Origin of the sequence: Paraburkholderia sp. SIMBA_027 (assembly GCF_046535315.1) — a bacterium.
Taxonomy (GTDB): domain Bacteria; phylum Pseudomonadota; class Gammaproteobacteria; order Burkholderiales; family Burkholderiaceae; genus Paraburkholderia; species Paraburkholderia tropica.
Window position 1 is genome coordinate 1 of the sequence record NZ_JAWRWY010000012.1, and the last position, 55,784, is coordinate 55,784.

Below are 55,784 nucleotides of genomic sequence, written 5' to 3' on the forward strand. Positions count from 1 at the left end.
ATTTCGTCGTATTCGCCGTGCTTATGCTTGTCCACTTCGCAGCCCTTAATTGTAATACAAGTGCCTAACACGCTCTAAGGCTTGCATAAGCTGCGGTTTGATTCGCGCGGCGCCGAATCAAAATGGCACCATGTCAGCCAGCCCATCGAAATCGTCGATGGAATGCCTGGAATGACAATGCCTTTTATTCAGTCTGAAAGCGGACGGATTGCGTTCTTTTGAAAATGACGCGCCAGATTGGAGATTGCTTTCGAATTGCATTCGAATTGCAATCGTTAAGGTGCTCATCAGAATAGAAAGCTAGCATTGCGCCGCTCGCTCGAATTCCTGTGGAAATCACCTTGTCACTGCACACGAACACTGCCACTCACGATAACTGGTCCACATGGATTCTCCGGCAGCGTCATGGCGATGACCGCGCGCATGAGCGCAACGTCCGTGTCGAAATTACGAAATACGCCGACCGTGTGCTCGATTCCGTTCGACTGCGCCCAGGCATGACATTGGCCGACATCGGCACGGGAGACGGTCTCGTTGGGTTCCGGGCGATCGAGCGCGCCGGTGCGTCGCTCAACGTGGTGATGACGGATATTTCGCGGCCTTTGCTGCAACATGCCGAAGCGACCGCGCGCAGTCTCGGTGTCAGCGGGCAGTGCGCTTTCGTTCACGGCTCTGCCGAGCGGCTTGAGGATATCGCCGATGCTTCCGTCGACGCCGCCACGATGCGCGCCGTTCTGGCGTATGTGGAAGACAAGCCTGCCGCGATGCGCGAGTTGTTCCGCATACTCAAACCGGGCGGCCGTTTCGCAATCGCAGAGCCGATTCTGCGCGACGAAGCGCTGGAGGTTTGCATGCTCAAGCGCCTCGTCGATGAAGGCACTTTCCACGCCGACGATCCGTTCTTTCCGCTCTTGCTTCGATGCCGCGCCGCGCAGTTTCCCGATACCGAGGAGAAGTTGCGGTCGATGCCCATTACGAACTATGGCGAGCGCGATCTCGTGCGGTATGCGATGGACGCGGGATTCACGGACATTCATCTGGAATTGCATATCGACGTACGCACCGAGGACTGTCTGCCTTGGGAGATGTTTATTCGCACTTCGCCGCATCCGTTGGCGCCGCCTTTGGACGAGATTCTCGATACGGCGTTTACACGCGACGAGCGCGCGTATCTCGAAGTGCGCATGCGCGCGATTTTTGAAAGCGGAAAGCAGCTTGGCGCCGAGCGGATTGCGTATTTGACGGCGAAGCGGGCGTAACACTCATGCCTTCATGCCGCAGACGCATCGAACGCACTCGTCGTCTGGCTGGCGGTGCGCCGTGCAAATCTTCGGCGGGCGCGATGTAACATGATGGGCATATTGCTGGCAGCGCAACCTGAACAAGGAATCCGCCTATGTCCTACGTTTTGTTTTACAGCCCCGGCGCGGCGAGTATGGCCGTGCACTGGATGTTGCTGGAGCTGGGCGTGCCGTTCGAAACGCGACTCGTCGATATCGACACGGGTGCACAGCGTTCGCCGGAGTATCTGCGCCTGAATCCCACGGGCCGTGTGCCGACGCTGCTTGTCGACGGCGCACCGCGCGGCGAGTCGACCGCCTTGTTGATGCTGCTTGCGGAACGGCATCCCGAGTCCGGGCTTGCGCCGTTGCCGGGCGAACCCGAACGCGCCGAGTGGCTCGAGATGATGATTTATCTCGCGAATGCCGTGTTGCCGGCCATGCGAGGCTGGTTCTACGCAGACACCGACGGCGAGCCGGAAGGTGCGGCCGCAGTCAGAGCGTTCGAGCGTCGGCAGATCGAAACATCCATGGACAATCTCGATCGTCTGCTGGGCGACGGACGCCATTATCTGGTCGGCAATCGGCTGAGTACGGCCGATTTCCTTGCGATCACGCTGATGCGCTGGACGCGCAACATGCCGCGTCCGGCAACGACATGGCCCCATCTCGCGCGCTACATCGAGCGCTTGCGTGCCAGGCCGGCATTCCTGGACCTCAATGCACGCGAGAAGTTGACGGAGTGGCAGAACGCGCCGTGATGCCGGCGGTCGCTAGATTTTAGCGAGCATGACGTCGACGAGGGCCTTGTGCTGCAGCGCGGCCATCCAGCGCCCGGGTATGGCGTCTTCGCCGTACACGATCCCCGCGAGGCCGCCTGCGATGGCGGCGGTCGTGTCCGTGTCGTTGCCAAGCGAGATCGCGCGCTTGACGCAGTCTTCGTAGCAACGCGTCGACAAGACGCAGTGGATGGCGGACCAGAAACTGTCGACGACATAGCCGGACCCTTGAGGCGCGTCGAAGCGTCCGTCCAGCACGATCTTCAGTTCGGCTTCATCGGGTGAATCGACGTAGCGCTGCAGCAGTTCGTCTTCGGCGGCGCGCACGGCATCTGCGGCAGACAGGCCTTCGACAATGCCGAGCGCCGTCACGCAATAGAGCGCACACGTCAATTGCGCGCGCGCGTGTCCGTGTGTGACCCGACTCTGCTTGCGCGCCAGATGAATGGCTTCGTCGCGCGAGGTCGTCACCAGGACGACGGGCAGACATCGCATGAGCGAGCCGTTGCCGTTATCGCGTTCGTCGTCGGGGCCCGCGTTCGCTGCGGGAACGCCCGACCGAAGCTGCTCGAATGCACGCTGCGTCTGCAATCCCACGTCGAAGACCCGACCGTCCGGCGTGAACGCGCCGCGCTGAACCCAGTCGAGCAGATTGTCGGCAAACGTATCGAGGTCGAGTTCGCGGTTGCGCAGGAGCGCGTCGAGCAGCGCGAGCGCTTGCGCGCCGTCGTCGCTCCAGGTGCCGGGCGGGACGCCTGCGTGCGCGCGCTCGAAGTGCGCCGGCGGCGTCATCTCAATCGCGCTCGATTCGGGTATCGAAGCGGCGCTGTGGAATTCGTAGGGAACGCCCAGGGCGTCGCCGATCAACAGGCCGAACAGGCCGCCGCGCAGGCGGGAGGGCTGGGACAGATTCATCGTCGGTAGTGCGGTCGGTAGTGCTGTTTGTCATGCGGAGTCGATGGCTTCGGACCATTGTCGGCGATTGGCGCGTGCTTGTCGAAGGACGGCGGTCTGCACACACACATCATCACGATGGCGAGCGAGCGCGCTAACGCAGGCTTCGCGGTTCACGCGCCCCCACTGCGCTCCGATCCCGCCCGCCCACTCAAACTACGCTGTAGCGCCTTATGGTCGATCGGTTTGATCAGATGCTCGTCGAAGCTGGCCTCGCGCGTGTGCTGATCATCCTCGGGCTGGCCATAGCCCGTGATCGCCACGAGGCGAATGCCCGCGAGTTGCGGCATCGCGCGCAACCGCCGCGCCAGTTCGTAGCCGCTCATGCCGGGCAGTCCGACGTCGAGCAACGCCACTTCGGGCAGGAACGTCTGCGCCCGCGCAATCGCTTCGTCGCCGCGATACGCGACCACCGGCGTGTGTCCCTGTAGCGCGAGCAGCATCGCGAGCGAATCCGCCGCGTCGCGGTTATCGTCCACGATCAGCACGCGGCGCGGGCTGATCTTCGCGATGTCGGTTTCGACCGCGCTTTCGCTCGGCCACGCGATGCGCGGCAGCAGGATTTCGAAGGTCGCGCCGTGACCGACGCCCTCGCTATGAACCGCGATCTCGCCCTGATGCATGTGGACGAGCCGCTTGACGACGGCCAGCCCGATGCCGAGTCCGCCCTGGGCGCGATCGAGCGTGCGCGTGCTCTGCACGAACAGATCGAAGACGTGGGGCAGCAACTCGGCGGAGATGCCGGAGCCGTTGTCCGAAATGCCGATGACGGCGTGCGCGCCGCGCGGGCGCGTCCAGACGCGAATCACGCCGCCTGGGTCCGTGTACTTCACGGCGTTCGTGAGGATGTTGCCCACGCACTGGACGAGCCGCGCCATGTCGCCTTCGACGAACAGCGGTTCGTCGCTCGTCGTCGTTTCGACCGTCAGCGTATGACGTTTTTCGCGCAGCCGCGGCTCGACGGGCTCGATGCCCTGCGTCACCACGCCCGCGAGATCGACCGGGCCGCGCTGCAGCGTAATGCGCCCCTGCGTGATGCGCGAGATATCGAGCAGTTCGTCGACGAGACGGGTCAACTGCGCGGCTTGACGCTTGATCATGTCGAGGGCCGCCTGTGCGCCCGGATGGCCGGTGAGCACGCGCGTCAGCAGTTCGCCCGCGTTGGCGATCGGCGCAAGCGGATCGCGCAGTTCGTGCGCGAGCATCGCGAGAAACTCGTCCTTCTGGCGGTCGCCGCGGCGCAGCGCCTCGACGCCGTGCGCGCGTTCGTCGGCTTCCTGCTGGCGCGAAATGATGATGGCCGCCGACTGCGCGAAGCGCATCGCCAGTTCGCGGTCGCGCGCCGTCGGCGCGCCCACCTCCTCGCGATAGAGCGTGAACGTGCCGACGACCTTGCCGCTCGTCGCCTCGACCGGAAACGACCAGCAGGCGCGATAGCGATACGCCTGCGCGAGCCACGCCCAGTCCTTCCAGCGCGGGTCGGTCCGCACGTCGGGCGTGATCACGGCTTCGCGCTTGTAGGCCGCGAGTCCGCAGGCCAGCGAATTGGCGTCGATGGGCACGACGCCCACGCTCGCGGCGTAGTTTCGCCGGGTCCCATCAGGCAGCGGGCGTCGGTAGCGGACTGGGCTTCGGGTGCAGCTTCGGGCTCGCGAGGGAGCGGAATCGGTTCGGCGGTCCGGTCTTGCGTGGTGGACATGGTCCCATTGCCCTGTACCGTCTTCTGGATGCGCGAACTGGACGCGGTCGAAGCCGTTGCGGCTTGCGCCGGCTTTGCAACCTGGCTTTGCAACCGCGCACGAGCATTGAACCGATTATGCGGACGGATTGACGCGATAACGTTGCGACTTTACCGCCATTCGGCGACGAGCGGCGCAGTGCGCGGTCCGTTTCGCTCGCCGTTGCGCGGCTATCAAGCGGCTATCAAGCGGCTATCAAGCGGCTATCAAGCGGCTATCAAGCGGCGATTAAGCGATGATTACACGCCGATTGCGCGATTTACATCGCGCTCACGCAATGCTCCTCGACCCAGAGCATCGCGCGCTCGCGGGCAAACGTGAGCGCTTCGTGCTCGTCGATGAAATTCTCGTCGAGACACAGATCGTGGACGTCGTCGTCGAATGAACCGTCCGAAGCCGGGCTGAAGATTCTCGCGTTCGCCACGATTCTTCCGTCATCGATGCTCGCGCAAGTGCTGATCAGGCACGATTGAAATACGAATTGCATGGCCGGCTCCGTGGTGGGTGGATCGACGGGATAGTCGACACGCCTTCCATGAGCAATTGCTGTGCCGCGCAAGAAATATGCGGCACTGCCGCGAATGATCAGGCCGATGTTCGCTTCGAACGCGACGGGCAGGGCGCGCTCAACTCCCGCGCGCCCCGAATGCGCCCGCATCACACTCAGATCTGCTGCTGGCCGCCATCGACGAACAGTTCGACGCCGTTCACGAAGCTCGCGTCGTCCGAGGCGAGGAACAGCGCGGCGCTGGCGATTTCGTTCGGCTCGCCCAGACGGCCCATCGGGATCTGCGCGGCCAGGTAGTCGGCGAGACCCTGGCGCTGGGCGGCGTCGTCGCCGGCCAGGTCGAGCAGGCCGGGCGTGCGGGTCGCGCCGGGGCTGATCGTGTTCACGCGGATCTGGCGGTCCTTGAGGTCGAGAATCCAGTTGCGGGCGAACGAACGCACCGCCGCCTTCGATGCCGCATACACGCTGAACGCCGCCGTGCCCGCGCTGCCCGCCGTCGAGCCCGTGAGAATCACCGATGCGCCCTTCGTCAGCAGCGGCAGCGCCTTTTGCACCGTGAACAGCACGCCCTTTACGTTGCGATCGAAGGTGTCGTCGAAATGTTCTTCGGTGATGTTGCCGAAGGGCAGCATCGAGCCGCCGCCTGCGTTCGCGAACAGCACGTCCAGATGGCCTTGCTCTTCCTTGATCTGGGCGTAGAGCGCGTCGAGTTCGTTCAGCTTCGTCGAATCGACGCGTACGCCGGTCGCCTGGCCGCCCGCTTCGCGGATGCTCTTGACGGCGGCATCGAGTTCGGCCTGACGACGGCCCGTGAGGTAGACATGCGCGCCTTCGGCGGCGAAGCGCTGGGCGGTGGCGAGGCCGATGCCGCTGGTTGCGCCGGTGACGAGGGCGATCTTGTTGTCGAGTTTGCGTGCCATGGTGAAGCTCCTTTTGTTTCGTTCAGTGGATGTTTGGGTTGGGTGTTGCGTGCTGCGATGTGAGAAGAATATCGACGGGCCGGTCTTTTCGAAATAGAATTGATTGCAATCCAATGTTGCAGAAATGAAAAGATGAGGGGAAATGGCGAAGCTGCCTGATTTCGAAGGACTGGCGATGTTCGCGAAGGTCGCCGAGGAGGGCTCGTTCGCGGCGGCGGCGCGCGCGATGGGCGTGTCGGTGGCGACGGTCTCGCGCGGCGTGGCGCGTCTGGAGGACCGGCTGGGCGCGCGGCTCTTTAACCGCACGTCGCGCCAGCTGGCGCTGACCGAGTTCGGCCGAACGATCTGCGAGAAGGCGGGCGAGATTTACCGCCAGGCCGAGGAGGCGGAAAGCGCCGCGCGCGAAATGTCGGTGCAACCGCGCGGGCTGGTGCGGCTTGCCGTGCCGATGTCGTTCGGCTTGCGCTGGGTCGCGCCGCTGCTGCCGGGTTTCTTCCGCGCGTATCCGGAAGTGTCGATCGACCTGCATCTCTCGGATGCGTCGGTCGATCTGGTTGCCGATGGCTTCGACGCCGCGCTGCGGATCGCCGCGTTGCCCGATTCGTCGCTGGTGGCGCGGCGGCTGTGCGCGGTCACGCAGTTCGTGGTGGCGTCGCCCGAGTATCTGAAGCGCGAAGGGCGGCCCGCGCATCCGCGCGAGCTGGCGGATCGGCCGTGTCTCTCGTACGCGTATCGCGCGCGTAGTGATGTCTGGCGCTTCACGAACGACGCGGGCGAGGAAGAACCGGTCATGCCGACCGGCCCGCTGCGCGTGACGAACTCCGATGCGCTGCTGCCTACGCTTCTGGATGGGCTGGCGATTGCCGAGTTGCCGGAATTCATCGCGGGCGAATATCTGGCCGATGGCCGCCTCGAGGCGATTCTCACCGACTGGTCGCTGACCAGGGGCGGCCTGTACTTCGTCACGCCGTCGGCACGCGCGCGGCCCGCGAAGGTGGCGGCGCTGTCCGATTACTTCGCCGAGCATCTTTCCGATCCGACGTGGCGATGGCCCAAGCCATAAGGGGACGCCCCATCATTGCATTTATGCAATGATGGGTTTCAAACACTTCTATTTCGCAAATATCTCCGGATCCGTATTCTCCTTTCCATCGGCTGCACGACATGAAGTCGCCGGCCACTCAACCACACGAAAGGAGAATCACGATGACCACGCAAGCCACCCCGAACACGCCCGACACCGCCACGGTCGCCTTCCTCGCGGCACTCAACAGCGGCACCGGTCCGGCCATCGAAACGCTCACGCCCGCCGAAGCGCGCGAAGTCCTCGCAGGCGCCCAGCGCAGTGTGGAAGTGGACGTCTCGGGCATCGAGGTCACGCGCCGCACGATCGAGCAGGATGGTCTGACCGTGCCGCTCGTCGTCGTGAAGCCGCAGAATGCGCAAGGCGTGCTGCCCGTGTTCATGTTCTTCCACGGCGGCGGCTGGATTCTCGGCGATTACCCGACGCATGAGCGTCTCGTGCGCGACCTCGTCGTGCAATCGGGCGCGGCGGCCGTGTTCGTCGACTACACGCCGTCGCCCGAAGCGCGCTATCCGGTCGCGATCAATCAGGCCTACGCCGCAACGAAATGGGTGGCCGCGCATGGCGAGGAACTCGGCGTCGATGGCGCGCGGCTGGCGGTCGTCGGCAACAGCGTAGGCGGCAACATGGCCGCTGTCGTGAGCCAGATGGCGAAGGACCGCAACGGCCCGGCCATCCGCTTCCAGGGGCTCATGTGGCCGGTGACGGACCACGTATTCGACAACGCCTCTTACGAGGCTTTCGAGAACGGCTACTTCCTGAGCCGCGACATGATGAAGTGGTTCTGGAACGCCTATATCACCGACGCGACCGACGCAGGCGAGCGCAAGCAGCGCTATGCCTCGCCGCTGCGCGCCACGCTCGACGAGTTGAAGGGCTTGCCGCCCGCGCTGATCCAGACCGCGCAGTTCGACGTGTTGCGCGACGAAGGCGAAGCCTATGGATATCGGCTCGACCAGGCGGGCAACGACGTCACGACCACACAGTACAAAGGCACGATTCACGATTTCGGCCTGCTCAACGTACTCGCCGCCGACGCCCCGACGCGCGCCGCCATGCAGCAGATGGCGACAGCATTGAAGACCCGTCTGCAATAACACGCCCCCACCAACACGAATATCGAGAGTCCATCATGAACAACGCTAAACAACTGCTTGCCGCTTACCTCGCATCGATTCGCGACCCGCATGCGGCCGCCGCATTATTCGCCGACGATGGCGTGCTGGAACTGCCGTATCTGAAATCGCTCGGCATCGACGGACGCGCGCAGGGACCGAAAGCGATCGAAGGTTTTATTGCTTCGCTGATCGCGAAAGTGCCGGATTTCCAGTTCAAAAACGTGCGCTATCTGATTGAAACGCCGGAGCAGGTTTTCGCCGAATATGAAGTGGAAGCGCTCGTGCCGTCGACGGGGAAAATCTATCGGCAGATGTACGCGGGGCGGCTCGTTGCGCGCGACGGCAAGATCGCGCTGCTGCGTGAAGCGCTCGATACGGTGGCGGCGGCCGATGCATTCTCGCCGGCGCGCGCGGCTTGATACACGCGCAGGCGTCAGGTCGCGGGTTGGTGAACCGCGTGCGCCGTTTGTTTTAATATCGGTCGACACAGCCTTTGCGCATGCGCGAATGCATGCGTGAATTCACGAACCTCGAACGCCGCTGACCGTGCGACGCGCGCATCACGCGGCCTGACCACCATGTCCATTCATCCCGATATCGTCAAAGCCTTTGCCCCCACCGGCACGCTGCGTGCCTCCATCAATCTCGGCAATCCGATTCTCGCCAATCGCGATCCGCAAACGGGCGAGCCGTTCGGCGTCTCCATCGATCTCGCCCGGGCGTTTGCGAAACGGCTGGACACACCGCTCGAACTCGTGGTGTTCGATGCAGCCGGTAAATCGGTCGAAGCGGTCAGCGACGAGCGCGCCGATTTCGGCTTTTTCGCCGTCGATCCGAAACGCGGCGAAACGATCGCCTTTACCTCGCCATATGTGCTGATCGAAGGCTTTTATCTGGTGCGCGACGATTCGCCGATCCGCAGCAACGCGCAGGTGGACGACGTGCGCCATCGCGTGGCGGTGGGCAAGGGCAGCGCCTACGATCTGTTTCTCACGCGCGAATTGAAGGCGGCTGAGATCGTGCGCGCGCCTACGTCGCCGACGGTCGTGCAGACGTTTATCGAGCAGCAGCTCGATGTGGCGGCAGGCGTGAAGCAGCAACTCGAAGCCGATGCCGCGAAGGTGGGCGGCTTGCGTCTGCTCGACGAGCGCTTCATGGTGATCCGCCAGGCGATGGGCGTGGCGAAGCATCGTGGCGAAGCGGCCGCGACGGAATTGCGCACGTTTGTCGAAGAGATGAAACGCTCGGGTTTCGTGGCCGATGCGCTCGCGCGTCACGGCATTCAGGGCGCTTCGGTCGCGCCGAACGAATAACGCGCGTTTAATGCGAAGCGGCGTTGCGCGTGAAAATACGCGGAAAAATATATAACTTATGGGAATGGTTTATTGAAAATTAAACAATAGACATTATGAATTCGTGGCGGAACAATGGCGGCAAATACACCACGGAGACAGCCATGATTGACCGGGTTCTTGCGACCGCTTCCGCGCCGTTGCGCACGCGGTGTACGCCATTCCGCAAGACTCGTTGCCGCGCCTGAGCCTGCCATGAGCGAGCGAGACGCCATTCAGGCCGGCATCGTGCCGTTCTCCGCGGGAACGGCCACGCCGCATTTCAAAGCGCCGGATCTTGCGTGCGATTGCCACATGCATGTCTATTCGCCGCGCTTCGCCGTTGCCGCCGATGCGCATCTGAAGCCGCCCGCCGCGTCCCTTTCTGACTACCGTTCGCTGCAGCGTCGGCTCGGCACCACGCGCAACGTTTTCGTGCAGCCTTCGACGTATGGATTCGACAATGCCTGCGTGCTGGACGCGATCGCCGATACCCGCGAAACCGCGCGCGGCATTGCCGTCGTGAGCAATACGGTAAGCAGCGCGGTGAGCGAACGCGACCTCGACGAACTGAGCGCAGGCGGCATCGTGGGCCTGCGTTTCAATCTGGTTCGCTCGGGCACGGATGCGCTGCGCGATGCCGTGTCGCTGGCGCCTGCGCTCGCGGAGCGCGGCTGGCATCTTGAGATCCACGTGAACGGCGCGCAATTGCCCGGGCTGGCGGCGACGCTCGCGCGTCTGCCGTGCGATGTCGTCATGGATCATTTCGGACGCGTGCGCTTTAACGAAGGCGCATCGCAACCGGCGTTCCGCGCGCTGCTCGCGTTGCTCGACAATGGGCGGACGTGGGTGAAACTCAGCGGCGCCTATCTCGACGCGCAAGCGACGCGCGCCAGCATCGTTGAGATTGGCCGCGCGCTGGTCGAGCATCGCGCCGATCGCCTCGTCTGGGGAAGCGACTGGCCGCATCCCGCCGCCGCATCGTTACCGGACGACGCCGAGCAATTCGACTATTTGCGCGAATGGGCGCAAGACGAATCCGCACGCGTACGGATTCTCGTTGATAACGCCGCCGCGCTTTATCGCTTTTAGTCGACGAAACACATTCATAAACAGGAGACCGGATGAAGTCCACTTCATCTTATGCGCTGCCCCACGCAGGGCGTGCCGATATGAGCGTCGCAGCGCCGGACGTGCAGGAACAGGCGCAATTGTGTGAGCGCGCCGTGCGAAAGGCGTCGATTCGCTTGCTGCCGGTTTTATTGCTCGGCTATATCTTCAGCTATCTCGACCGTATCAATGTGGGCTTCGCCGCATTGACGATGAATCACGATCTCGGGCTCACGTCGGCGCAATTCGGTTGGGGCGCGGGTCTTTTCTTTGTCAGCTACGCGTTGTGCGAAGTGCCGAGCAATCTGGCCTTGCATCGATTCGGCGCGCGTCTCTGGCTGTCGCGCATCATGGTGACGTGGGGCGTGCTCTCGGCCGCGATGGCGTTTGCCGTCGGTCCTCATTCGTTTTACGCGCTTCGTTTGATACTCGGCGTGGCCGAAGCGGGCTTCTTTCCCGGCGTTGCGTTCTATCTGACTTCGTGGTTTCCGCGTGCGTATCGCGTGCGCGTGCTTGCGTGGTTCACGCTAGGGATTCCGCTCGCGTCCGTCATCGGCGGCCCGCTTTCGGGTGCGCTGCTGAGCATTCACGCATTCATGGGGCTCTCGGGCTGGCAATGGCTGTTTATCGCGCAGGGTTTGCCGGCGGCCGTGCTTGGCATCTGGGCGTGGGCCGTGCTGTCCAATTCGCCAAAGGACGCCACGTGGCTCAGTCACGAAGAGCGCGGCGCGCTGGTGAACCAACTGGAAAGCGAAGTGACGGCGAGCAGCACGCAAAGTTTTCGCAGCGCCGTCGCCGATCCGCGCGTGTTGCTGTTGACGCTCGCGCTGTTCACGCTCTCGACCGGCATCGCGGGGATCGGCATGTGGCTTCCGCAGATCATCAATCGTGAAGGGCTGGGTCTGTTCCGGACCGGCATGCTCTCGACGATTCCTTACGCGTGCGCCGGGCTGGCGATGGTCGTGGCCGCGCGATGGATGGACAAGGGCCGCGATTACGCCGCGAGCCTGACGATGAGTTCGGCGGTGGCGGCGTTGGGTTTCGTGGTATCGGCCGTTTCGGATTCGGTCGGCGTCGCGCTCGTCGGCATCACGATTGCGATGATTGGCGTGAATATCGCACGCACGGCATTGTGGGCGATTCCGCCGACTTTCCTCTCGGGCGCGGCGGCGGCGGGTTGCATCGCGGTCATCAACGCCGTGGCCAATTGCGCGGGTTTTGCGGGACCGGCGATGGTGGGTGTCGTCAAGGAAATGACGGGATCGTTTACGGCCGGGTTGATGACACTGGCTGTTGCGCTCGCCGTGACGGCGGGTCTCGCGATTGTGCTTGGCCGTATTCGACGATGACCGTTTGCCAGGCATCGCGCGCGAGTCAATCCGCGCTGCTTGCAACGAGGAATGATCCATCGACGTGCTGGCGGTTCGACTCGCGCCGCTCGAATCCTAGCCCCTGCGTGTTGCCGACAGCGCTTCACGAAACGTCGCAATCAGCCGATTGTCGTCGCCCGCGCGCGTGATCATGACCAGCTTCGTGCGCAGATCGAGATCCTTGACCGGAATGAAGCGCACATCGCGTCGATTGTTTTTCGCCGTCGATCGCCCGACCAAAGTCGCGCCCAAACCCGCACCGACGAGCGCGAGCGCCGTATGAATTTCGATCGCTTCGTGCGCGACGCGCGGATCGCCGCCGGCCGCCTTCAATGCGGCCAGCAGTTGCTGACCGAACGGGCTGCGCGAGTCTTTCGGGTAGTGAATGAACGGCAGACGCGAGAGTTCGGCCGCCGTGACCGAACGCTGCTTCGCCAGTGGATCGCCTACCGGCACGACGGCGACGAACGGCTCGTTGAGCATGACGGTGTAGTCGAGATCCGGATTGGGATCGAGCGGGCCGATAAAACGCGCAATGCCGAGATCGATCCGGCCTTGCCGCAAGCGCTCGGGTTGATATTCGGAGAGCGCTTCGACGAGATCGAGATGCACATCGGGACAGCTTTCACGGAAACGCCGCACGGCGGCGGGCAGGATCGAATACGCGACCGAACGCACGAAGCCGATGCCGAGCCAGCCTCGCTGCCCCGATGCGATGCCTCGCGCCTCGTCGTCGAGCCGGCCGAAATGCGAGAGCAGTTCCTTGGCGCGCGGATAGAAATATTTGCCGAGCGACGTGAGTTCCATCGGCCGGCGCGAGCGATCGAACAGTTCGCCGCCCAGGTGCGCTTCGAGTTGGGACAACTGCATGCTGATGGCGGTCGGCGCGACGTACAGGGCGTCGGCGGCGCCCGACGCGCTGCCCGCCTCGACCACCGCACAGAAGTAGCGAACCTGGCGAAGATTCATTTTTATTGAACTAAGGCTCAGAAAACGATGTTTGATGTTGCTGAAACTTTATCTAAAACTAGCAGCACGATCAAATTCCAAAAATCGAACATGAGCAGTCACGAGACATCTACCGACCTGATCGCGGCGCTGCGCGCCCTTGGCAGCGCAACCGTCTACGAAGCCCAGGGCGCCTATGGCGCGCTCGACAGCGGCATCAAACCCATCCATCCCTCAATGTGCGTGGCAGGCCCGGCCGTCACCGTGGACACGCGTCCCGGCGATAACCTGATGCTGCATTACGCCATGCTGAAAGTGAAACCGGGCGATGTGCTGGTCGTCGACGCGAAGGGCTTTCTCGAAGCCGGTCCGTGGGGCGACGTGTTCACCGAACTCGCGCTGCAGAAAGGGTTGGCGGGGCTCGTGATTCACGGCGCGGTGCGCGATGCGCGCACGATCATCGAGCAGGGTTTTCCTGTATTTGCGCGCGGGCTCTGCATCAAGGGCACGGGCAAGAATCAGCCGGGACGGCTGAACGTGCCGATCACGATTGGCGACGTGCAGATTCAACCGGGCGACATCGTCGTCGGCGATATCGACGGTGTGGTGGTCGTGCCGCAGCACGATGTCGCGCGCGTGGTCGAGGTGAGCCGGGCGCGCGAGGAAAAGGAGCTGGCGTTCCGGGCGAAGATTCGCGAGGGCGCGACGACGGTCGAACTGCTGGGGCTGGAATCAACCTTGCGCCGTTTCGATCTGACCTAGTTCGAGTTGCACTTCGTCGAGTCGACAAAGCGGACCCGGACGGGTCACGCCAGAATAGAAAAAATGGAGCGAGACACATGAGAAAAGACACGGCATTGCCCGCGTCGAATGCCCTGGCGGCTTCGGCGCGTCCCACGCGCTATCGTTGGGTGGTCGCGACCCTCTTTTTCCTGATCTATACGATTGCCGCCGCCGATCGCGCGAACCTCGGCATTGCGCTGCCGTTTCTGCGCAAGGAATTCTCGATGACCAACGCCGAGGCCGGCGCGCTCGTCAGCGTTTTCCTGATCGCGTATGCGTTGGCGCAATTGCCGTCGGCGCTGATCATTTCACGCTTCGGCGTGCGTCGCGCGCTGCCGATTTCGATGATCCTGACTTCGATCGCGACGGCGATGACGGGCGTCGTCGGCTCGCTCTTTTCGCTCAAGCTGTGCCGTCTCGCGCTCGGTTTCGCCGAAGGCCCGCTGCCACTCGGCATTGCGGCGACGATTAATAGCTGGTTTCCGGCGAAAGAGAAAGGCACCGCGTCGGGTTTGTTTCTGTCGTCCGTGAAATTCGGGCCGGTCATTACGCCCATTCTCGGCGTGGCGATTATTTCGGTGTGGGGCTGGCAAGCGATCTTCCTGGTGTTCGCGGTGCCGGGCGTGCTGTTTTCGATCGTCTGGTATTTAATGGTCGCCGACAAACCGGCCGACAGCCGCGGCGTGAACGAAGCGGAGCGCGAACTGATCGACGCGGCAAGCCCGAAGGCGGGGACGGCCATGCGCATCGAGCGCACGAAAGCGATGCCCTGGCTCGACCGGATCACGCGCGTGCGCAGCGAGAAACCGCTCGAAACGACGCGTGCGGTCGTGACCTCGTGGAATATCTACGGCTGCGCGCTTGGCTATTGCTGCCAGCTCGGAATTTCGAGCGTGATGCTCGCGTGGATTCCGACTTATCTGCTCAACGTGAAGAAGTTCAGCGTGGCCGGTACGGGTTTCGTGGCGGCGGCGCCGTGGGTGGGCGCGGTGGTCGGTAACATTCTCGGTGGCTGGCTTTCGGATCGCGCGCTCGGCAAGCGGCGCAAGCCCGGCATGATGTTCTCCGCCGTGGCGACCGCGCTGATGATGATCGTCCTGATTCAATCGCCTGCTTCGCCGGTATTGTATGGATTCCTGATCTTTATGGCGGGTGTCGCGCTGAGTATTGGATTCTCCGCGTATATGGTCTACCCGACGTCGTTTGTCGCGAAAGAGAAGTTCCCGCTTGCGAATGCCATCGTCAATATGGGCGGCCAGCTTGGCGGTGCGGCCACGCCGTTTATCGCGGGTCTGCTGCTCGATCATTTCGGCTGGGACTACGTATTCGGCTTTATGTCGGTGATCTCGGCGTTCACTTTCGTGATTCTGCTGACGATCACGGAGCCGCTCGAAACGGTAGCGCACGGCGCCGTGCAACGTAACTAGCGATCCGAATGTGAATCACTGATTCAGGTGCGTGCGCGTCGAACGGAGCGGCGCGCAGCCGCATGACTACGACATCGACTATGAAAAGCGCGGGCGCGTTTCGCACCGGGACGTGCATGGTCGCGTGGATCGCCCGGCAGAAGGTGTATAGCCAGGCGCACAAACCCGTCGCGCGACAGGACGTGGCCGTGGAGCACGCGGTGCGCATCTTGCGCGCGCGAAACCGGAGGTGTACAAGACCATCGGGCGCAACATGGTGGCGCGGCAGATTGCGTCGCTCGGGGCGAATCGCGGCGAGGGCGCAATGCGCGTGTGGGTGAACGAGGATCGAGTCGTTGCGTGCGCAGCGAGCGCAAAGACGAAATTGGGCCTCGTACAGAGGCCCAATTCACGCGTTCGACAGCGTCATGCGGTGCAGGTCAGTGCTTGTGCACCTTTTCCAGCGCTTCGGGGCGATGGACCGCGTGCTCGCCGCTCTTTTCACTTTCGACCTCGTAACGCGGGTCTTCCTTCGACGCAGCGACGTTGTGTCCGTCAAGCTCCGTGTCGCGGATGATTCTGCGGACAACCGTGCCAGTCGTCATGCCTTGCGGGGTGTTCCACGTCACGCGATCGCCAGTCTTGAGTCGATGGGACATGATTTTGCGCTCCGGTAGTTGAAACCTCGTTATCGGCGCATTCGGCGTTCCCGAGATTGCTCAGGCGGATTTCGCGGGCGTTGTCACGCGGGGCAATCAGGCCCGATGCGCTGTGCTGGCGTAGACGTGGCAATCCCGCGCGATCTCGCCGAACGCCGGAAGCCGGAGCCATTTGCGCAACATCCCTTCGTGCTGGAATCCCAGTTTATCGAGCACGCGCTGCGAGCGCGTGTTTTCCACGTCGCATACGGTCCAGATTCTTTGCGTATGCGGCGCGCGCCACAGCGATGACAGTGCCGCCGCACCGGCTTCGGCGACGAATCCGCGGCCCCAGAAGCGCTTGCCGATGCCAAAGTGGATTTCGGTCTTGTGGCCCTCGGGAATCGCGAGAAAAATGCCGATTGCCTCGTCGTCCTCGCGTGTGCTGATGACCCACGAAAATGGCGTATCGGGCCGTTCCCAGTCTTGCTTGCACCAGTTGTCGATCATCGCCTCGGTGCGGGCCACGTCCGCGTGAGGCAGGCGCTGGAGAAAGCGCGAACAGTCCACGTTTCCCGTGTAGTTCCCGAATAGCGCGACGGCGTCATTGCGACGCGCCCGGCGCAGACGCAGGCGCGCCGTGAGTATTTCAGTGCGATCCGCCACCAGCCGTTTCTCCTGTTTGTTTTTTCGTTGGTTGCCGACAGAAGGTGACAGCGATGTGACCGGAACACCCTTCGATCAGCCTCATATTTTCATTGACCGCCACGATAGAAATATGCAGGTCGGCCAATTCTTACCATCGAAACACGGGGTAACGTTACGGGATTTTTCAGAATGCTGCCTGACATCGTGAAAGCCTTATTGTTCAAACGCTGACCGATTAGCTGTTTCGAACAAGAGGAAACCACACATGAAAAAAAATCTGTTTGCTGTCGCATCGATCGCGATTGCGGCGGCCGTGTCGCTGCAAGCGCGCGCGGACGAACCGTTGCCGCCGCCGCCGCATGGCGGTCCGGCTTTCGCGGGTGAGCCGGGCATGCACCCGCCGTTCCCCGGTCCGGGCTTCGATGTCATCAACGATCTTGAGCAACTGCGCCGCCTTTACAGCCTCTCGGGCCACCCCGATGAGATCGTGCAGGTCTATCACGAAGTGCTGGACAAGTCGCATGATCCGGTCGTGCGTCGCTTTACGTACGATGCGCTCGCCCGCGAGCAGCTGAAGCCGGCCGATCCGGCCGCCGCGATCGCGACGCTGCACGCGAGCCTCGAAGAAGACGTCGAGCGCGCTAATAAGCCGCCGCGCTTCGAAGGCGCCGACAAGAAGGGCGCGCCGCGTCCCTGAGCGTCACAGCGGCCGCGCGCGTCGACAGACGCAAGCGGCCGCATGACCTGCAAGACCCCGCTGCGGACGCTTCCACCGCGACGCACGCCTTACCGTCCCTTATCGTTCCTTCCGGCGATCGTCGCCGTTACGCGCGTCACGCCTCGCCATTTCCCCGCAGTTCACCGGGCCCTTTGCCTGTCCATCGCTTGAGCGCCCGCCGGAAGTTGGCCGTGTCGCTGAACCCCAGCAGCATCGCAATATCGTCCGTGCTCAGCGGCGTCGTCTTGAGGTATTCGAGCGACAGCGAGCGGCGCACGTCGTCGAGAATCGCCAGAAATGAGGTCTCTTCCGCGAGCAGGCGACGACGCAGCGTGCGCGTCGTCAGATGCATTGCATTCGCGACTTCGTCCATGCCCGGAAACACGCCGGGCTTGCTCATCAGGATCTGATAGACCTCGCCGGCCACGCCCGAGGACGTCTTCGCCTGCCCGATCAGACGGTCGCAGGTTTCCTGCAGCAGCGTGGCCGTGAGTTTGTGCGCGAGCTGCGGCTTCTGATCGAGAATCGCGCTGTCGTAGACCAGTTCGCATTGCGGTTCGCCGAACAGGCACGGGCAGCCCAGATACTCGCGATAGAGATCGGCGTGCGGCGGCGCGGGATACGAAAAGCTCGCGCGCACGGGCGGGCAGTCGTGTCCGGCCACGTCCTGGAGATGCGTGACGTGCTGCATGTACTGCTGCTCGATGATGAACGCGCCCAGCTCGCGCGAGGGACTCGACACGAAGGCGTCGGGGAAGGTCCAGACCATCCGGTCCGGGTATTCGGTCCAGTCGATCGTGACCGTGGGCGTGGCGAGGCGATGGTATTTCACGCCCAGCTTGAAGTAGTCGCGCAGCGAGAGGCACGACATCAGCGCATAGCCGTACATGCCATAGGCGGACAGATGCAGCCGCCTGCCGACCTTGAACGGCGTAGCCGGGTCGCACGCGAGCGACACCGCATTCCGGCACACGGTCGCGTACTGGCCGATCGACGTCATGACCGACGCATCGTAGATTTCGCCGATCTCCACGCCCGTGCCCTTGAGGCTGTCGGCGGGCGCAATGCCCTGTTCCGAGAGCACTTCCACCAGCGCGGCGATTTTGTACGGCGCGTAGATGCGCTCGTTGAGCGGTGGCCGGGTCGATGCCATGTCCAATCCTCAGTGTGTCCAGTTTGTCCTCGAGGGACGGCGGGATGTCCGAAAATGACCTTATCGGCGCGATCCTACCCGACTACCATCGCTATCACAAGACAAGCACAAGACAAGCTGTATCGAACCAGGAGACACGATGAGCGAAGCGAGCCGAAAGGTCATCATTTCATGTGCCGTGACGGGCGCGACCCATGTACCGTCGATGTCCGAGCATCTTCCGCTGACGCCCGCCTCGATCCGCGAGCAAGCCATCGACGCGGCGCGCGCGGGCGCGGCGATTATCCATCTGCACGCGCGCCACCCGGAAGACGGGCGGCCGACGCCGGACCCGGCCATCTTCGCCGAATTCGTCCCCGATATCGCCCAGGCCACCGACGCCGTCATCAACATCACGACGGGCGGCAGCACGCGCATGACGCTCGAAGAGCGGCTCGCCTATCCGCGTTTGCTGAAGCCGGAAATGTGCTCGCTGAACATGGGCTCGATGAACTTTTCGATTCATCCGCTCGCGCAGAAGATGACGTCGTGGCGTTACGGGTGGGAAAAGGACTTCGTGGAAGGCATGGAGGACATGATTTTCCGCAACACCTTCCGCGACATCAAAAAGATCATGCTCGAACTCGGCGAGCACGGCACGCGATTCGAGTTCGAGTGCTACGACCTCGGGCATCTGTACAACCTCGCGCATTTCGTCGACGAAGGGCTCGTGAAGCCGCCGTTCTTCATTCAGTCGGTGTTCGGCATCCTCGGCGGCATGGGACCGGACCCGGAGAACATGAGCGTCATGCGCACGACGGCGGACCGGCTGTTCGGCCGCGATCAGTATCAGTTCTCGGTGCTCGGCGCGGGCCGTCATCAGATGCCGCTCGTGACGATGGCGGCCATCATGGGCGGCAATGTGCGCGTCGGTCTGGAGGACAGCGTGTATCTGTCGAAGGGCGTCAAGGCGGAGTCGAATGCGCAGCAGGTCGCGAAGATCCGGCGGATTCTCGAAGAGCTGTCGTTCGAGATCGCGACGCCGGCGGAAGCGCGAGCGATGCTGGGTTTGAAGGGCGCCGGCAAGGTGTCGTTCGAGGCCGCGCTGGCCTGAGGCTGCGGCGCGGTCGTTTGGGTTGTTCAGCGTTTCATGGCAGTCAGACACAACAAGACAAGAAAAGCCGGTTAATCAGGAGACACGGTTATGACGAGCGCTTCCGGTATCGAAAGCGCCGATGCGTTGCATCGGCAGGCCACGCGCAAGGCAATGGCGCGGCTCATTCCCTTGATGTGCGCGATCTATTTCATGTCGTTTCTGGATCGCACCAACGTTGCGCTCGCGAAAACCCAACTCGCGATCGACGTGGGCATTCACGCGGCGGCCTATGGCCTGGGCGCGGGGATCTTCTTCATCGGCTATGCGCTGCTCGAAGTGCCGAGCAATCTCGCCGCGCACCGTTTCGGGCCGCGCCGCTGGATCGCGCGCATTGCCGTGAGCTGGGGCGTGCTTTCGACGCTCATGATGTTCGTGCAGGGACCGTGGTCGTTCTACGGGCTGCGCGTGCTGCTCGGGATCGCGGAAGCCGGGCTGTTTCCCGCGCTGATGTACATGGTGACGCTGTGGTTCGCGACGCAGGACCGGCCGGTAGCCGTGGGCTGGATCTACACGGCGCCGGCGCTCGCGCTCGTCATCGGCAGTCCGCTCGGCGGCGCGCTGATGCAACTCTCCGGACTCGGCGGCCTGCGCGGCTGGCAGTGGATGTTCATGATCGAAGGTTTGCCGAGCATCCTGGTCGGCGTGCTGCTGTATTTCAAGCTGCCCGATCGTCCGCGCGACGCGCGCTGGCTCACGCCCGACGAGGCAGGCGTGCTGGAAACCCGCGCGGTCATCGATACGCACGGTCATGCGGACCTGACCTCGGCCGACTGGGTCGCCGCGCTCAAGCGTCCGAGCACGGTGCTGATCGGCCTCATCTACTTTCTGAATCAGGTGGCGTTCGTCGGCCTGTACTTCTTCGCACCGGCCATGATTCACCAGATGAACGTGACGTTGCCATTCATGGTCGGCGTGCTGTCTGCGAGCGTCGGCGTGGGCTTTCTGCTCGGCGTGCTCGTGCTGCCGCGCATCCATCGGCGCGTGTCGAGCGATTGCGGTTTTCTCGCCTGGCTCACGGGCGGCGCAGTCGTCGGCGCGGCTGCGTATATGAGCGCCCACGATCCGGCGGCGCGCATTGCGTGTCTCGTCGTCACGGCGTTCTTCGGCGGCGGCGTGCTGCCTTCGTACTGGTCGATCGCCATGAAGCGCGTGCAAGGCATCCAGGCTGCGGCGGCGCTCGCCTTCATCAACACGCTGGGCCTGCTGGGCGGATTCGCGGGACCGTATCTGTTCGGTCTCGCGGAAGCGGTCTCGGGCCGCAGCGACGCCGGCTTCACGGTGATTCTCGTGGCGTCGATCGGCGGACTCGCGCTCGTGCCGCTGCTCGCCCGCGTGATTCGCCAGGAAAGCGGCAGACCGTCACTGGCGGTGCCGGCCGGCGGCGCGCAGCATTGACGTCGTACACACGCAATCCAGTATCAAACAGGGAACCAGTATGAGATTAAAGGGCAAGGTGGCGATCGTCACGGGGGCGGGGCAGGGGATCGGCGCGGCAACGGCGCGCAAGTTCGCACGCGAAGGCGCGGTCGTCGCGATCTGCGATCTGAACGCGGACGCCGTGGCGCAGGTGGAAAGCGCATGCCGCGAAGCGGGCGCGCAGGCCAACGGTTATGTGCTCGACGTCGCGAACCGGGACGCCGTGGTGGCGATGGTCGCGGACGTGATCGCGCGTCATGGCCGCATCGACGTGCTCGTGAACAATGCGGGCATCACGCGCGATGCACGTCTGCAGAAGATGACGCTCCAGCAGTTCGACGATGTGATCGACGTGAATCTGCGCGCGGTGTTCAACGCGACGCAGATCGTCGCCGACATCATGGTCGAGCAGGGCGCGGGCGTCGTGCTCAATGCGAGTTCGGTCGTCGGCATTTACGGCAATTACGGCCAGACGAATTACGCGGCGTCGAAGTTCGGCGTGATCGGCTTCACGAAAACGTGGAGTCGCGAACTCGGGCCGAAGGGCGTGCGCGTGAATGCGGTCGCGCCCGGTTTCGTCGATACGCCGATTCTGTCGACGGTGCCCGACGCGGTGCTCGACAAGATGCGCAGTCAGGTGCCGCTCGGCCGCCTCGCGCAGCCCGAGGAAATCGCCAACGTCTACGTGTTTCTCGCGAGCGACGAAGCCAGTTATATCAACGGCGCGGTGCTGGAAGTGTCGGGCGGCATGACGCTTTGAATCCGGCCGCGCGCCGGCGCGGCCCGGATGATTCACCAAAGAACACTGAACGAGGTCATGAATGGGTACGTTGGATCTTCTGAAACCGAGACCCGGTTTGCGGGTGCTCGTGTCGGGCGCGGCGGCGGGCATCGGCGCGGCGATTGCCGATGCGTTTCTCGAAGCGCAGGCGCAGGTCGTGATCTGCGACGTGGACCCGGCCGCCGTCGAAGCGGCGCAGTCGCGCCATCCCGCGCTGCGGGCGAGCGTGGCCGATGTGTCGAAGCGCGAACAGGTCGATCGCGTCGTCGACGAGGCGGCGAGCGCGATGGGCGGCATCGATGTGCTCGTCAATAACGCGGGCATTGCGGGCCCGACGGGAAATGTCGAAGATCTGGACCCCGAACAATGGGAGCGTACGGTATCGACGAATCTCGACAGCCAGTTTTATTTTCTGCGGCGCGCGGTGCCGGTGCTCAAGGCGTCGTCGGATTGCGCGAGTATCGTGGCGCTGTCTTCGGTGGCGGGGCGGCTCGGGTATGCGTTCCGTACGCCTTATGCGTCGACGAAATGGGCGATCGTGGGACTCGTCAAGTCACTCGCGGTCGAACTCGGGCCGAGCGATATTCGGGTGAATGCGATTCTGCCGGGCGTGGTGGAGGGCGAGCGGATGAACCGCGTCATCGCGGCGCGCGCCGAGGCGTTGGGGATTGCGTTCGAAACGATGCGCGAAGCGTATCTGAAGAAGATTTCGCTGCGGCGGATGGTGACGGTGGAGGATATTGCGGCGACGGCGTTGTTTCTTGCTTCGCCTGCGGGCCGCAATATCACCGGGCAGGCGATTAGCGTGGATGGGAACGTCGAGTATTTGTGAGGGGCGTGTGCCCCTCACGGGGGGGCGCGCTTCGATCAGGATGCGGCTCTGGCCCGGCCGTCGAATGCGCCGCCAGTCTGCACGTTGCCGGCCGTCGTGACGGCCTGCTTGCCGGGCAGCAGCGGGAAAACGAGTTCGGCGAAACGCCACGCTTCTTCCAGATGCGGATAGCCGGACAACACGAAGGACTCCGCGCCCGCATCGGCATATTCGCGCAGTCGCGCCGCCACGGTAGCCGGGTCGCCCACGAGCGCCGTTCCCGCGCCGCCGCGCACGAGGCCCACGCCCGCCCACAGGTTCGGGCTGATCTCCAGCTTGTCGCGTCGGCCCTGATGCAGTTCGGCCATGCGGCGCTGGCCCACCGAATCCATATTCGCGTAGTTCTGCTGCGCGCGCGCGATGTCTTCGTCGGTGAGCTTGCTGATCAGCGTGTCGGCGGCGGCCCACGCTTCTTCATTCGTCTCCCGGACGATCACGTGCAGACGCACCCCAAAGCGCACCTTGCGGCCGTATTTCGCGGCGCGCGCGCGGACGTCCGCGAACTTCGCCGCCACCGCTGCGGGCGGCTCGCCCCACGTCAGATACGTGTCGATATGCTCGCCCGCGATTTCGTGCGCCGCGTCCGATGAGCCGCCGAAATACAAGGGCGGATGCGGCTTCTGCACCGGCTCGATGAGGTTCTGCGCCTTCTCGACGCGAATATGCCGGCCGTCGAAATCGACCTGCTTTTCCGCGAACAGCCTGCGCCACACCGTGAGGAATTCGCCGGCGTGCTCGTAGCGCTCGTTATGCGAGAGGAACACGCCATCGGCGGCGAGTTCCGAGGCATCGCCGCCCGGTACGACGTTCAGCAAAAGCCGGCCGCCGAGCGCTTCGTCGAGCGTGGCCGCCTGACGCGCGGAAGCCGTCACATTGCCGAGCGAAGTGCGCAGCGCCACCAGCAGTTTGATGCGTCGCGTGACCGGCGCGAGACTCGCGGCCGTGACCCACGGATCGAGGCAACTGCTGCCCGTGGGGATCAGGAGGCCGTCGTAGCCGAGTTCGTCGGCGGCGACGGCGATCTGGCGCATGTACGCGTTGGTCGGCGCGCGGCCGGAGTCGGATTTGCCGAGATATCGCGTGTCGCCGGAGGTCGGCAAAAACCAGAAGATGTCGAGGCTCATAATGATTCGCTTCCTTAGGAGGACGGGCTGCGTGTGCTTGAGCAGCGATGGCGATCATTACAGCAGACGCGGTGTTCTCTCCCTACCAATGAGCAGGAAGTAGCTTATTCCTGCGAGGCACATGCCAGACGGGGCGGGCGCTGGCGGACCGTTCGCGACGAATCGACGCAAGCGCGGCGGGGTCCGGCGCCCATCATGCAATCGAAATTGAATAGACAACTCATCGATTCGATGGCTGTCAATTTTGTCGGATACTTCACGGTTGTGAACGGGCGAAGGGCGTGCAATGAATAGCGCCTTGATCAGCGTTCGACCGCTATATCCCGATCGTCGCCCATGCCGTGATAGCCGCCCTGGAATATGACCGTCACGTTGCGAGGATTTCGCGCGCGATAGACGTTGGCATAAATCGGGGTGGACACGGTGCCCGTGCCACAGGGGAATTTCAGTTCTTTATCGACGCGTCCGCTTTTGATATCGACGAGCCGCAAGCGGGACATCGAAAGCGGGCAATTGCTGGCCGATTCGTACACGCCCAGCAATAGATAGTGTTTCATGTGATGCCACATCGGAATTTCAACCGTGCCGCCAAGGCGAGGGGAATCGCCGGTGTCGTTGAGACTCCCAATCTGATGCAGCGAGATCGGCAGATTCTTTTTGCCGTCGCGCCACTCGCCCGATGCTTGCTCGCCGTTCACGCTGAGCGAGATAGGGCAAGGAACCGGATGCGTGGCCGATGCCTCCGGCACTTTGGGTGAATCGCCGAACGTGGCCGGCTCCCCGGCTTCGCACAGTTGCAGCGAGCCATCGGCGAGTCGTTTGCCTTGCAGCGGAATGGGCGTGCGATGCGCGTCGTAATAGTAACTGCCGTCCACGTGTGATTCACGCGAATTGTCGCTCATTTGAATCGACAGATGCACAGGCAGGTCGCCGATGGTTCCCGCGTAGTTTTGAACGTCGTACCATCCGGCATGCGCCGACGAAATGACAGAAAATAAAAGCACGCCCAAGGTCGCGCGAGAAAAGTCGGTGTTGTACTTCATCGGTTTGAATTCTTTTTCGAATTTTTCTGTGACGGATTATGCGTCGGTGTTTTTCACGGGTAATGCCGTGCCAGATGCCATCGAAGCGCGATGGTCGCGCCGACGCCACGAACGTATCGCGCACAAGTTTGAGCGTGCTGGCGATGCCTTGCGTCCACTTGCCGGCCAATGTCACGTCGTCGGCTTCCAGCGCGCCGGACCAGCTCGCGTTCGCTGCGGGCACCGTGAATTCGAGCGTGCGCCCAGGCGTATCGGCAATCGTGCACGCGAGATCGTATGCGCCCTGGTCCGGGCTGTCGAGCGTGAGCGTCAACTGGCCCGCGTCGCTCCACGCGCAGTGCAGAACGATGGGCAGACCGGCGAGGCGGCCGTTGTACGAACCGGCTGGAATCTGTTGAGCCGCGGGCATAGGGGACGCTCTGCTTGGTCAGTGCGTTGCGGTTGCAATCCGTGACGCAGCGGCCGTGTGCGCGGGTCGCCGGCATCGCCCGTAACGTGGCGGGAATTGTAGCGTCGATCCGCCATTTATCTGCGCTGGAACGCCGGGCGCCCGCCGCTTCCTGTTAATCATGCGTCGCGCATGGGGCCGGATGGTTTTCCGACTCCCGGTCCGCCCGCAACGGGCTTTCCACGCGATCCTTTCATAGCTTTCAGTCGCCGCGAGATCACCCGGAACAGTGCATAAAACAGTACCTTGCATAAAACAATACCGCCTGCTACATTGCAGTCCATGATTTCGCGGAAACACGTTGTACGCACCATGCGTGTATTGCAAGGTACTGTGTGATGCACACTATCGAAGACGGATTTGAATGAAGACCCAGCTCAAGAAGGGAACGCTCGACATGTGCGTGCTGGCCGTGCTGGCGCGCGGCGACAGCTACGCCTACGAACTCGTCTCGACGCTATCGGAAACCATGGAAATCAGCGAAGGCACGATCTATCCGCTGATGCGCCGCCTGCAGGCGGAAGCCTGGGTGTCCACGTATTTCGTCGAGTCGAGTTCCGGACCGCCGCGCAAGTATTACTCGCTGACGGCGGCGGGGCGCAGCAGCCTCGCGAGCATGGAAGAGGAATGGCGCAGTTTCGTCGATGAAGTCAACGGTGTGCTCGGGTTGCCGGGCGCGCCTCTCAAAACAGGGGGCAAGCAATGACGCAGGACGCATTCATCCAGCAGTTGCGGCATGAACTGCGAAGTTTGCCGAAGCATGTCGTCGACGACATCGTCGCCGACTATCGCGAGTACATCGGTGACGCGCTCGCGGCCGGACGCAGCGAAGCCGACGTGATTGCGGCGCTCGGCGATCCCGTGAAACTGGCGCGCGAACTGCGTGCGCAGGCGAGCTTCCGGCAGTGGGAAACGCGCCGCTCGTTCGGCAATCTGCTGCGCGCGATCGTGTCGATCGCGGGCCTCGGACTCGTGCAACTGTTTCTGCTCGTGCCGTTCATTTTCTACCTGACGCTGCTCACGTGCGGCTACGTGCTCTCGGCGACGATGCTCGTCACCGGGCTCGCGACCGTGGTGCTGCTCAGCAGCCATCACGCGTTCGGCTGGCCGTCGACGGACCGCATTCCTTTCAGCTTTCAGGGCAGCAGCGAGGACAGCAACGAGAGCGCGGACGACGGCGACGTATCGCAGCGTCGGGCGGATGGCGACGCCGCGATGCTCAAGCGCGTCAATGTGCCGGACTTTCGCGTCGACGGCGATCGCTTCGTGCTGCAACCGCAGCCCGGTACGCACATGTCGATCGTGACCACATCGGGCAACGTCGAATTGCGCAACGAAAGCGGCAAACTGCACGTCACGTCGACGGGCGGCGCGACGGCCGGGTTCGACGTGAAGGGCGACGTGTGGACGATTCCGCGTGCCAACGTCGTCGCGCTCGACATCGGCACCGGAAGCGGCGACACGCTCTCGGCCGCGCGAATGGGCGGCAGCGCGGGCGATATGGCGTGGGAAGTCAAGAGCGACGGCGAGCACGTGTCGTTTGTCGAGGGCGGCAAGGACGGCCCGCGACTCGCGGTGCACAGCGAAGGCGACTCGGTGGTGATCGACAAGAATCACGTCGCCATCGATAGCGGCGACGATCACGTGCTCATCGTCGGTCCGCATGGATCGAGCATCGGCGCGCTGCTTTACGGCGTCGCGATGCTGGCGGGCGGCGCGCTCGGTTTGTGGCTCTGCGTGTGGCTCACGCGCTTCACCTGGCGCGGCCTCGTGCGCTATGTGCGGCGTCACGCCGAGCGCATCGCCGAACGTCTCGAACACGGCGCGGCCTGACGCACGCGAGCGCAGTGAACATCGACAACGCAGTCTTTTTCTTCGAACAGGACATCGTCATGAATCTGCACTTTCTCTCCAGCACCGCGCCGGTTGCGCGCGCCGATCACCATCGCATTCGTCGCGTGCAGGCCGCGCGTTGTTTTGCCTGGCTTGCTCAAGGTTTTGCGGTCGCGCGTCTGCGGCCCGTGGCGTGGCTTTTCGCGCTGCTTGCTTGTGCCGATCTTGTCACGCTGTTCGAACTCGCGCCGCGTCTGAGCGTGCTGGCGCCGCTCGTCGCGCCGCTGGCGATGGCCATGTTCGTGCTGATGCAGGAGCGTGCCGATCACGCGCGTCCCTGGACGTTCGGCGAGACGTGGGGCGCGGTCGATGAGCATCGCGATGCCTTGCTTGCTGTCGGCGTGGCGGCTGCGGCGATGGCGAGCGCCGGTTATTTTGCGGCAACCATGCTGGCGCACATGCATGGGCTGCGCGCGTGGGCCTGGCTGGCTGCGCTGCCGTTCTATGGGGTTGCGTTCGCGTCGTTCTGGTTCGCGCCCGCGTTGATCGTGCTGCGCAACCGCACGCCGCTCGACGCGATGATGACGAGTGCGCGCGCCGTTGCGCGCAACTGGCCGGTCGCGTTGATTTACGCGGCGGTGATGGGGGCTTATGCGTTCGCGGTGTCGGCGATGCCGATGACGTTGAGCGGCGTGGTCGTTACGCCGGTGCTGGCTGTGTTGATCTTGCTCGGCGCGTATGCGAGCTATCGCGATCTGCTGGGTGAGTGAATGCGGTGTCGGTTTGCGGCTTTTTTTGCGGATTCCTGCGCCTTATTATTTCCCGCGCAACGAAGCAGCATGAAAAGCCGTGCTTTATCGGCAGTCGACACAAGGACAACCATGCCACGCGCTTCGAACTTGATTCGCGCTCTGTTTGCCGTGTGTCTTCTTGCGGCCACCTTCAATCATGTCCGAGCGATTCTGCAAAATGGTTGGCTGTGGGATTATGGTTATGGCAACCGGATTGCGCTGGCGAGCAAAATCTACTGGGACGCGTTGACCTTTCTCGATCCGCTCGGCGCTTTGCTTTTATTCGTCAAACCCCGGCTGGGAATCTGGCTGACTGTTTCGATCATATTCAGCGATGTCGTGCACAACACGTACTACGTCGCTGCAAACGATCAATGGTCCGCGCCGTTCTATCTGGCCCAGGTTGGTTTTCTCGTGGTTGTTCTTGGCCTCGCACCTGTCGCGATGCGGGCGTTTCCCGCCGCGCGTCAGGCTGCGGTTTAAGACATCGGCGGACTTACGCAGCGCAATATCTCACACGAGCGAGCTCACTAAACCACCTCACCGAGTCGCCCATCGCTTAAAGCCAATCGCCGATGCCATGCCGCTTCCCACATTTCACACCGACCGTCTGACACTCCGGCCGCGTACGCTACAGGACTTCGACGCGTGCCTCGCGATGGATCGCGATCCCGAAGTCGTTCGATTCGTCGTTGGCCCGTGGAGCGATCTTCAGGCGCACAAGCGCTTTCTTCACTCGCGCATTGAAACGCGTTTCGGCGAGGGACTGGGTTACTGGTCGATTTTGGCGAAGCGCGATCCCGAGCGCTTTCTCGGCTGGGTCTTGCTCATCCCTTACGATGCCGTCGGCCCCGAGTTTGAAATCGGCTGGCGTTTAAACCGGGCGGCGTGGGGGCAGGGATATGCGACGGAGGCCGCACGTCCCGTCCTCATTCACGCGCTTCGCACGCTCGCGCTGCCGGAGATCGTCGCGGACATTCATCCGGAGAATCGCGCGTCGATCCATGTCGCGTCGAAGTTGCGGATGACGCATCGCGGCGATGGCATCGACGACGGCGTGCCGTACAGCCGCTACGCCATCGCGCGAGACGAATTTCAACGGGAGAGCGACGGCGGCACGAACCGCCTTTAACTCAGCCGCACGATACGCCGATCCATCGATCTGCGCTGGAATCAGCGCTTCCCACGCCCACCGGCAGGTTTCCCCGAAGGCTTACCGCCGGTTTTCCCCACAGGCTTACGCGCACCACCCGAACCCGCCGCAGACTTCCTGGCAGCAGGCTTGCCGCGCGGTTTCTGCGTGCTGAACGGATTCACCCAGCCCGGCCCCGGACCGTCGCCCGGCTGCGCCGGCTTGCCGGCCAGAACCCCGGCGACCACTTGCGGCACCTTGGCTTTCTTCGGTTTTTTCGGCTTCTTGAGGATTTCCCCGCTCGCGCTGGTTTCCGGCACCCGATGATCGGCGAGGAAGCCCGGTTCCTCTTCGCGACGCAGCGTTTGTCTAATCAGCGCTTCGATCGCGGCCAGTTGCGGCGCTTCATCGGCGCACACGAGCGACACCGCCACGCCGCTGGCGCCCGCGCGGGCGGTCCGGCCAATACGGTGCACATAGTCTTGCGCGACGATCGGCAGATCGACGTTGATCACCAATGGCAGATCGTCGATATCGAGTCCGCGCGCGGCCACGTCGGTGGCCACCAGCATCTGCACTTCGCGCGCCTTGAAGCGCTCCAGCGCGCGCAGACGCGCCGGTTGCGGTTTGTCGCCGTGAATCGTATCGACCGAATAGCCGGCTTTTTCCAGCAAGGTCGCGAGGTAATCGACACCGTTGCGCGTCTTGACGAACACCAGCGCGTTCTGCCACTTGTTGCGCGCCACGAGGTGCATGAAGAGTTCGGGCTTGTTGCGCTTGTCGACCGTCACGACCCATTGCTTGATCTTGCTGGCCGTCGCATTGGGCGGGCTGACGCTGATATCGACCGGATTGCGCAGAATGCCCGCCGCCATGGTGCGGACTTCCTCGCTGAAGGTCGCGGAGAACAGCAGCGTCTGGCGTCTCGCGGGCACCGCTTCGAAGACCGCGTTCAGTTCGCGCGCAAAGCCGAGGTCGAGCATGCGATCGGCTTCATCGAGCACGAGCGTCTGCACCTGATCGAACTGCACGGCGTTCTGACGATGAAGATCCAGCAGACGGCCCGGCGTGGCGACGAGCACGTCCACGCCTTTGCGCAGCTTCATCATCTGCGGATTGATGCTCACGCCGCCGTAAGCGGCGAGGAATCGCAGGTCGAGGCCTTTGCCGTATTCGATAAAGCTCTGCACCAGCTGCTCGGCGAGTTCGCGCGTCGGCACGAGCACCAGCACGCGCGCGCGATTGCTCGACACCGCCGGGCCGTTCTGCACCAGCCGTTGCAGCAGCGGCAGCGCGAAACCGGCCGTCTTGCCGGTGCCGGTCTGCGCGGCGGCCACGACGTCCTTGCCGCTGAGCACGGCGGGAATCGCCTTGACCTGCACCGGCGTGGGCGTCTGGTAATTGAGATCCCGCAGAGTGCGCTGCAAGGGATCGATCAGGCCTAGCGTGGCGAAGGACATGGGGCAGTTTCCGGACTAAAACCGCAATTCTAGCGGTTACCGCGCCGATTGCGACGCGCGCCGCGTATCGACGCGCATCGCCCATGCCGTTTTTTGCGCCGTCGCCCTCAGAAGCCGAAGCCGCCGCCATCCACGTTCAGCACCTGACCGGTGACGAAGCGCGCGTCGTCGGAAACGAGAAAAGCCAGTGCGCCGGTCAGGTCGTCGGGCTCCTCGGTGCGCGGAATGAACTGCCGCGCGCGCACGGCTTCGAAGGCTTCGGCGGGCAGATTCGCCGCGCTGCCGGGATGACGCGTCAAGCCCGGCGAAATGGCGTTCGCGGTCACGCCGTGCGCGCCGAGTTCGGACGCGAGCGCGCGCGTGAGGCCGATCACCGCCATCTTGCTGCTCGCGTAGGCGCTCATGCCGGGCGGCGGTCCCCACACGGTGCTCGACGCGAGATTGACGATGCGGCCCCAGCCGCGCTCGACCATCCCGGCCGAAAACGCTTGGGCGAGCAGGAAGGGCGCGTCGACGTTGACGGTCATGATCTGCCGCCACAGCGAGGCGGTGATGGTGGCGAGCGGCGCCATCGGCATGAAGGCCGCGTTGTTGACGAGCACGTCGACCTTGCCGGTGCGCTCGATCACTTCGGCGGCGAAGCGGGCGATGTCGTCGGGTTCGCTCAGGTCGCAGGCGAGCGCGATGGCGCGGCCACCGGCGGCGTCGATGCGCGCGGCCAGCGCATCGCACGGCGCGCGATCGGTCAGTACGAGTGTGTGGCCGCTGGCGGCGAGGCGCCACGCGAAGGCTTCGCCGAGGCCGCCGGCGGCGCCCGTGACGACCGCCACGCGGCCGTTTTCGGGTGAAAAATCGCTCATGGTGAATTCCTTGGTTTCAAGCGGGCAGATGACGTGATTCACAACGGATCGCGCAACGCCTGCTGCGCCGCGACCATTATGCGCGTGTGCTCGTCGCGCGAGCCGCCTTCGCGTTCGATCTCGCCCAGCCGCCCCGACGCCGACACAACGAGCCGCGCACGGTCGTAATGGCGGCCCGCGTAGGCGAGCAGCGCGCCTTCGAGCGAATGGCGTCGGCGCAGTTCGTCGGCGAGCACGAGCGCGCCTTCCACGGCGATGCCCGCTCCCGAGGCGAGATGCGGCGTGGTCGCGTGCACGGCGTCGCCGAGCAGCACCACGCGGCCGCGATGCCACGGTCCCTCGATCATATGCCCCGCAAGCGGACGATACAAAACGCGGTGATCCTCGAGCGTGCCGTCGAGCAGCCCTTCGCGCAGCCTCGCGAGCGGGCCGTCGAATTCTTCGAGCAGATCGGCGAGCAGTTGCGGCCACTTGTCCGGCGCGAGGAAATCCATGCCTTCGCGTTTGTCGAGCACGAACAGATAGCACTGCGTCGCGCTGATCGGATTCATGCCCGCCTTGGTGGTCTTGCCCATGTAGATCGTCGAGTTCTCGCGTTCGCGCGGCACCACGGCGCGCCACGATCCCTGGCCCGTGAAGCGCGGCCCCGCGAAATCGGGCTTGACGTGGCGGCGCACCGCGGAATTGACGCCGTCCGCGCCAATCACGAGGTCGTAACGCGCGCGCGTGCCGTCCGTGAAGACGACGTCGACGCCTTCTTCGTCCTGCGCGAGCGTTTCGAAACTCACGCCGAGGCGCACGTTCGCGCCCGCGCGTTGCGTGGCGTCCGCGAGGATCGCGGCGAGCGCGCTGCGCATGATGCCGGCTGCGCCCGGCAGATCGTCCGCGCCATGCGCCGAGGCGATCGGCACGGTGGCCGTGAGCTGGCCGCTCGCGTCGCAGATATCGACGGCGCGCCACGAACCGCCCACGCGCAGCACGTCGGCGACAACGCCGACTTCGCGCAGCGCCCGCAGCGTCGGTCCGCTGATGGTGATGCCCGCGCCGTCGGGCGCCCACTGCGGATTGAGTTCGACGAGATCGACCTCGATGCCCTGGCGGCGCAGCATGATCGCCGCGCACATGCCGCCGATGCCGCCTCCCACGATCAAGACCTTGTTGACGAGTGCCATGGTGTCTCTCTGTGTTTTATCGTTGCGTAATGACTGGATTGGTCTGAATGGAGCGACGAAGAACGCGCGCCTCAGGCGAGCGTGCCGCCCAGTTGTTCCGCGAGCCAGTCCGCGATGCGGTTGCCGGCGTTGAGCGGATTGTCGAGCGAGCTGTGTTCGACGCCGCCTTCGCGCGCGGTGAAAACGAAGAGATCCTTCTTCGGGCTGTTGATCAACTGATCGAAGGTTTCGTGCGCATATTTGAGCGGAATCTGGCGATCGTTCTCGCCGTGCGTCACCAGAAACGGCACGCGAATGCGATCGAGCACGCCGTTCAGATGCATGTGTTCGGCCTTGGTGAAAAAGTCGTCCTGATCCTTCGCACCGAACACCCATTGCACGTGCTTCCAGTAATGCGGCACGGGATTTTCGCCTTCGCGTTTCAGCCGCGCGTGCTGCACGGCGCGCCAGTCGTGATTGGCGCCCCACACTGCGCCGCACGCGAAGCGCGGTTCGAACGCGACCGCGCGCGGACAGTAATAGCCGCCCAGCGACACACCGAGTGCGCCAATGCGCTGCGGGTCCACTTCCTCGTGCGCTTCGAGCCAATCGACGATCGGCGCGGCCCAGACCTCCGTGTTGTGCACGGCAGGCAGTTCTTGCAAACGCAGCGCTTCGCCCGTGCCCGGCTGATCGACGAACAGCGCGGAGAGGCCGCGTCGCGCGAACATCGTGCCCATCACGCTCTTTTGCAGCATCTCCTTGGTCGAATCGAGTCCGTTCATGACGACGACGATCGGCGCGCGCTGGCCCGCTTGCAGCCCTTCGGCGCGCACGTAGAGCGCGGCAAGATGCGTGTCGCCATACGGGATGTCGACGCGCACGCAATTCTCGCGGCCGAGCGTGCGGCCGCGTTCGAACTGTTCGAGCGAACGCTGATAGATCGCGAGGCGCGCTTCGAAACCGTGTGCCTGCATGCGTTCGGCGATGCCGTAATACAGGCCCGCACGCGCGTATTTTTCGCCGGCGGACAGCGTGTGACCGCGCGCAAGATCGTCGTCGGCGAGGGCGCTGAGCTGATCGGCGCCGGCCTTCCACGCTTCATAGAAAGCCACCGTGCCGGGATCGTCGCCCGCGAGCGCCGCGTCGCGCAGCGGCGCGCACATGGCGTCGACTTCGCCGATATTGCCGCCGTGCGTGAGCGCGATCATCGTCGAAAGGCTCCACACGTAATTGGTCGGAAAGTACTGGAACATGGTGATAGTCCGTTTAAATGTCGAAGACCGAGGGCAGGTCGGCGGCGATCCATACTTCGCCGTCGACAACGCGCGCGGGTACCTTGATGAGCGACTTGCCGGTGCACGGCCCGGCGAAACACAGGCCCGTGCGGATGTCGAAATGCGCGGAGTGCGCGTAGCAGACGATGTGCTGTCCGTCGCCGGACAGAAAGCGGTCCTGGCGATATTCCATCGGCCTATGTTCGTGCGGGCAGTCGTTGAGCCAGACGAACACTTCGTCGCCCTGACGCACGACGCACAGACGATCGTCGAAGCCTTCGCGCAGCATGCCGCGCGCGCCGCCGTCGGGCAGCGCGTCGAGCGTGCAGAGCAGGCGCTCTCCGGCTTGCGTGGTCATTCGCCGGGCGCCCATTTGTTGCGGGCGTCGAACAGGAAGATCTGCGAGTTGTCGGAACCCGGATCGACGGCGCGCGGCGTCCAGCTCGCGTCGTGCAGGTCCATGTCCGCGTCGAACTCGATCGTCGCGCCGAACGGGCTGTTGAAATACCAGAAGAAGTTGCTGCCCAGAATATGGCGGCCCGGCCCCCAGAAGCTCTTGTAGCCCTTCTTCACGAAGTTCCAGCCGTGCTGCAGCACTTCGGCGGGCGAGCCCAGATGGAACGTGAAGTGATTGCAGCCGATCATGTGATCGTTCTGGCTTTCGATCATGAAGAGCGTGTGATGATCGTTCGTGCCCGCCGGCCGCATGAACGGGCCGAGATGATTGAAGCGGTCGGTCACGACGAAACCGAGGCGCGCGTAGAACGCTTCCGCCTTCTGCACGTCGTCCACGAAATAGACGACGTGCGAGAGCGTGCGCGGCTTGATGACTTCATCGGGATTCGCAGCGCAGTCGTTGGGCGCGCGACCGGCGGGTTGCCCCGGCACGTTGAAGCCCAGATAGCGCGCGACATAGGCGCGGCGTTGCGTGACCATGAAGGCGACGCCGAAGCCCGCATCGTCCATGCAATGCACGGTGCCGTCGGCGTCCACGCGCACGTCGCGCTCCGCTTCGAGATGCGCGCGGATCGTGGCGAGCGTGTCCGCGTTGTCGACGCCGTAGACCGTTTCGCGCAAACAAGGCGTGGCGGCTTTCGGCGGCAGCGGCGGCAGGCGCGGGTCGTCGGCGGGGCGCATGACGAGGCCCGTGCCGTCGAGTGCGGTGAAGACGCCGCCGTGCGCGGGATCGTATTCGACTTCGTCGAGACCGTAGTCGTGCAGGTACTGGCGGGCTCCCGCCATGTCGTCGATGCCGAAGACGAGATATTCGAGTCCAACGATCTGCATAATCAGGAATCCTTTTCATTGGTATCGCAGCGCTAGAGTCGCGCAGCGATGCCGGGTATTCAATGGGCGATGGCGCGGGCGATCAGTTGTTCGACCGTGCCGTCGTGGCGCAGGCCGAGTTGTTCGGCTTCGGGCGTCAGCAGCGGCGGATAGGCGGCGAACAGCCGCTCGATGAACGGGTCGGGCGCGTAGGTCACGAGCGCCTTGCGTGACTCGCCGAAGCGCGCGGCGAGTGCGTCGACCACTTCGGCGATGGTGAGGCGCAGCACCGGCATCTGATAGCTGCGCCGCGCGTTGAAGCGTTCCGCGTCGACGGTCGCCGCATGCAGCAGATTGTCGACGCACGCGCCCACCGAGATCCACCACGCCACGCCTTCGGGCGAGACCGGCACCGTGATCGCCTCGTTGGCGGCGAGTTTCCAGAACAGCTGGCTCATGAACGCCGACATCATGCCCGCGCCGTCGCCCGGTCGCGCCACCACGCCGGGCAGGCGCAGCGAGCAGCCCTGCACCCAGCCGAGGCGCGTGGCGTCGGCGACCAGCGCTTCGCCCGTCAGCTTGTGCGCGCCGTAGCTCAATGCGGGCGCGGGCAGCGTGCGTTCGTCGACGACCTCGGGCAGTTGGTCGCCGTAGACGGCCACCGTGCTCGCGAAGACGAAGCGCGGCGGCCGGGCCTGACCGCGCAGATCTTCGAGCAGGCCGAGCGTGGCGTCGAGATTGATCGTGCGGCCGAGCGCGTAGTCGCGTTCCGCCGCGCCGCCGGGAATGCTCGCGAGATGGAACACGGCATCGACGGGCGATGCGTAGGCTTGCGCGCGCACGCTCGCGTCGGCGATGCTGCCCGCGAGTTGCGTCACGCGTGCATCGGCGTGCGGCGCATCGAATGCGATATCGAGCAGCGTGAGTGTCGACACCGCGCGTGCGCCGAGGCCGTCGGCGAGCAGACGTTTGACGAGCGCGCGCCCGACGAACCCCTGTGCACCGGTAACGACGACATGGCTCATTGCGCGTCTCCCTTGCGGAACGGCAGCGTGGCGAGGAACGCCAGGCGCGTGGCGCCGAGCATCTTGAGGCCCGCGCGCGCGGAAGACGCGTCGAGGCGCGCTTCCATCGGCATGGTGCCGAAGCTCTTGCCCTTGATGACGAGTTCGTTGCCGACGCGTTCCAGCGACTCCACGTGCATCAGTTCCTCGTCGGCGGGACCGCGCAGCACCATGCCGGCTTTCTTCGGCGCGTGGCCGTTCGCCGTCGCGGGCACGCCGCTGTCCTGGCGCGCGCCCTTCGCGACGCTGCCGAAGTCCATGCCGAGCTGCTCGAACATCTTGATGGCGGTGGCGCGGCCCGCGCCGTACACGCCGCCGCCCGGATGCTGGAACGGTCCCGCGAGATAGAGGCGCTCGACGCCCGGCACGGTGAACTGGCCGAGGTCCGGCGTGGGGCGATGCCCCGCGCTTTGATAGAAGTAGGGCGCCACGCCATGCAGATCGCCGCGCATCATGCTGTTCGGGCTCGAGCGTTCGAGATCGACAGGACTGACGATGCTGCGCGCGACGATGTTATCGCTCGTCAGGTTCGAAACGAACCGGCGGTAATGCGCGAGCGAGAGATCGCCGATCTCTTCCTTGAACTCGTCCCAGTGACGCTCGGACCAGCGCGTGTCCTTCACGTTGTACGGCGCGAACGTGATGCCATGGAACATGCCCTTGCCCGCGGGCACGCGCGTCTTGTCGCCGATGCTTTCGTCGCCGCCCGCGCACAGACGGCGCTCGGTGATGAGACCGCGCTTGAGGTCGTCGAAATCGGCGAGCATCTCGTCGAGCTTGTCCGTGGCCATGAATTCGAGCATGGTCGCGTAGCCCACTTCTTCGCCCGCGTAATAGCGCGCGTTTTCCTTGAGATCGTAGTGGCTCACCATGATCGAGAACGGCGCGAGCGTGGCGCGTTCCGCGCGCTTCAACACGGGCTCGGGCACGCCTTCCACGAAGCGGCGGATCACATGCGGATGAAGCGCGCCGATCACGGCGTCCTTCGCGACGATGGTCTCGCCGCTCGCGAGCTGCACGCCGCTGGCGCGACCCGCGCTCGTGAGAATCTTCGCGACTTCGGCGTTGCAGCGCACTTCGCCGCCATACGATTCGATGCAGCGCACCAGCGATTCGGTGAGCTTGCCGCTGCCGCCGATCGGCTGCGAAACGCCGTACGTGTGAATGATGCCGGGCATCAGCAGCACGCCCATGCCGGTGCCGAGTTCGTTGGGCGCCTGCAGGTTTTCGCTCACGAGACGCAGCAGATGAATCTTGATCTTGTCGCTCTCGTAGAGTTGATTGACGAGATCGAGGCAGTCGCGGTTCATGTAGTCGAGCATGAGGCGGCCTTCGTCGCTGCGGTCGAGCATGGCGACGAGTTCGCCGAGCGGCGGCGGCGGCGAGTAGAGGCCGGGCATGAACATCTGCAGGACCTGCTGGCTCATCTTCACGAATTCGCGGTACGTGTCGGCGTCTTTCTGCGAGACCTTCGCGAAGCATTCGCAGGTCTTGTCGAGATCCTTGTACGTGAACAGCACCGATTGATCGGGAAAGATCGTGGCGTGCGGCACCGGCGAATAGTGGTATTTCAGGCCATGTTCCGAGAGCAGGCCGAGTTCGTCCTGGCGCAACATCGGATTGCCCTGAATCATGATGTGCACGCTCGAGTGCTCGTCGTGCCAGTAGCCCGGCGTGTTCAGCTCGCGCGTGCTCACGCCGCCGCCCGGCCACGCCTTGCGTTCGAGCACGAGGACTTTCTTGCCGGCTTTCGCGAGATACGCGGCGGCGACGAGGCCATTGTGGCCCGCGCCCATCGCGACGATGTCGTATTGCGTGGTCATGCGCCTGCTCCTGCAATGGCGTGGTGGGCGGACTGCTGAACGTAGTCCGCCTGAATGTAGCGATGATCGATGGCGCCGAAGATCGATTGACCGTCGTGGCCCTTCATGTCGAAACGCAGACGTTCGCCGAAACGCATCCACGGCGTGCGCGATTCGCCGTGTTCGAGCATTTCGATCGCGCGTTGCTCCGCGAGGCAGGCGGAACCCGTCGCGTGATAATCGACGTTCGAGAAGGTGCCCGAACCGAGCAGCATGCCCGCGCGCAAATTGCGGTTGTACGCGATATACGCGATCAGTTCGTGAAAGCCGAAGCTCATTTCGCGGCCGTTCGGCGCGCCGAAGCGCTCGCCGTTGCGCGCGACTTCCATGTCGAGCTGCACGCGGCCGTCCTGCCAGGCGTCGCCGAGTTCGTCGGGCGTGACGGCGACCGGCGCGAACGCCGTGGCGGGCTTGGCGAGAATGAAGCCGAAGCCCATGCCCAGTTCGCGAAACAGATGCTTGCGCATGCTCACGTCGTTGAAGAGCACGACGAGGCGCACGTGGGAGAGTGCGTCGGCGGCGCGCGTGCCCATCGGCACGTCGCCGAGAATCACGCCCACTTCGCCTTCGAAGTCGCATTGATCGGCTTCGTCAGGAAACGCGTAATCGCCGTGCGGGCCCACGAAATCGTCGGCCTGTCGCTGGATCAGTACGGGAATCGACGGGTCCGACTTCTTCTCCGGATGGTAGGCCTGCGTCATGATGCGGCCGTGATTGAGGAACGCGGAGGCGTCGATGAACTGATGCGTGCGCGGCAGCGGCGCGCTGCACGCCTGCGCGTCGAAATCGAACGCGTTGGCCGCGCTGCCGTCGTTGAGCGCGTCGTAAAGCGCCTGCAATGCGGCTTGCGTGTGCGCCCAGTCGTCGAGCGCGGCGCGCAGTGTCGGCGCGATGGCGTCGGCGCGAACCGCGCGGCGCAGATCGCGCGAGACGACGATCAGCGCCCCATCGGGATGACCGTTGTTGAGCGACGCGAGTTTCATGGTGTCTGTCTCCTTCGATGTCTTGTCGGTTGATGCGATCAGCGCAGCGGGCGGCCGCCGTCGACGGGCAGCACGCAGCCGGTGGTGAAGCGCAGATCGCGCGCGGCGACTAGCACCGCCTGCGCGATTTCCTGCGGGTCGGCGAGGCGGCCGAGCGGCGTGCGCGCGGCCTGCTCGTCGCGCCACGCGGTGTCCATCGACTTCACGAATTCGGTGTCGACGAGTCCCGGCGACACCGACACCACGCGAATGCGTGGCGCGAGCGCACGCGCCAGCGACTTCGTGAGATTGTCGAGCGCGGCCTTCGAGGCGCAATAGATCACGTTGCTGCCCATCGCGGTCTGCGCGGCGATCGACGAAATATTGACGACGACCGCGCCGCCCGCGAGCGTGCTGCGGTCGAGCAGCGGACGCAGCGCGCGCACCATCGCGAACGGGCCGCGCACGTTGGTGGCGAGCACGTCGTCGATGAGCGCGTCGGGCATGCCGTCGAGGTCGTCGTGCGCGACGAAGCGCGTGGTGCCCGCGCAATTCACGAGCACGTCGCAGCGGCCGTAGCGCGTGGCCACGTCGTCGGCGAGGCGCGCGAGGGCGGCCGTGTCGGTCACGGGCGCGGCGAGGGCGCTATGGCCTTCGCCGTCGAGTTGCGCGACGAGCGCATGCGCCGCGTCGGCCGAACTGCGATAACCGGCGACGACGGCGCAACCGGCGAGCGCGAGCGTGCGGCAGATCTGTTCGCCGAGGCCGCCCGTCGCGCCGGTGACGAGCGCGACGGGGCGCTCGCCGTTAAGGGTGGTGAACTTCGTCATGACGTTGCGTGCTTGTCGTGTGTGTCGTGCGTTTCGTGCGTAGCGTTCGTCGCCGAACGGTTCCAGTGCGCGAGCGGCAAACCCGGCACCGGCGAGCGGAAGCTCGCCAGCGTCGTGCCGCCGAGGCTGCCGAGATACACCGTGCGCAGATCGGGGCCGCCGAACGTGAGGCTCGCCATCATCGGCGCGAGCGTGCCGCGGCACGCGCCCATCAACTCGGGCGTCGTGGTGCCGTCGCGATAGTGCGTTTCGTAGCGCGCGAAAGCCTCGGGATTGCCGTCGTCGAGCAGCGTGAGCACTTCGCCTTCGGGCGTGAGCGCAATGAGCTTCTCGTTGAGGATCAGCGTGATCCAGAGATTGCCGTGCGCGTCGAACGCGAAGCCGTCGGGAAAGCCGCCGAGATCGGGCGGCCCGTAGATCTCGCGATCGGTGAGCGAGCCGTCGTCCTGCACGCGCAGACGCGAAATGCGGCGCGCGTTGGTTTCGACCACGTAGAGCCATGCCTCGTCGGCGTCGAGACGGATCTCGTTGGTGCCCACGAAGCCGTCCGCGACGATGCGGATGCCGTGTTCGTCGATCAGGCCCACGTAACCGTCGGCGGTCTTCTCGTTGATCGAGCGCGTCCACGGCACCTGGCGCGTGGTCACCGTGAACCAGATACGGCCGCGCGAGTCGGTTAGCACGAAATTGGTCTTGCCGAGCGGCGCGCCGTCGAGGCGGTCGTAGAGCGTGCGCGAAGCGCCGTCGCGCGTCATCAGTTCGATGGCGTCGGTGCCGAAGTTGGCGATCACGATATGGCCTTCGGCGTCGAACGCGAGACCGTTGGGCAGCGTGCCGCCCATCACGAGTTGCTGGGCGTCGCCGGACGCGGGCGCGGTGTTCTGCGTGCTGTGCTGCGCGATCAGTGTTTGCGTGCCGTCGGGCGCGATGCGCATGACGCCGCCGCGCGCGTCGGCGGTCCAGAGCGTGCCGTCGGGTTCGGCGAGGATGCATTCGGGGCGCAGCAGATCGCGGCCAACCTGGCGAATCTCGTCGCGGTTGACTTGCCAGCCGTGCAGCGGATTAGTCGATGTCGTCATGGGTGCGTGAATACGTCAACGTGTCAGCAAGATTGGGTAAGGCAGCGCGATCCGGCCCGCAGCGTGAACGCCGGCGCGCATGCAAATTCAGCGTTCAGCACGCGTTACGATTGATGGCGATCGGGGGCGAACGGTTCGAGCAACTCGATCAGATTGCCGCCCGCGTCGCGAATAAAGGCCGTGGGATTGCCGTCGACGTTCAGTTCGAACGCGATATCCGCGCCCGCTTCGCGCAACGCGGCCACCGCGCCCGGCACGTCGGGTACTTCGAAACACATGTGCTTGTTGCCGTGCGTGCGCAGATCGAGATTGGGCACGCGGCGATCGTCGGGCAGGGGCGCGGCGCCCGGCACTTCGAAGATCTCGATGCGGTATTGCTCGCGGCGCACGAAAGCGATACGCGCGGGAATCTTGTCGATGTAAAGCTGCTGTTCGAGCGTGAAGCCGAGCATGCGGCCGTACCAGGCGACGGCGGCGTCGAGATCGGGCACGCTGATGCCGAAATGATGGGGTCGCAACGAGGAAAGCAGCGGCTGCTGCGTGCACGGCGCGGTCTGCATGCGGGTTGTCTCCGGCTTGTTGCCGGCCGCTCGGGGCGGCACGGCGAATCGTTTGTATAGCCGTACTGTAGAGGGATTCAATTGTCGAAACCATCAATTCCTAGTGGAAACACGCATTGATGGGATCGGATGCTCGCGGGATAGTCACGCCCCATGAGACTGGGTCACTTCGACATGAATCTGCTGGTCGCGCTCGATGCGCTGCTCGACACGCGCAGCGTCACGCGCGCGAGCGAGCGGCTGCACATTGGCGCGTCGGCAACGAGCAGCGCGCTGGGCCGCTTGCGCGAGTATTTCAACGATCCGCTGCTGATGCAGGTGGGGCGGCGCATGGAACTCACGCCGCTGGGGCGCAGTCTTGCGCAACCGGTGCGCGAGATTCTGCTGACCGTGCAATCGACGGTGGTGGCGCGGCTCGAATTCGATCCGGCGCAGGCGCGGCGCAACTTCGTGATTCGCGCGTCGGACTATCTCACCACGGTCTTGTTGATCGACGTGGTGCAGCGTCTGCAGCGCGAAGCGCCCGGCATTACGCTGCACATCGCCAACATGGCCGACGACGTGCCCGAGCGCCTCGATCGCGGCGAGGTGGATTTCGTGATTTATCCGAGCGTGTCGGTCAATCCCGATCATCCGTCCCAGGCGCTGTTCGAAGAGACGTTCAGCTGCGTGGTGTGGGAAGGCAATCCGCTCGTGGGCGAGACGCTCACGCCGCAGCAATACGCGGAATTGGGGCACGTGGCCGCCACCTTCGGCGACAGCCGCAGCGCGAGTTTCGAAGGCTTCGTGATGGCCAATCGCGGCATCTCGCGCACGATCGAAGTGACGACCACGAACTTCAACACGCTGCCGCAACTCGTGATCGGCACCACGCGCATCGCGACCGTGCATACGCGGCTCGCGAAAATCTACGCGCATTTCCTTCCCTTACGCGTGCTGCCCTTGCCGATGGAGCTGCCGCGTCTCGTCGAAGTCATGCAGTGGCACGCGATCAACAACGGCGACCCCGCGCACGCGTGGATGCGCCGCGTGTTGCAGGAACAGGCGCAGGCGAGTGCGGACGCGCCGGGCGCGGCGCTGCTGCAACGCGGCTGAAGCAGGTACGCGTCGATTCGACGGCATCAAATGGTCTTGTCGACGCAATCTGATTGTGTCGTAACGTCGCGGCCGGAATCATTCGTCTCACACAAACAGGAAGTTCGCGGTTCTGCCGGACGCGTCACGCGCGAACGGCTCGACATCGCGGACTCTATTCAAAGAGAAACGGAGACGACCCCATGCATGTGCAAACTCCAGGCCGCGACGGCGCGCCGGTGCGCCGCGAAGCCCACTTCCTTCATGCGCTGATTCTGCTGGGCACGGTGATTTGCGGCACGCTTGCGCCGACCGTGATTGGCCCCGTGCTGCCCGCGATGCAGCAGCATTTCGCCAACGTGCCCGGCATCGAAACGCTGGTGCCGGTGGTGGTGACCATGCCGATGTTCGTGCTCGGCGCGCTGGCGATGATGATCGGCGCGGTCAGCGACAAGATCGGCCGCAAGCGCGTGCTGGTCGGCGCGCTGGTGCTCTACGCGATCGCGGGCACCGCGCCGCTGTATCTCGACTCGATCCAGGCGATTCTCGCGAGCCGCGCGCTGGTCGGCCTGGCCGAAGCGGCGGCGATGACCGTGAGCACGTCGTTTATCGGCGACTATTTTACGGGCGCGAAGCGCGACCGCTACGCGGCGTTGCAGGTCACGGTGGCCTCGACTTCGGCGTTCGTCTTCAATCTGATGGGCGGCGTGCTGGGCGCGTATGGCTGGCGTGCGCCGTTCGTCGCGTACGCACTGCCGTTGCTGCTCGCGCCGCTCGTGCAGATTTTTATCTGGGACACGCAGGGCGGCCGCGATCTGCGCGAAGCCCACGCGCATGCCGCCGACGAGACCACGTTCCGTCCGTGGCTGCTCGCGCTGATCTGTCTCGCGGCCTTTGGCGTGGGCATGGTGTTCATGGTCGTGCCGGTGCATCTGTCGTTCATGCTCGTGCAACTCGGCGTGCATTCGACGGGCGCCATCGGTTTTGCGTATGCGATGAACAGCGTCGGCATCATCGCGGGCACGCTCGGTTTCGGCTGGTTTATCGCGAGTCGTTTTTCGGTGCTGCAGCAGTTCGTGCTCGGCACGATCGTCTGCGGACTCGGCTTCGTCTGCATGGGCACGGCGCACGACCAAACCGTGCTCACGCTGGGCGGCGCGATCAACGGCGTGGGTTGCGGCATCGTGCTGCCCGCGCTGGTGAGCTGGGGTCTGCGCTCGCTACCATTCTCGCGGCGCGGCTTCGGGACCGGCGCGTTCACGGCGGCGCAGTTCATCGGCTATTTTTGCAGCCCGATCGTCGTGATGGCGATGGTCATGCACTCGGGTTCGCGCTTCGCCGTCGTGCAGTCGTGGGGGCTCGCGCTGTTCGTGCTCGCTGCGGTGTGCGTGGGCGGCTCGCTGCTGCGCGTGCGTCGTCTGAAGCTCGGTTGAGCGATCCGGAGACGCGCATGACTACCGCTTTCAAACCGGCGCTGCCGATTCAGCGCGGCGAGCGCCTGCGTGGCAAGACCGCGCTGGTGACGGGGATCGGCAACGGCATCGGCAAGGGTTGCGCGATGCTGTTCGCGGCGCAAGGCGCGCGCGTGGTGGGCTGCGATATCGACGCCGACGCCGCGCAACGCACCGTGAACGAAGCGCGCGAACGCGGCTGGACGATCGACAGCCTGCATCCCTGCGATCTGACCGCGCCGCGCGAGGCGGGGCGGCTCGTGGAGTTCGCCGTCGAGCGTCATGGCGGCGTCGATGTGCTCGTCAATGCGGCGGCGTTCGGCGCGTTCGCGTGGATCGGCGAAATGGACTACGAAACGCAGTGGCGCAAGACGCTCACGGGCGAACTCGATATCGTGTTTCTGCTGTGCCAGGCCGCGTGGCCCGCGCTGATCGCGCGCGGTGGCGGATCGGTCATCAACTTCGCTTCGGCGAACGCTTCGCATGCGCTCGAAGGTTCTCCCGCGCTCGCGCACTGCGCGGGTAAAGGCGGCGTGCTGGCCATGACGCGTCAGCTCGCGATGGAAGGCGCGCCGCACGGCATCCGCGCCAATACGGTTTCACCCGCGCTCGTCGAAACCGAAGCCACGCGCCGTCACATGCAGGCGCAGCCCGAACTGATGGCGCGCGTGCTCGGCAAGCTGATGGCGCGCCGCGTGGGGCAGCCCGAGGACATCGCATGGTGCGCGTTGTTCCTCGCGTCGGACGAATCCGCCTGGGTGACCGGCGCGGAATTTCCGGTCGACGGCGGCGCGACCGCCTGGTAGTGGTCCGGCGGCGATCAGCCTTTTCTAGAAGTCCTCATTGAATCCGGAACGCGCCCGTCACGAGGCGCGACGGAACGCGTTTTGCCACAAAAATCTGGAGACGATAATAATGACGATTCATCGGTTTGGAATCCTGACTAAACGAGAAATCAACGCATGGCGTCTTTCGTCGATGTCGCTCGCGATAGCGGCGATGCTGGCGAGCGGCGCGGTCTTCGCGCAGACGGCACCGACCACGTCAACCGGCCCAGTCAGTGCCGACGACGCAGCCCCTTCGGCCAATGCATCGAAGTCAGCGAAACAAGCGACGCCAGCGAAGCCCGCACTGACGCTCGCTGCCAGCGACGGCACGGTCAAACAGGCGTCCACGGATCGGCCGTCGGTGCAGCAGGGCATTCCGTCGACCAATCAACTCGGCGTTTCGCACATCGGCGACGCGGCGCCCGCGCCGGCGTCGAGCCCGCGTCAGGGACCGCTCGCCGGCATCGGGCAGAAGCTCAACGACTGGGGCTTCACGCCCACGCTCAATCTCGTGCAGATGTATCTCACGAACCCGAGCGTCGGCCAGCAAACGGGCAATCACGAAGCGCTGACTTTCATCTCGGTGGGCGGCGATTTTGACATGGAGAAGATCGCGGGCTTTCCAGGCGCGACGATCCACTTTCAGCAGCTCTTCGTGCCGTTCACGAACAATCTCGCGTGGGGCACCCAGGTGGGCGACGTGCTCGCGGGGCAGCCCGGCCCGTACGTGCCGCAGGTTTCGCATCTGGGCATCTTCACGTGGGAGCAGAAGGCGTTTCACGACAAGCTCGATGTGGAGTTCGGCAAGACCAATGCGGGCGCGTATTTCGGCGCGCCGGTGTGCAATCAGGGCTTCGGTTGCCAGAGCGCGATCCTGCAGAACAGCGCGGGGATGAATCCGCCCGTCTACGTGAACTGGGGCGGCCGCGCGCGCTACAACATCACGCCCGCGTGGTCGGTGCAGGCGGGGCTGTTCCGCTCGAATCCCGCGTATCCGTTCACGAATGGCTGGGAATGGACCAACAGCGTGCCCGACAGCAACGTGTGGCTCGCGAGCACTGCCTATCGCACGACTTATCAGAGCGATCCCTATCCCAAGAGCTATGAGCTGATGCTCTACTACAACACGCGCACGCAGACGGACCCGCTCACGGCGCAAACGCACAAGGGCACCTCGGGCATGTACTTCGGCGGGCGTCAGGTGGTGTGGCGCGCCGATGGTGGCCTCGCGGGCGCACCGGACCCGACGGCCGTCTCGCTGTTCGCGACGGCCACCGGCAGCTTCGATTCGCGGTCGAGCTACGGCATCGCGATGACCGGCAGTGCGGGCGTGATTGTGGAGGCGCCGCTGCGTAGCCGTCCGCACGACAGCTTCTCGCTTTCGCTGAACTGGGCGACGCTGACGCCGCACGAGCAGGAATATCTGAAACAGGAGAATCTCGCTGCGGGCGGCACGGGCTATACGGTCGGACGCACGCAGTACGGCCTCAAGCTCGACGCCAATATCGCCGTCACGCGCAGCATCATTCTGAGCCCCTATGTCATGCGGACGTGGAACACGAGCACGTGGGGCAATCCGGCCTACGCGGCGACGCCGAAGAACGGTTTCGTGGCGGGCATCGTCGCGGCCGTTTTCTTCGACAAGATGCTCGGCCTGACCGATCACTGATCACTCATCGCGGAGCGGTCTGAGTATCTGGGTATCGACGTATCGATGTATCGATGTATCGGCGGACAGCGGTGCGTGGTGGCGCGCCGGTTGTCCGCCTTGATTCTGCAATCTGCAGTCTGAATGGAATCGCAGAAGCGCCGCGCGTCTTGATCGGCTGTTCAGTCCGTATCCGGTCGCACGCCGTAGCTTTTCATGGCCGACTCGACTTGTCGCGCTTCGGACGTCTCGGGATAAAGCCGATAACTCGGCGCAATAATCGGCTCGACGCAATCAATCTCGATGGCGAAAAGCGAGCGGAAAGGAAAACGCGGTCCGGCGAGTTGCGTCAATGGCAACGCGAGCGTGGCGAATGCCTCATCGCTCTCGTGCAGCAGTCGGGCTTGCCCTTTTAGCTTGAATCCCTTTTGAACAAACGGATCGACGAAGCTCACGCAGACGTTCGGGTTGTGCGCGATGTTTTCCGCGCTGCCCGGCGATGCGAGATTGGCCATCAACACAACATTCGGCCCGTGCGCGCAGAATATTTCCTTGGGCGAGACATTCGGCGCGCCGTTGGCATCGGCGGTCGCCAGCCAGCAGAGCACGCTTTTTTTCATGGAAGCCAGAACCGCGTCGTTCAACATCGTCGACTCCTGTGGGGTGGAAATCGCATTGTCGGCGATACGGGTGGCGACGTCGACGGTTCGGCTGCGTTAGCGCCCGGACGGCCGTTCAGGCTGCCACTCGGCATAACGCGGGATAGCTTCGCCGTCGACCAGCCACGGCGCGTCGTGCGAGGTCCAGATATGCATGGCCGGTTTGTGGCCGGGGTCCTCGTCGAGCGTGGGCACGCGCAGGATCACATGCGGTTGCAGCGGCCGCTCGGCAATGAGATGCGTGCCGCAAGCCGAACAGAAATGGCGAAACTTGCCCGCCGACGATTCGAAACTGCGCAGCAGTGCTTCACCGGCGGTCCAGCGAAAATGATCGCGCGCGACGCGCGCCGTCGTGGCGAACGCGGCAGCGTGCGCCTTGCGGCAAGTCCGGCAATGACAATGTCCGATGGGCGAGTCGAGTGAATCGATTTCGTATTTCACCGATCCGCACAGACAGCTACCTGAAAATGGCATGAAGGCTCCACGTTGGGCGATTGAGTCATCAATCTTTGAATTGTACGTGGAGCGTAGCCGTCCTCGCTCAGTTGAACGCCGGCTGCTTGCTGACACTCGGCCGTTCGCGCATCCTCGCATACCACGCTCGCAGCGCTTCGCACTCGTCGGGTACCGGCAACTTGACGATCGACGCGAAAACCAGACCGCCGATCACTGTGATATCGGCCATCGAAAACGTATCGCCCGCGATAAACGGCTGCGTGGTCAGCACGTCATTGAAATAACGCATGCCTCTCAGTGCTTTGTCGCGCTGACGAAATCCCCATTCGGCGTTTTGATAGTGCTCGACGTCGGGCCCGAGTCCGGGCGTGGCGTGATGAAAATACACGCTGATGGCGTCGAGCAATTCCAGTTCGGCGCGCTTGCTCATCATGTGAATCAGGCCTTTCTCGCGCGCGGTCCTGCCGGTCAGGATGGGCGCTTCGCCTAGCGCATCGAGATATTCGGTGATGGCCGTGCATTCGGCGATGCAGGTGCCGTCTTCGAGTTCGAGAACCGGCAGCGTGCCCGAATAGTTCTTCGCGCGGATGAATTCGGGCCGCTTGTGTTCGCCCGTGTAGAGATCGACCATCACAAATCTTACCTGCGAATCGAGTCCTGTCTCGGCCAGCGCGATACGAACGCGCGTGGGATACGGACCTTTGGGGAAATCGTAGATCGTCATGGTGCTCGCCGTCATGCTTGCCTCTCGCTGAGTGGGGATAAGGACGCCATCGCTCGTTCTGAAACGATCGCTCTAAAATCTACCTAACGTTTGTTAGGTTTACGATAGAGAGTACAATGCGGCTTGTCAACGGGCATTTCGGATTGCGGAGGCAGGGTGGTGAAGATCGATTCAGGCGCGAATTCGCGGGAGCGCATCCTGGCGGCGGCGACGCAGATTGCACAGGCGCACGGCTACGGCGGGCTGAATTTTCGCGATCTCGCCGAGGCGGTCGGCATTCGGGCCGCGAGCATCTACCATCATTTCGAAAACAAGGCCGACCTCGGCGCGGCGGTCGCGCGGCGCTATTGGGAGGATTGCGCGGCGTCGCTGGAGGCGTCGCTGGCCAGCGCTGCCGAGCCGATCGATTGCCTGCGCCGTTATCCGGAAACCTTCCGCAAGGCGCTGAAGAACGACAATCGCATCTGCCTGTGCAGTTTCATGGCCGCCGAATCCGACGATCTGCCGGCGGTGGTGATGCAGGAGGTCAAGACCTTCGCGGACGTGAACGTGGCATGGCTCGGCAAGGTGCTCACCGCTGCACGCGTGGTCAGTCCCGCCGAGAGCGAGGCGCGCGCCCGCGCCATTTTTGCGGCCATCGCCGGGGCGCAATTGATTGCCCGCAGTCGCGGCGATATTGCCGTGTACGACGACCTGATCGCGAGTTATCGCGTCGCGGGTTTATTGCCTGGGTAATTGCCCGTGTAATAGCGCTTTTATTTTTTCTTCGCGTCGATCTCTTCGGCCAGCACGGCGCGCGACGTATCGCCCATCAGATAGCGCGCGCCGCTGCCGCGACGACGCGCGACGTCGTCCGGATTGTAGAGCGAGCACGATTTCAGCGAGAGGCAACCGCAGCCCACGCAGGACGCCAGCTGATCGCGCAAGGCGATGAGCCCGTCGATGCGTTCCTGAATGAGGGGCTGCCACGCACGCGAGAGACGCGTCCAGTCCGCTTTCGTGGGCGTGCGCTGATTGGGCAGCGCGTCGAGCGCCGACCGGATGTCCGCGAGATTCAGGCCAACGGCCTGCGCCGCGCGGATAAAACCCACCCGACGCAGCATGTCCCGTCGATACAGTCGGTGCCCGCCGCCCGTGCGCGTGCTGCTGATCAGCCCTTGATCTTCATAGAAGCGGATCGCGCTGGCCGCTACGCCGGCGCGCTTCGCCAGTTCGCCAATCGTAAGCGTTGTTTCGGTCATGCGTTTTCCGCGCGGAGTTTCTTGACTTCAAGTGTACTTGAACTTTGACAATGCCATTTCCCTTCACGGTTCGAGAGACGTCCCCATGCGCAGCGATTCTGTCCGCAGCACCTTGAACGCATTGCTCGACGCCAATGCCCGCTTCGATCTCGGCGCGAAAGGCACGACCAATCATTGTCCGATGGCGCTCGTTGCGCTCGCGGAAATGGGCGCGTCGTCGGCGCGGCTCAGCGCGTTTTTCGACAGGTGGGCATCCACGTATGCATTGAGCGCGCCGCCGGTGGTGACGCGTATCGATCGGCGGGAATGGAAAACGCATCTGGGAACGCGCGCGGCATTCGGCGCATTGCGCCTGTGTTTTCTCGACTGGACCGCCGATACGGGTCCTGCGTCTGTTATCGCGAGTGTATTAAGCGAAGTGCGTTTCGCGCCTGCAACGCAGGCTTTTCATTCGATCATCCGGCTCGCGTATGGGATCGAAGCCGGGCATGCCGGCGAAATCGCATCGGGACTGGCGTCGTTGATTGCGTCGCATCTGCCGATCGATATTCGCGCCGACTCGAAACGTCGCGAGGCGGCAAGTATCGGCGAAGGATTCGATCACGTCGGCGAGGCCTTTCGCGGCGTGTCGTTTGCGCAGAACATGATTACCTCGCGCGTGCAGGCGGTTGCCGACGATCCGCGGTTTGCGTCGGCTGTTCTCGCGTTGCCGCTGCGCGCAGGCGTGCTCGATGAGATCGCGCGCGCGACTATCGACGCCTATTGGCGCAGGCCGGATTTCACGCTGCTGCACACGGTCACGGTAACGCGTGCGGCGCGCATCGTCTTTGCGTTGCTGGACGCACGCCTCGTCGAGAAATTAATGCCGGACTTCTGGCTCGCGCTCTGCGCCGCTTACGCAACAGTTGGCGAACGCGTGCAAACGGACACGCGCGTCGTGGATCCTCATATCGAATGGCGCGACGTCTGCAAAAAAGCAATCGCATCCGACGACGATCACGTGATCAAAATGACCTACACGTGTTGGTGCGAAGACCGGCGCGATCCCTCGCCGCTTTATCTTGCCTCGGCGGCGAGGCTGGTGTCGTAGCGCAGCGCGATGCGCCGCCTTCCTCACGTAATCAGTCGATGATCGATCAACAGCACGGCGAACAGAAGCGTCAGATAAATAATCGAATAGCGAAACATCGATTTCGCGAGCGCATCCGAATAGTGTCGATAAAGACGCACGGCATACATGAGAAACGCCGCGCTCAAAATGATCGCGCAAATCAGATAGAGACTGCCGCTCATGCCGGTCAGCCAGGGCATGACCGCGACGGCGCACAGCAGGATCGAATAAAGCAGGATTTGCAACTGCGTGAAGCGGATGCCGTGCGTGACCGGCAGCATCGGCAGACCGGATTTCCGATAATCTTCGCGGCGATACAGCGCGAGCGCCCAGAAGTGGGGCGGCGTCCAGACGAACACGATCAGCACGAGCAGCCAGGCGTCGGCGGGCAGCGTATTGGTGACGGCCGCCCAGCCGAGCGCGGGCGGCATCGCGCCCGACAAGCCGCCGATCACAATGTTTTGCGGCGTCGCGGGCTTGAGGATCGCGGTGTAGATCAGCGCATAGCCGATGAACGTCGCGATCGTGAGCCACATCGTGAACACATTGGTGCAGGTCGCCAGCAGGAACGCGCCCGCTGCGCCGAGCGTGAGCGAGAACACCGCGATTTCGGCGGGCGCGATCGCGCCTTGCGCGGAGGCGCGATGACGCGTGCGATTCATGCGCGCGTCGATCTTCAGTTCGAGCAGGCAGTTGAACGCGAACGCCGCGCCCGCGAGCAGCCAGATGCCCAGCGTGCCGCCCACGAGCACGCGCCACGGCACCGATCCCGGCGTCGACAGAAACATGCCGATGACGGCGGAGAAAACGGCGAGGTTGGCGATGCGGGGCTTCGTGAGTGCGAGGAACTGCGAAAAGCGGGTCGGAGGGCGTTGGGCGATTGATTCAGATTGCATAGGTGTGGTGTCGACTTCGGCGCGGGTTCGCTTCGAGTTGCGGGTTCGGGACGCGCGGGCGGTCAGGGTCAGGAGGGTTCGGCGACGGCATCGCGATCAATCCTGAAATAGTAAGGAAGGCCGTCTCAAAAGTCTGCCGATGTGCTTTACGCTTGATATTCATCATGCTCAGGCATTGTTGTGGCCGAAAAAGATGAGCAGTTTTGTCGCAGTCGAAGAAAGCCGCGCGAAACGCTCAAGTCCCGTCACGCTCCTGCCGATATGCCGTTTGGCCGCCTGCGCGTCGCAGGCCGCTCCCGTTTTATTTCCGCAGCGCACATTCGAACAACATGAAGCTAAAGACCAGACTTTCCGGGGCGATGTTGATTTTCACGGCGTTCAGCGCCCACGCGCTGGATATGCGCAGTGCGCAACCCGCCGCGCCGATATCGGCATCGGAAACGCAGGCCACGCCGACGATTGCCCAGGCCGCCGTGGCCCAGGAGCGTCTGCGCCAGATGCTCGTCAAGAACGGATTCGATCCGGACTCGCCGAAGGGCCAGTCGATGATGAAGTTCTTCGCGCGGCTCGCCACCGACGAAGCTTTCCGCGTCAAGTTCACCCAGTTCACGAAAGCGGGCGACCCGTTCGGCGGCCAGTTGTCGCCCGACGACCGCGTGCGCGTGCTGCGCCTGTTGAGTCACCTGGCGCAGGGTCCGAAGAACGACTGCGCCGTGTTGCAGGCCGACGGGAAGAACTTCATCGTGCTGGCGAACGCGCTCTCCCCGCAGGGTCTCCAGGATCTGCTCGACGCCTTCGAAATCATTGTCGCCGACGACGAGGGCACATCGAGCGACGAACACTACACGCTCGCGGAACTGCTCGACGCCGAAGCCGAAGTCGAATCGGTCCTCGACGCCAAATTGACAGTGCAGCCCGATGTGAAGGAACAGGCCGCCATTTGCCAGGTGATGGGTAGCGGCCTCGACGCAATCAACGACTTGCCTGGCGCATCGCGTGAGCGCGCGACCTACGCGATCTTCCATATGCTGGGCAGCAAGACGTCGCCGCGCGCGAGCGTGCAGGCCGATCCCTTCGCCTATCTCGACGACATGTTCGACGAGCGGCGCATGCCCGACGCCCTGCGCGGCAAACTGCCCGCGAACGGCAGCCATCCGATGCCGTACTCGCGCCTCGTGATCGACGGCGAATGGCGGCATCAGTCGACGCCCAACCAGCCGTCGCCGTTCACGGACACGTACGTGAACCGCCGCAACAACGGCGTCGTGGCCGAAGTGGTGACGCCGGTCGTCACGAGCGGTTCGCCGGGCTGGTCGCACTTCTACCTGAGCTACGGCGTTCAGGATCTGCTGACGCAAAACGTCGGCACGCGCGTACTCACGCGCCTCGGCACGCTCAAGGACGGCGCGGCCATCGATGCCGCGAGCCGGCCGATGCTCGAAGGGCGCACGCTGGAGATGCCCGTGCCGCTGCCGTCGGAGGACGGCGAGACCGCGCGCTCCTGCCAGGTCGGCAAGACGGTGCCCGCCTCGACGATCTTCAGGACGTTCGAAGGCGATGCCGTCGATCTGCACTGCCAATACGTGACGAAGAAGGGGAAGACGACGCGCTACGATGCCGCGCTGCTGATGAGCTACGGCATTCAGTTGTGGAAGTCGTACGACAGCGAAGACGGCCACACCGACGTGGTCATCCGGAACGTGACGATCCAGCAACCATGAAGGCGCGAGGATTGAGACGTAAAGCGGCGCGCCGCGAAGCGGGTGCGCTGGGGCTGACTGCGCTTTGCGCCGCGGTCGCCGCATTGGCCACGTTCGCCGGTCAGCCCGGCACGGCGGCGGCGTTGCCCGCGCCGCCGCGCGTGGCGTCGGCGGCGTGGCTGGCGGGCAGCGGTTTTCCGGCGCTCGATGCCGTGCGGGTGGTCGACGATCCCACCACGCCTTGCGTGCTGATGCTCGACTATCGCGCCTGGGCGGCGTCGCTGTTCGACAAGCCAAAGGACGAGCGCGCGCGCTGCATGCTCGAGGCGGCGAACGGCAATCTGTCCGCGCGGGCGATCTACGGCCAGATGGTGGCCTACGGTTACGGCGGACCGCGCGAGACCGATCGCGGTCTCGCGATGCTCGAATCGGCGGCGCTCGACGGCTCGGTGCTCGCGCGCCGCATGCTCGGCAATCTTTATCGCGACGGCAGCGTGGTGCCCGCGGACCTGCCGGGCGCGCGCCGCTGGTTCGAATCCGCCGCTGCGCAGGGCGATGCGATTTCAGCCGACGTGCTCGGCGCGATGAGCGCGAACGGCGAAGGCCAGCCCGTCGACAACGGAAAAGCGTATCGCTACTTCGTGCAGGCCGCGGAAGCAGGCTCGGCGAACGGCGCGGCCAACGCGGCGCAATTCGCCGCCATCGGGCGCGGCGTGCCGCGCGATCCCGAACTCGCGGCTTCGTGGATGATCCGCGGCGCAACCGGCGGCGATCCGCTCGCGCAACTGCTGCTCGGCCTCGCGCTGCTGCAGGGCAACGGCGTGCCGCGTAACCCCGAAAACGGCGTGGGATGGCTGCGCGAAGCCGTGCGTCAAGGCAACGTCGGCGCCGAGGCGGTGCTGGGCGATGCGTATCTGAGCGGCGTCGGCGTGCCGCGCGATGCGCGCCGCGGCTTCGAACTGATGGCGCGCGCGGCGGCCAGCGGCTCGGTCTACGCGCAGCGCCGCATGGGCAATCTTTACGCGGCCGGAACGGGCGTCACGAAGAATCTCGCGCAGGCGCGCGCGTGGTATCGCAAGGCCGCGCTCGAAGGCGATGCCGCCGCGCGCTTCGCCCTGTCGAATCTCTATCGCACGGGCGGCGGTGGTCCCGTCGATCTGGACGCGGCCAACGGCTGGATGCGCGGCGCGGCCGAGGCGGGGCTGGCGACGGCGCAGAACGACCTCGGCGTGATGTTGCGCGAAGGCTGGGGCACGCACAAAGACCCGGCCGAAGCGCGCGTCTGGTTCGAGAAAGCGCGCGCGCAAGGGCTGGGCGTGGCGTCGCTGAATCTCGCGATCTATGCCGCGCGCGGCGTGGGCGAGCCGGTCGATTTCGCGAAGGCGTACCGGCTCGCGAGCGAGGGCGCGGAGCGCGGCAACGCGGATGCGGCGGTCTCGGCGGCCGCGCTGGCATGGATCGGGCGAGGCACGCCCGTCGACAAGGCGCGCGCGATGGTCTGGTATCGCGAGGCGGCGGATCAGGGCAACGTCGAGGCCGCGCGCTGGATCGGCAATCAATATCTCGCGGGCGCCGCGGTGCCGCGCGACGAGGCGCTCGGCCTGCACTATCTCGTGCTCGCGGCGGACGCGGGCGATGCGGCGGCCAGCGTCTCGCTGGGCGCTTATCTGGCGCAGCATCGGCAGACCGCGTCGGGCAAGACGGGCGTCGAATGGCTCGAAGCCGCCGCGAAGCGCCGCGTGCCCGCCGCCTACGGCGCGCTGGGCTACACGTACGCCTACGCAAACGGCGGCGCGGTCAAGCCGGACCCGGCCGCCGCGCTGAACTGGTTCTCGCAGGGCGCGCGGCTCGGCGATCCGGCTTCGCTGGCCGGGCTTTGCAGTCTGTACGCGTACGGCGGTGAAGGCGTGGACCGCCGCCCCGATTTTGCGGCGCGCTGGTGTCAGGACGCGTCGCGCGGCGGCAATGCGTTCGCGATGAAAATTCTCGCCGATGCGGACAACCGCATCGCCAGCGACACCAACCGCGCGTACTGGCAGTGGAAACTCGCGGCACAGGGCGATCCGAAATATCAGTCGATGCTCGGCGACAGCTACGATCTCGGCGATGGCGTCGCGGCCGATCTCTCGGCGGCGACGTACTGGTTCCGGCACGCGGCGGAGCAGGGCAATGCATCGGCGCAAGGCTCGCTGGCGTGGCATCTGCTGACGGGACTCGGCGGCCGTGCGGATGCCTACGAGGCGTTCGCGTGGGCGTCGAAAGCCGCGCCCGCGGATGCGGAAGCCAAGCGGATGCTGGGCGTCGACTATGCGTACGGACGCGGCGTCGATCGTGATCCGGCGGCGGCCCGCGTCTGGCTCGAAAAGTCGATGGCGGCCGGCGACGACTGGGCGGCCAGCGACCTCGCGACCTGGTACGAAATCGGGCCGCGCGCGCTGCGTGATCCGGCGCGCGCGCGGCAACTGCATCAGCGCGGCGCGCGCGGCGGCGCGGAGCAATCGCAGATCGCGCTCGCCTTGCAGGCGCTCGCGGCGGGCAACGAAACGCGCCTCGGCAACGACGAGC

56 protein-coding genes (1 of these 56 running past the window's edge) are annotated in these 55,784 nt (G+C 64.3%); 28 read left to right on the forward strand and 28 right to left on the reverse strand.

What is annotated here, in order from left to right:
* Positions 1–329: 329 nt before the first annotated feature.
* Together SB764_RS22405 and SB764_RS22410 are read left to right on the forward strand one after the other, a co-directional pair.
* Positions 330–1,259: a class I SAM-dependent methyltransferase gene (locus SB764_RS22405; RefSeq protein WP_181441137.1), complete on the forward strand. Its 930-nt coding sequence runs from the start codon at positions 330–332 to the stop codon at positions 1,257–1,259.
* Between the two features lie 137 nt (positions 1,260–1,396).
* Positions 1,397–2,041 (forward strand): glutathione S-transferase family protein, encoded by a 645-nt coding sequence (locus SB764_RS22410; protein WP_065065840.1) that lies wholly within the window; start codon positions 1,397–1,399, stop codon positions 2,039–2,041.
* Between the two features lie 12 nt (positions 2,042–2,053).
* Here SB764_RS22410 and SB764_RS22415 read toward each other — a convergent pair whose 3' ends face one another.
* The 4 genes from SB764_RS22415 to SB764_RS22430 all read right to left on the reverse strand — a co-directional run bounded on the left by SB764_RS22415 (position 2,054) and on the right by SB764_RS22430 (position 6,180).
* Positions 2,054–2,974, reverse strand: coding sequence for an ADP-ribosylglycohydrolase family protein (locus SB764_RS22415; protein ID WP_410864934.1), 921 nt, complete (start codon positions 2,972–2,974; stop codon positions 2,054–2,056).
* Between the two features lie 152 nt (positions 2,975–3,126).
* Entirely contained in the window at positions 3,127–4,575 is a 1,449-nt protein-coding gene (locus SB764_RS22420; RefSeq protein ID WP_410864936.1) for an ATP-binding protein, read from the reverse strand.
* 436 nt (positions 4,576–5,011) lie between these two features.
* Complete coding sequence (locus SB764_RS22425) at positions 5,012–5,239, reverse strand: hypothetical protein (protein ID WP_065065850.1); 228 nt, start codon at positions 5,237–5,239, stop codon at positions 5,012–5,014.
* A 176-nt stretch (positions 5,240–5,415) separates the two neighbouring features.
* A complete protein-coding gene (locus SB764_RS22430; RefSeq protein WP_124261759.1) occupies positions 5,416–6,180 on the reverse strand; it encodes an SDR family NAD(P)-dependent oxidoreductase in 765 nt (254 codons plus the stop codon).
* Positions 6,181–6,322: 142 nt separating this feature from the next.
* Here SB764_RS22430 and SB764_RS22435 point away from each other — a divergent pair, with 142 nt between their 5' ends.
* From SB764_RS22435 to SB764_RS22460, 6 genes are all read left to right on the forward strand, one after another.
* Positions 6,323–7,243, forward strand: a complete 921-nt coding sequence (locus SB764_RS22435) for a LysR family transcriptional regulator (RefSeq protein ID WP_065061607.1) — start codon at positions 6,323–6,325, stop codon at positions 7,241–7,243.
* Positions 7,244–7,386: 143 nt separating this feature from the next.
* Entirely contained in the window at positions 7,387–8,361 is a 975-nt protein-coding gene (locus tag SB764_RS22440; RefSeq protein ID WP_183715173.1) for an alpha/beta hydrolase, read from the forward strand.
* A gap of 35 nt (positions 8,362–8,396) precedes the next feature.
* The gene (locus SB764_RS22445; RefSeq protein WP_176079950.1) at positions 8,397–8,801 is read left to right on the forward strand and encodes a nuclear transport factor 2 family protein; all 405 of its coding nucleotides are present in this window, start codon (positions 8,397–8,399) and stop codon (positions 8,799–8,801) included.
* Between the two features lie 159 nt (positions 8,802–8,960).
* Positions 8,961–9,695 carry an ABC transporter substrate-binding protein gene (locus SB764_RS22450; protein WP_322007249.1) on the forward strand — a complete coding sequence of 245 codons (735 nt, stop codon included), beginning with the start codon at positions 8,961–8,963 and terminating at the stop codon, positions 9,693–9,695.
* Positions 9,696–9,929: 234 nt separating this feature from the next.
* The gene (locus SB764_RS22455) at positions 9,930–10,805 is read left to right on the forward strand and encodes an amidohydrolase family protein (RefSeq protein ID WP_183715169.1); all 876 of its coding nucleotides are present in this window, start codon (positions 9,930–9,932) and stop codon (positions 10,803–10,805) included.
* An 80-nt stretch (positions 10,806–10,885) separates the two neighbouring features.
* The gene (locus SB764_RS22460) at positions 10,886–12,172 is read left to right on the forward strand and encodes an MFS transporter (protein WP_065061602.1); all 1,287 of its coding nucleotides are present in this window, start codon (positions 10,886–10,888) and stop codon (positions 12,170–12,172) included.
* A gap of 96 nt (positions 12,173–12,268) precedes the next feature.
* Here the strand turns inward: SB764_RS22460 and SB764_RS22465 are convergent, their stop codons facing one another.
* On the reverse strand, positions 12,269–13,162 hold the full coding sequence (locus SB764_RS22465) for a LysR family transcriptional regulator (protein ID WP_110327502.1): 894 nt from the start codon (positions 13,160–13,162) through the stop codon (positions 12,269–12,271).
* 90 nt (positions 13,163–13,252) lie between these two features.
* Here SB764_RS22465 and SB764_RS22470 point away from each other — a divergent pair, with 90 nt between their 5' ends.
* Both SB764_RS22470 and SB764_RS22475 read left to right on the forward strand, forming a co-directional pair.
* On the forward strand, positions 13,253–13,903 hold the full coding sequence (locus tag SB764_RS22470) for a 4-carboxy-4-hydroxy-2-oxoadipate aldolase/oxaloacetate decarboxylase (protein ID WP_065061600.1): 651 nt from the start codon (positions 13,253–13,255) through the stop codon (positions 13,901–13,903).
* 77 nt (positions 13,904–13,980) lie between these two features.
* Positions 13,981–15,351 carry an MFS transporter gene (locus SB764_RS22475; protein ID WP_234774626.1) on the forward strand — a complete coding sequence of 457 codons (1,371 nt, stop codon included), beginning with the start codon at positions 13,981–13,983 and terminating at the stop codon, positions 15,349–15,351.
* A gap of 419 nt (positions 15,352–15,770) precedes the next feature.
* Here the strand turns inward: SB764_RS22475 and SB764_RS22480 are convergent, their stop codons facing one another.
* Both SB764_RS22480 and SB764_RS22485 read right to left on the reverse strand, forming a co-directional pair.
* Entirely contained in the window at positions 15,771–15,989 is a 219-nt protein-coding gene (locus tag SB764_RS22480) for a DUF2945 domain-containing protein (protein WP_065061598.1), read from the reverse strand.
* Between the two features lie 96 nt (positions 15,990–16,085).
* On the reverse strand, positions 16,086–16,634 hold the full coding sequence (locus tag SB764_RS22485) for a GNAT family N-acetyltransferase (protein ID WP_410864940.1): 549 nt from the start codon (positions 16,632–16,634) through the stop codon (positions 16,086–16,088).
* Between the two features lie 247 nt (positions 16,635–16,881).
* Here SB764_RS22485 and SB764_RS22490 point away from each other — a divergent pair, with 247 nt between their 5' ends.
* On the forward strand, positions 16,882–17,313 hold the full coding sequence (locus SB764_RS22490) for a hypothetical protein (protein ID WP_065061596.1): 432 nt from the start codon (positions 16,882–16,884) through the stop codon (positions 17,311–17,313).
* A gap of 136 nt (positions 17,314–17,449) precedes the next feature.
* Here SB764_RS22490 and SB764_RS22495 read toward each other — a convergent pair whose 3' ends face one another.
* Positions 17,450–18,487 carry an AraC family transcriptional regulator gene (locus tag SB764_RS22495; protein WP_065061595.1) on the reverse strand — a complete coding sequence of 346 codons (1,038 nt, stop codon included), beginning with the start codon at positions 18,485–18,487 and terminating at the stop codon, positions 17,450–17,452.
* Between the two features lie 139 nt (positions 18,488–18,626).
* Between SB764_RS22495 and SB764_RS22500 the strand changes: the two genes are divergently transcribed.
* The 4 genes from SB764_RS22500 (at position 18,627) to SB764_RS22515 (ending at position 22,651) form a co-directional block, all read left to right on the forward strand.
* A complete protein-coding gene (locus tag SB764_RS22500) occupies positions 18,627–19,580 on the forward strand; it encodes a 3-keto-5-aminohexanoate cleavage protein (RefSeq protein ID WP_065061594.1) in 954 nt (317 codons plus the stop codon).
* Between the two features lie 90 nt (positions 19,581–19,670).
* Positions 19,671–21,017 carry an MFS transporter gene (locus tag SB764_RS22505; protein ID WP_410864942.1) on the forward strand — a complete coding sequence of 449 codons (1,347 nt, stop codon included), beginning with the start codon at positions 19,671–19,673 and terminating at the stop codon, positions 21,015–21,017.
* Between the two features lie 40 nt (positions 21,018–21,057).
* Positions 21,058–21,798 carry a 3-oxoacyl-ACP reductase FabG gene (gene fabG / locus SB764_RS22510; protein ID WP_410864944.1) on the forward strand — a complete coding sequence of 247 codons (741 nt, stop codon included), beginning with the start codon at positions 21,058–21,060 and terminating at the stop codon, positions 21,796–21,798.
* 61 nt (positions 21,799–21,859) lie between these two features.
* Positions 21,860–22,651 (forward strand): SDR family oxidoreductase, encoded by a 792-nt coding sequence (locus SB764_RS22515; protein ID WP_074983423.1) that lies wholly within the window; start codon positions 21,860–21,862, stop codon positions 22,649–22,651.
* Positions 22,652–22,686: 35 nt separating this feature from the next.
* On the opposite strand, the gene ssuD is transcribed toward SB764_RS22515, so the two are convergent.
* The 3 genes from ssuD to SB764_RS22530 form a co-directional block, all read right to left on the reverse strand.
* Positions 22,687–23,814, reverse strand: a complete 1,128-nt coding sequence (ssuD, locus tag SB764_RS22520; protein WP_110327496.1) for an FMNH2-dependent alkanesulfonate monooxygenase — start codon at positions 23,812–23,814, stop codon at positions 22,687–22,689.
* 302 nt (positions 23,815–24,116) lie between these two features.
* Complete coding sequence (locus tag SB764_RS22525; RefSeq protein ID WP_410865133.1) at positions 24,117–24,800, reverse strand: hypothetical protein; 684 nt, start codon at positions 24,798–24,800, stop codon at positions 24,117–24,119.
* Positions 24,697–25,266 (reverse strand): hypothetical protein, encoded by a 570-nt coding sequence (locus SB764_RS22530; RefSeq protein WP_234774627.1) that lies wholly within the window; start codon positions 25,264–25,266, stop codon positions 24,697–24,699. Before SB764_RS22530 ends, SB764_RS22525 begins: the two co-directional genes overlap by 104 nt.
* Before the next feature lie 403 nt (positions 25,267–25,669).
* Between SB764_RS22530 and SB764_RS22535 the strand changes: the two genes are divergently transcribed.
* From SB764_RS22535 to SB764_RS22555, 5 genes are all read left to right on the forward strand, one after another.
* A complete protein-coding gene (locus tag SB764_RS22535; RefSeq protein ID WP_065061587.1) occupies positions 25,670–26,011 on the forward strand; it encodes a PadR family transcriptional regulator in 342 nt (113 codons plus the stop codon).
* Complete coding sequence (locus SB764_RS22540) at positions 26,008–27,138, forward strand: HAAS signaling domain-containing protein (protein WP_410864947.1); 1,131 nt, start codon at positions 26,008–26,010, stop codon at positions 27,136–27,138. Before SB764_RS22535 ends, SB764_RS22540 begins: the two co-directional genes overlap by 4 nt.
* A 14-nt stretch (positions 27,139–27,152) precedes the next feature.
* Complete coding sequence (locus SB764_RS22545; protein WP_237181582.1) at positions 27,153–27,908, forward strand: hypothetical protein; 756 nt, start codon at positions 27,153–27,155, stop codon at positions 27,906–27,908.
* 69 nt (positions 27,909–27,977) lie between these two features.
* A complete protein-coding gene (locus SB764_RS22550) occupies positions 27,978–28,412 on the forward strand; it encodes a hypothetical protein (RefSeq protein ID WP_221224618.1) in 435 nt (144 codons plus the stop codon).
* A 97-nt stretch (positions 28,413–28,509) separates the two neighbouring features.
* Positions 28,510–29,061, forward strand: a complete 552-nt coding sequence (locus SB764_RS22555; protein ID WP_410865135.1) for a GNAT family N-acetyltransferase — start codon at positions 28,510–28,512, stop codon at positions 29,059–29,061.
* A gap of 41 nt (positions 29,062–29,102) precedes the next feature.
* Here the strand turns inward: SB764_RS22555 and SB764_RS22560 are convergent, their stop codons facing one another.
* The 12 genes from SB764_RS22560 to SB764_RS22615 all read right to left on the reverse strand — a co-directional run bounded on the left by SB764_RS22560 (position 29,103) and on the right by SB764_RS22615 (position 41,432).
* Positions 29,103–30,521, reverse strand: a complete 1,419-nt coding sequence (locus tag SB764_RS22560; protein ID WP_410864949.1) for a DEAD/DEAH box helicase — start codon at positions 30,519–30,521, stop codon at positions 29,103–29,105.
* A 107-nt stretch (positions 30,522–30,628) separates the two neighbouring features.
* Positions 30,629–31,381, reverse strand: coding sequence for an SDR family NAD(P)-dependent oxidoreductase (locus SB764_RS22565; RefSeq protein ID WP_183039653.1), 753 nt, complete (start codon positions 31,379–31,381; stop codon positions 30,629–30,631).
* A gap of 38 nt (positions 31,382–31,419) precedes the next feature.
* The gene (locus tag SB764_RS22570; RefSeq protein ID WP_205992426.1) at positions 31,420–32,553 is read right to left on the reverse strand and encodes an FAD-dependent oxidoreductase; all 1,134 of its coding nucleotides are present in this window, start codon (positions 32,551–32,553) and stop codon (positions 31,420–31,422) included.
* 71 nt (positions 32,554–32,624) lie between these two features.
* Positions 32,625–33,788: an alpha/beta hydrolase family protein gene (locus tag SB764_RS22575; RefSeq protein WP_410864951.1), complete on the reverse strand. Its 1,164-nt coding sequence runs from the start codon at positions 33,786–33,788 to the stop codon at positions 32,625–32,627.
* A 13-nt stretch (positions 33,789–33,801) separates the two neighbouring features.
* A complete protein-coding gene (locus tag SB764_RS22580) occupies positions 33,802–34,167 on the reverse strand; it encodes a Rieske (2Fe-2S) protein (RefSeq protein ID WP_183715148.1) in 366 nt (121 codons plus the stop codon).
* On the reverse strand, positions 34,164–35,096 hold the full coding sequence (locus tag SB764_RS22585) for a VOC family protein (RefSeq protein WP_183715146.1): 933 nt from the start codon (positions 35,094–35,096) through the stop codon (positions 34,164–34,166). The genes SB764_RS22580 and SB764_RS22585 overlap by 4 nt, the downstream gene beginning before the upstream one ends.
* 59 nt (positions 35,097–35,155) lie before the next feature.
* On the reverse strand, positions 35,156–36,100 hold the full coding sequence (locus SB764_RS22590; RefSeq protein WP_410864954.1) for an NAD-dependent epimerase/dehydratase family protein: 945 nt from the start codon (positions 36,098–36,100) through the stop codon (positions 35,156–35,158).
* Entirely contained in the window at positions 36,097–37,962 is a 1,866-nt protein-coding gene (locus SB764_RS22595; RefSeq protein ID WP_176079960.1) for a phytoene desaturase family protein, read from the reverse strand. Before SB764_RS22595 ends, SB764_RS22590 begins: the two co-directional genes overlap by 4 nt.
* Entirely contained in the window at positions 37,959–38,984 is a 1,026-nt protein-coding gene (locus SB764_RS22600) for a fumarylacetoacetate hydrolase family protein (RefSeq protein WP_065061576.1), read from the reverse strand. The genes SB764_RS22595 and SB764_RS22600 overlap by 4 nt, the downstream gene beginning before the upstream one ends.
* Positions 38,985–39,022: 38 nt before the next feature.
* A complete protein-coding gene (locus tag SB764_RS22605) occupies positions 39,023–39,793 on the reverse strand; it encodes an SDR family NAD(P)-dependent oxidoreductase (RefSeq protein WP_410864956.1) in 771 nt (256 codons plus the stop codon).
* The gene (locus tag SB764_RS22610; protein WP_065061574.1) at positions 39,790–40,872 is read right to left on the reverse strand and encodes an SMP-30/gluconolactonase/LRE family protein; all 1,083 of its coding nucleotides are present in this window, start codon (positions 40,870–40,872) and stop codon (positions 39,790–39,792) included. The genes SB764_RS22605 and SB764_RS22610 overlap by 4 nt, the downstream gene beginning before the upstream one ends.
* Positions 40,873–40,976: 104 nt before the next feature.
* The gene (locus SB764_RS22615; protein WP_074983443.1) at positions 40,977–41,432 is read right to left on the reverse strand and encodes a VOC family protein; all 456 of its coding nucleotides are present in this window, start codon (positions 41,430–41,432) and stop codon (positions 40,977–40,979) included.
* Between the two features lie 153 nt (positions 41,433–41,585).
* On the opposite strand from SB764_RS22615, the gene SB764_RS22620 reads away from it, so the two are divergent.
* The 4 genes from SB764_RS22620 to SB764_RS22635 all read left to right on the forward strand — a co-directional run bounded on the left by SB764_RS22620 (position 41,586) and on the right by SB764_RS22635 (position 46,453).
* Positions 41,586–42,527: a LysR family transcriptional regulator gene (locus tag SB764_RS22620; RefSeq protein WP_074983445.1), complete on the forward strand. Its 942-nt coding sequence runs from the start codon at positions 41,586–41,588 to the stop codon at positions 42,525–42,527.
* Positions 42,528–42,709: 182 nt separating this feature from the next.
* Complete coding sequence (locus SB764_RS22625) at positions 42,710–43,939, forward strand: MFS transporter (RefSeq protein WP_410864958.1); 1,230 nt, start codon at positions 42,710–42,712, stop codon at positions 43,937–43,939.
* A 17-nt stretch (positions 43,940–43,956) separates the two neighbouring features.
* Positions 43,957–44,763 (forward strand): SDR family NAD(P)-dependent oxidoreductase, encoded by an 807-nt coding sequence (locus SB764_RS22630; protein ID WP_321866234.1) that lies wholly within the window; start codon positions 43,957–43,959, stop codon positions 44,761–44,763.
* A gap of 172 nt (positions 44,764–44,935) precedes the next feature.
* On the forward strand, positions 44,936–46,453 hold the full coding sequence (locus SB764_RS22635; protein WP_074983451.1) for a carbohydrate porin: 1,518 nt from the start codon (positions 44,936–44,938) through the stop codon (positions 46,451–46,453).
* A 161-nt stretch (positions 46,454–46,614) separates the two neighbouring features.
* Here SB764_RS22635 and SB764_RS22640 read toward each other — a convergent pair whose 3' ends face one another.
* The 3 genes from SB764_RS22640 to SB764_RS22650 form a co-directional block, all read right to left on the reverse strand.
* Entirely contained in the window at positions 46,615–47,079 is a 465-nt protein-coding gene (locus SB764_RS22640) for a pyridoxamine 5'-phosphate oxidase family protein (RefSeq protein ID WP_074983452.1), read from the reverse strand.
* A 69-nt stretch (positions 47,080–47,148) separates the two neighbouring features.
* Positions 47,149–47,565, reverse strand: coding sequence for a GFA family protein (locus tag SB764_RS22645; RefSeq protein WP_176079968.1), 417 nt, complete (start codon positions 47,563–47,565; stop codon positions 47,149–47,151).
* Positions 47,566–47,632: 67 nt separating this feature from the next.
* Positions 47,633–48,286: a glutathione S-transferase gene (locus SB764_RS22650; protein WP_231957645.1), complete on the reverse strand. Its 654-nt coding sequence runs from the start codon at positions 48,284–48,286 to the stop codon at positions 47,633–47,635.
* 144 nt (positions 48,287–48,430) lie between these two features.
* Between SB764_RS22650 and SB764_RS22655 the strand changes: the two genes are divergently transcribed.
* The gene (locus SB764_RS22655; RefSeq protein WP_065061608.1) at positions 48,431–49,006 is read left to right on the forward strand and encodes a TetR/AcrR family transcriptional regulator; all 576 of its coding nucleotides are present in this window, start codon (positions 48,431–48,433) and stop codon (positions 49,004–49,006) included.
* Between the two features lie 20 nt (positions 49,007–49,026).
* On the opposite strand, the gene soxR is transcribed toward SB764_RS22655, so the two are convergent.
* Entirely contained in the window at positions 49,027–49,512 is a 486-nt protein-coding gene (gene soxR / locus SB764_RS22660; RefSeq protein ID WP_110327484.1) for a redox-sensitive transcriptional activator SoxR, read from the reverse strand.
* 112 nt (positions 49,513–49,624) lie between these two features.
* Between soxR and SB764_RS22665 the strand changes: the two genes are divergently transcribed.
* A complete protein-coding gene (locus SB764_RS22665) occupies positions 49,625–50,602 on the forward strand; it encodes a questin oxidase family protein (RefSeq protein ID WP_410864962.1) in 978 nt (325 codons plus the stop codon).
* A 23-nt stretch (positions 50,603–50,625) separates the two neighbouring features.
* Here the strand turns inward: SB764_RS22665 and cyoE are convergent, their stop codons facing one another.
* Entirely contained in the window at positions 50,626–51,519 is an 894-nt protein-coding gene (gene cyoE, locus SB764_RS22670) for a heme o synthase (RefSeq protein ID WP_074983458.1), read from the reverse strand.
* Positions 51,520–51,848: 329 nt separating this feature from the next.
* Here cyoE and SB764_RS22675 point away from each other — a divergent pair, with 329 nt between their 5' ends.
* Together SB764_RS22675 and SB764_RS22680 are read left to right on the forward strand one after the other, a co-directional pair.
* Positions 51,849–53,240 (forward strand): hypothetical protein, encoded by a 1,392-nt coding sequence (locus SB764_RS22675; RefSeq protein WP_410864964.1) that lies wholly within the window; start codon positions 51,849–51,851, stop codon positions 53,238–53,240.
* An 11-nt stretch (positions 53,241–53,251) separates the two neighbouring features.
* Positions 53,252–55,784 carry the 5' portion of a tetratricopeptide repeat protein gene (locus SB764_RS22680; protein WP_410864966.1) on the forward strand. It continues 374 nt past the right edge of the window, so 2,533 of the gene's 2,907 nt are visible here — the first part of the coding sequence; it begins with the start codon at positions 53,252–53,254; the stop codon falls past the right edge of the window.

Excerpts from the sequence above, each read along its gene's own strand:
- SB764_RS22625 (WP_410864958.1), top strand. The coding sequence starts at position 42,710 with ATGCATGTGCAAACTCCAGGCCGCGACGGCGCGCCGGTGCGCCGCGAA.
- SB764_RS22480 (WP_065061598.1), bottom strand. The coding sequence starts at position 15,989 with ATGTCCCATCGACTCAAGACTGGCGATCGCGTGACGTGGAACACCCCG.
- SB764_RS22610 (WP_065061574.1), bottom strand. The coding sequence starts at position 40,872 with ATGACGACATCGACTAATCCGCTGCACGGCTGGCAAGTCAACCGCGAC.
- SB764_RS22460 (WP_065061602.1), top strand. The coding sequence starts at position 10,886 with ATGAGCGTCGCAGCGCCGGACGTGCAGGAACAGGCGCAATTGTGTGAG.
- SB764_RS22515 (WP_074983423.1), top strand. The coding sequence starts at position 21,860 with ATGGGTACGTTGGATCTTCTGAAACCGAGACCCGGTTTGCGGGTGCTC.
- SB764_RS22540 (WP_410864947.1), top strand. The coding sequence starts at position 26,008 with ATGACGCAGGACGCATTCATCCAGCAGTTGCGGCATGAACTGCGAAGT.
- SB764_RS22430 (WP_124261759.1), bottom strand. The coding sequence starts at position 6,180 with ATGGCACGCAAACTCGACAACAAGATCGCCCTCGTCACCGGCGCAACC.
- SB764_RS22585 (WP_183715146.1), bottom strand. The coding sequence starts at position 35,096 with ATGCAGATCGTTGGACTCGAATATCTCGTCTTCGGCATCGACGACATG.
- soxR (WP_110327484.1), bottom strand. The coding sequence starts at position 49,512 with ATGACCGAAACAACGCTTACGATTGGCGAACTGGCGAAGCGCGCCGGC.
- SB764_RS22595 (WP_176079960.1), bottom strand. The coding sequence starts at position 37,962 with ATGACCACGCAATACGACATCGTCGCGATGGGCGCGGGCCACAATGGC.
- SB764_RS22635 (WP_074983451.1), top strand. The coding sequence starts at position 44,936 with ATGTCGCTCGCGATAGCGGCGATGCTGGCGAGCGGCGCGGTCTTCGCG.
- SB764_RS22490 (WP_065061596.1), top strand. The coding sequence starts at position 16,882 with ATGAAAAAAAATCTGTTTGCTGTCGCATCGATCGCGATTGCGGCGGCC.
- SB764_RS22560 (WP_410864949.1), bottom strand. The coding sequence starts at position 30,521 with ATGTCCTTCGCCACGCTAGGCCTGATCGATCCCTTGCAGCGCACTCTG.
- SB764_RS22450 (WP_322007249.1), top strand. The coding sequence starts at position 8,961 with ATGTCCATTCATCCCGATATCGTCAAAGCCTTTGCCCCCACCGGCACG.
- SB764_RS22600 (WP_065061576.1), bottom strand. The coding sequence starts at position 38,984 with ATGAAACTCGCGTCGCTCAACAACGGTCATCCCGATGGGGCGCTGATC.
- ssuD (WP_110327496.1), bottom strand. The coding sequence starts at position 23,814 with ATGAGCCTCGACATCTTCTGGTTTTTGCCGACCTCCGGCGACACGCGA.
- SB764_RS22620 (WP_074983445.1), top strand. The coding sequence starts at position 41,586 with ATGAGACTGGGTCACTTCGACATGAATCTGCTGGTCGCGCTCGATGCG.
- SB764_RS22475 (WP_234774626.1), top strand. The coding sequence starts at position 13,981 with ATGAGAAAAGACACGGCATTGCCCGCGTCGAATGCCCTGGCGGCTTCG.
- SB764_RS22530 (WP_234774627.1), bottom strand. The coding sequence starts at position 25,266 with ATGCCCGCGGCTCAACAGATTCCAGCCGGTTCGTACAACGGCCGCCTC.
- SB764_RS22555 (WP_410865135.1), top strand. The coding sequence starts at position 28,510 with ATGCCGCTTCCCACATTTCACACCGACCGTCTGACACTCCGGCCGCGT.
- SB764_RS22425 (WP_065065850.1), bottom strand. The coding sequence starts at position 5,239 with ATGCAATTCGTATTTCAATCGTGCCTGATCAGCACTTGCGCGAGCATC.
- SB764_RS22535 (WP_065061587.1), top strand. The coding sequence starts at position 25,670 with ATGAAGACCCAGCTCAAGAAGGGAACGCTCGACATGTGCGTGCTGGCC.
- SB764_RS22575 (WP_410864951.1), bottom strand. The coding sequence starts at position 33,788 with ATGTTCCAGTACTTTCCGACCAATTACGTGTGGAGCCTTTCGACGATG.
- SB764_RS22640 (WP_074983452.1), bottom strand. The coding sequence starts at position 47,079 with ATGTTGAACGACGCGGTTCTGGCTTCCATGAAAAAAAGCGTGCTCTGC.
- SB764_RS22605 (WP_410864956.1), bottom strand. The coding sequence starts at position 39,793 with ATGACGAAGTTCACCACCCTTAACGGCGAGCGCCCCGTCGCGCTCGTC.
- SB764_RS22415 (WP_410864934.1), bottom strand. The coding sequence starts at position 2,974 with ATGAATCTGTCCCAGCCCTCCCGCCTGCGCGGCGGCCTGTTCGGCCTG.
- SB764_RS22590 (WP_410864954.1), bottom strand. The coding sequence starts at position 36,100 with ATGAGCCATGTCGTCGTTACCGGTGCACAGGGGTTCGTCGGGCGCGCG.
- SB764_RS22505 (WP_410864942.1), top strand. The coding sequence starts at position 19,671 with ATGACGAGCGCTTCCGGTATCGAAAGCGCCGATGCGTTGCATCGGCAG.
- SB764_RS22440 (WP_183715173.1), top strand. The coding sequence starts at position 7,387 with ATGACCACGCAAGCCACCCCGAACACGCCCGACACCGCCACGGTCGCC.
- SB764_RS22465 (WP_110327502.1), bottom strand. The coding sequence starts at position 13,162 with ATGAATCTTCGCCAGGTTCGCTACTTCTGTGCGGTGGTCGAGGCGGGC.
- SB764_RS22550 (WP_221224618.1), top strand. The coding sequence starts at position 27,978 with ATGAAAAGCCGTGCTTTATCGGCAGTCGACACAAGGACAACCATGCCA.
- SB764_RS22565 (WP_183039653.1), bottom strand. The coding sequence starts at position 31,381 with ATGAGCGATTTTTCACCCGAAAACGGCCGCGTGGCGGTCGTCACGGGC.
- SB764_RS22580 (WP_183715148.1), bottom strand. The coding sequence starts at position 34,167 with ATGACCACGCAAGCCGGAGAGCGCCTGCTCTGCACGCTCGACGCGCTG.
- SB764_RS22570 (WP_205992426.1), bottom strand. The coding sequence starts at position 32,553 with ATGGCACTCGTCAACAAGGTCTTGATCGTGGGAGGCGGCATCGGCGGC.
- SB764_RS22410 (WP_065065840.1), top strand. The coding sequence starts at position 1,397 with ATGTCCTACGTTTTGTTTTACAGCCCCGGCGCGGCGAGTATGGCCGTG.
- SB764_RS22445 (WP_176079950.1), top strand. The coding sequence starts at position 8,397 with ATGAACAACGCTAAACAACTGCTTGCCGCTTACCTCGCATCGATTCGC.
- SB764_RS22675 (WP_410864964.1), top strand. The coding sequence starts at position 51,849 with ATGAAGCTAAAGACCAGACTTTCCGGGGCGATGTTGATTTTCACGGCG.
- SB764_RS22500 (WP_065061594.1), top strand. The coding sequence starts at position 18,627 with ATGAGCGAAGCGAGCCGAAAGGTCATCATTTCATGTGCCGTGACGGGC.
- SB764_RS22630 (WP_321866234.1), top strand. The coding sequence starts at position 43,957 with ATGACTACCGCTTTCAAACCGGCGCTGCCGATTCAGCGCGGCGAGCGC.
- SB764_RS22615 (WP_074983443.1), bottom strand. The coding sequence starts at position 41,432 with ATGCAGACCGCGCCGTGCACGCAGCAGCCGCTGCTTTCCTCGTTGCGA.
- SB764_RS22435 (WP_065061607.1), top strand. The coding sequence starts at position 6,323 with ATGGCGAAGCTGCCTGATTTCGAAGGACTGGCGATGTTCGCGAAGGTC.
- cyoE (WP_074983458.1), bottom strand. The coding sequence starts at position 51,519 with ATGCAATCTGAATCAATCGCCCAACGCCCTCCGACCCGCTTTTCGCAG.
- fabG (WP_410864944.1), top strand. The coding sequence starts at position 21,058 with ATGAGATTAAAGGGCAAGGTGGCGATCGTCACGGGGGCGGGGCAGGGG.
- SB764_RS22645 (WP_176079968.1), bottom strand. The coding sequence starts at position 47,565 with ATGCCATTTTCAGGTAGCTGTCTGTGCGGATCGGTGAAATACGAAATC.
- SB764_RS22650 (WP_231957645.1), bottom strand. The coding sequence starts at position 48,286 with ATGACGGCGAGCACCATGACGATCTACGATTTCCCCAAAGGTCCGTAT.
- SB764_RS22455 (WP_183715169.1), top strand. The coding sequence starts at position 9,930 with ATGAGCGAGCGAGACGCCATTCAGGCCGGCATCGTGCCGTTCTCCGCG.
- SB764_RS22470 (WP_065061600.1), top strand. The coding sequence starts at position 13,253 with ATGAGCAGTCACGAGACATCTACCGACCTGATCGCGGCGCTGCGCGCC.
- SB764_RS22495 (WP_065061595.1), bottom strand. The coding sequence starts at position 18,487 with ATGGCATCGACCCGGCCACCGCTCAACGAGCGCATCTACGCGCCGTAC.